The following is a 57,671-nucleotide window of genomic DNA, read 5'->3' on the forward strand; positions in this document are numbered from 1 at the left end:
GGGGATTTGATTGGTGATATGGAAAGCGGAAAACTCGGGGCCAGAATTCACGCTTCAATCAGCGGGAAAGTCACTCATATTAACGAGGAATTCATCAGAATCAGCAGGTAGTAAAACATGAATTTAAAGATGTCATAAGTTCTATAAGCGAAAGGAAATTAAAATGGAAATGAATTCTCTGGGATTAATTGAGCTGACAAGTATTGCGGCCGGAATGCAGGCTTGCGATATTATGTTGAAAACTTCCAAAGTTGAATTAATTCTCTCAAGGACTATCTGTTCCGGAAAGTATATGGTTCTTATCGGCGGAGATGTTGCAGAGGTTCAATCTGCCGTTGATAATGCTGCCAATCAGATCGATTTTGCTGTAATAGATACATTTGTAATTCCTAACGTCCATAAGGATATATTCCCGGCTCTTTCAGGACATTCCAATGTGAGTATGCTCGAAGCACTCGGGATTCTCGAGTCTTTCTCAGTAGCGTCATTAATCGAAGGGGCAGACGCTGCCGTTAAAGCAGCAAATGTGAAAATAATTGAAATCCGGCTTGCCATGGCTCTTGGCGGAAAAGCATTCTGTACGATAACAGGGGAAGTAGCGGCCGTTCAAAGCGCTGTGGATTCTGGCGCTAAACTGATCGCAGATAAAGGCTTGCTCGTTAATAAAGTTGTAATTCCGCAACCCCGCCCGGAACTGTTGAGTGAAATGATCTGAGACTATTTGGCAAACGGTGTTTTGTCAATTAATCTTTGTGCCAGCAGTTTAATCGATTCAAGCATTTTGTTTTCAAGATTCATTTCCGGACTGTATCTTTCCTTAATAACCGCATTCCCTGCAAGTAAAACTTTTTCATTCCGGTTATCGTAGAAATAGTATTTACATCTTATTGTAAAGTTAAGTTTATATAGCCGGCTTGGACTTAAACTCGGTTCAAGACCGGGAAGTTTTTCCGCCGTGAAATGTTTTGCCGGATCCGATGTGTCGGTCTCTTCAAGCTCGAATGCAATTTTATAATTTTCAAAGAATAACACATAGAGCAAACCGCCCAGATCATAATTCAGGCGGGACTTCGGCACCATTACTTCTACTGTCTCTTTCGGATTAATCTGAAAAACTCTCTTCTCAAATTGAGGGGGAGTCTTATACGACGTAGTTTCAATTTTGTCAAATCTGCTTATCTCCTTGAGTTCTCTCGGCAGCCTTACCTTCTGTATATCATAATAAGAATTTCTTAATACTCGCAGATTTTCCAGGGTGAAAAGATCATATGATTGGGAAATGTCGATCTCATTTACATTTGTAATTATAAGTGTGGAATTCGGTTCAATATCCTTAAAATTCTGATCGATGTAAAACCTGGAAGGCGCACAGGAAATTGTAAATAGGAGAATAACTGCTGATAATAAAAAAGTCACAGGCTTCATAACTTCCCCGCAAATTTTTGACCGAAACTATCTAAAATTAACCAAACAATAAATGTATTAAACTTAACACCTGCCTTTTAAGCTTTATCTCGTATTCTGAGACAATAAAAAAGTGAGGGTGAAAGACCAATCCACAAAAGGACGATTATCCATAATCTCCCTTCGAATAAGTTATAATCGTGAAGTAATAATTCCCATGAATGGCCCATAACATAATGTCCGAAGAGGAATTCGAAAGCTATCGTCATTAATAACCACATAATGCCTATTTGATATGATTGCGATGACGAAGTTATTCTCCATTTACCTGAAACAATCCAGAGATAAATTCCGAAGAGCAGAAGCGCTGAAAAAACCGATAGCTGATGAGCCGAAAGCTCATCTAAATAAATTGTATAAACAGTCTGACGTACAATTCCGTTAAGAATCGCAATTATGATCATGGGAAACCATAGAAAAAAATATTTCTTCAGCATTGGCAATATTCCTTGATTATCATTTTACGGCAGTACATTCAATTTCGATCATCGCATCGCGGGGTAAACGCGCAACCTGGACTGTTGAACGCGCAGGTTTATGTCCTTCAAATTCCTCCTCGTAAATCTCATTCATTTTTGCAAAGTCGTTCATATCGGATAGGAACACGGTACACTTAACAACGTTAGATATTTTTGTACCTGAAGCTTTCAGAACTGCTTTTATATTCCGGAATATTCTGCGCGTCTGTTTCTCAATATCCTTTCCTTCCATCTGGCCCGTTGCCGGATCTATAGCAATCTGTCCCGATAAAAAGATGAATCCATTAGATTCAATAGCTTGAGAATAGGGACCGATTGCTTCAGGTGCATCGTAAGTTTTAACAATTCTGATCTTACTCTGTGCCGACAGAGGAGCTGCAATTATAAAAATCATAAAAATCAAGAATGACCGTTTCATATCAACCCCGTATTAATAATTTATGTAATATATATTATTCGAATTCCTTGGGAACTCCGCATATAAACACAAGCGGCTCATCCTTCGAAAGATTTTTATACTGGTGCATCTCATTCGGAAGAACCAGTGCAAAATCACCTTTCTTCAAAGGCTGTTCCTCACCTTTCTCATTGATCAGTATTCCGTTTCCTTCGATAATATAGTTCAGCTGCTCATAGTCGTGTTTGTGGTAAGGGGTAAAACCGTCAGGTTCAACCGTAAAGACCCGGAGCGAAAGATTCGGTGTACCGTCTGTTTTTGATATCGGGATCTGTTTCATCACATTTTTAGCTCCATCCATTGTGACAACATTTTTTCTGACCCCGGATAAATTTATTACTTTCATCGCAGTTCCTTATTAAATTACATGAGCAAAATAACATAAATGGTTTGCTTCTTCAATAAAACTATTTTCAGGCGTCTTCTGTTATGATTTTAAAAAAGGAAATAGAATGGAAAATCTGAAATTAAAATACGGCGAGTGGGCACTAATAACCGGTGCTTCATCTGGAATTGGAAAGGAGTTTGCGTTTAGACTCGCTTCACAGGGTATTAATCTTATTCTCGTGGCTCGAAGGAAAGATCTGCTTGAAAAAATATCGGCGATATTAAAATTGGAATATGGGATTGAAGTCATTATTGCGGCCATTGATCTTTCGGAAAATAACTTTCTGGAAAAGTTAATTGAATCAACCGGCTCAAAGGAGGTCTCAATACTTATTAATAATGCGGGAATCGGTAGACCCGGTGAATATAAAAACTCTGACCCTGAATATGAGTCAAGGATGATTAAATTGAATTGTCTGGCACCGGGTGTTTTAACAAATTATTTCGGCAAAAAAATGATTGTAAAAGGTAAAGGAGCAATAATATTCCTCGGCAGTATTGTTGCCTTTCAACCTACACCGCTTATGGCAACATATTCGGCTACAAAGGCATTCAATCTGTATTTAGGAAATGCCCTCTGGCCGGAGCTCAAAAAGTACGGTGTGGATGTATTAACGGTTAATCCCGGAAATACATCAACTGAATTTGAAAGAATGGTGCTTAACGACAATAGTCCTCTTACCAGAAATGCCGGTCAGGTGGTTGATACAGCTTTAAGGTCTTTAGGCAAAAGACCTAACATAGTTGACGGTTTGATAAATAAATTTCTTACTTTGCTTTCCAGACTGGGACCGCTAAGGTTAATAGTAGCCGTCACAGGATTGATTACAAGAAAACTATACCGGATCAATTTTGCCGAAAATAATTAAGATAGTTATAAGCATAGGGCTAGCGCTTTTTCTTGTCTGGCTTATAAAAACATATCTAATAAATGATGAAAAGGAGATGTACGACGACAGTTTCGACAGGATGCTTGAGTCCGTAGCAACTGTCCTTCCTGTAGACAATGTTAATGAATCGGTAGAGTTCTATAAAAGGTATTTCGGTTTTACACTGTACAGTATCTTTCCTGATGAAGGAGAAGCAACCTTAGCAGTGGTAGAGCGGAAAAAACTTTATGTAATGTTTCAGGACCGAAAAGTATTTAAGGAAGAGAATAAAAAATATATCGGCGGTGAAATTGATCCGTCCTTTACACTTCTGATCGATATTGACAATGCTTATGAATTATACGATAGTTTAAAAACAAAACTTGAAGTCGTTCAGGAACTGCAATTGATGTTTTACGGACAGCTTGAATTTTCGGTGAGGGATCTTGACGGATATATCATTACTTTTTCCCAGGATATAGGAAATTAAAAATCCTTTTTAAGAGAATAGAGCGCCCCTCTTATTGATAAAATAATTATGAATGCCGATAGTAAAGCAACCGGGATAACCGGATAGAATACTTTTAACGGATCATAAGACTGTTGAATCATGATTGAGAGAAAGTACTGGCTGACCGGCTGAAAAAGTAGAATCACAATCAGAAGGATATAAATTATAACCAGCAGGAATGTTATTGAAGCGCCCTGCGAAGATGATACACGTATTGCGTTTTTCTCCCTGTAATTTGCAAACAGCCCTCCCATTCCCAGATTAATCAGAATTATAGTGACAGCAGCAATCAGGTTAATAAGTAGAGCGGAGATTTCAAAAACGAAAAAAAATCTGAAATTAATAAAATAGCTCAATCCGGTGCTGATAAGCAGAATTAATGTCCCCATAGGAACCAGTTTTTTCCTCAAAAAAAATGAATTATTAACTGGGGCCGATTTAATCTTCCAGAAAGAATATCCTTCCAGACTTATCATCGGGAAAATAAATCTTAATGATAATGTTGATATAAGGAGCATATTAAAAAGGAATACGGAAAGATAAATCCCGGTCTGAAGATAAAAATTCCCGAGCCCAACATACCTTATCCCCGAAACACTCGAAATAAAAACAATGATCAGGAAACAAAGAACTAGTAAATGAATCCATTGAGCCGGTTCACGTACAAAAACCCAGAAATCCTTCTTAAGAATTGACTCTGTTCTAGAATCCATTCTCGATTTTCTTGAAAAATCTAAAAATAAATTACTGTAGTGTCTGTCTCCTTTAAAATCACCGGAGATTTTAAGATTCAGAAGCCATGTTTTAAAGTAGAGTCTGTTCCCAAGGAAAAGAGCAATAATGAATAAAACTGTTGATAATAATATTTGAGAAATAAAAAGAGGAATAGCATTAGACAATTGATTAGTAATAAGCCAGTATGAGGATTCGGCCAGCCAGCTGTTCGGCAGATATTTTATTACCGGCGGAAGCAAATCATTAAGGTATATATTCCTCTCTATGAACGGGTAATATTTTAAGACTGAATTTGTAAGTTCGAGAGGGGAATTGATAGTGAAGAAAAGAGAGACTATAATAATATATAATAGTGCCAGTCCTGTAACCACTCTTCGCGGATTGAATCTGGAGCCGAGCTTCATAAGAATCATTAGAATTATCACGCCTAAAGAGCCGGCGCTGAATATGAATGGAATGAAATTGCCGATTATGAGCAGCAGCAAATGATCGGTACGCATTTGGAAATATGATGCATAACCGAGCAGAACCGATAAAAGTATCAGTAATAGAGTCGATGAACTGTAGAAAAAGTTATCCAGAAATTTCAGAATGAATATTTTTACCGGAGTCACCGGCTTTGTAAAAAGAAATCCGATTTCGTTCGACTTGTACAGGGTTGAATAAGAAACTATTATGTTGCCGATATTAACTGCAAGAAAGAAGATGAAAAGAATTATCGATATAAATTCATGAAGCAGAAATAATCCGATTTTTATATCTGTCATGAGGAACTGAATAAGTCTTCGTGAAAAGAAGAAAGCCCCTACCGCGAAACCGATATAGATTAATGAACTCCCGAAGTTTTTTATTAAGCCCGCAAGATCAAGACGGTCGTTTAACCTTATAAACGCAATGGCTTTGTACTTCAGTATGTGAATAAGCTGATTCATTCTTCATTAGTCAATTTTATGAATAATTCCTCTAAGTTCCTGTTATTCTCGGATTTCAGCTTTGCTAATGCGGTTAATGAATCATTAAAAATGATATTTCCCTTATTTATGATTCCCACCGAAGTACAAATCTCCTCAACAACATTCAGACTGTGGGTCGACATGAAAATCGTAACTCCGTTACCGACTGATTCGGTAAAAAAGCTTTTTACGATATAAGCGCTTTGCGGATCGAGGCCGATCATCGGTTCATCCACAATAATCAATTCTGGCTTATGAATAAATGCCGATGCAATAACAATTCTCTGTTTCATTCCCTGGGAGTATTCTTCGGTTCTTTTATCAATCCAACTTTCAATTTTTAAAAGATCAATCAGCTCATCAATTCTGTCCTTAACAGTTTTTTTTGTCAATCCGTAAAGTCCTCCGCTGAAATAGAGAAATTCTCTTCCGCTTAGTTTATCGTACAGAAACGGCTGATCCGGTATATAACCGATCTTCTTTTTAGACTCGATCGGATTCTGCCATACATCATTCCCCTCCAAAAGGATGTTGCCGGAGGTAGGGGAAAGGAGTCCTGTTATCATTTTAATTGTTGTAGTTTTTCCTGCACCGTTAGGGCCGAGAAAACCGTACAACTCTCCTTTATTAATTTCAAGATTAATGCCGTTTACCGCGGTAAAGGAACCGTAGTTCTTTTTCAGATTTTTTAATGTGAGCATTGTGATATAATTTAATTAATATTTAACGGCTTGAAGGTCTTCCAGCACAATAGTCTTCAGGTCGTAATCATCAGGATTAAGAATACTCAGGATTCTCTGTTCCTGGTTACTAATGGCTGAATATAAAATATTCCTGGCTACTTTAGAGTTGGAATAAGACGAACCTTTTTGATGGCTTAATTCGGTAAATATTTCGAGTAAAATCTGAAGAGCACCTTCATCCAGATTGTAGCCGTGTTTATCGGCAATTTCGTTTGCAATTGTAAGAAGCTGACGTGGTGTATAATCTTCGAAATCGAAACGGTGCGGAAAACGATCAAGAAATTGAGGGAATTTAGATGTGAATTGTTTTATGCTGTCTACAGGTCCTTCAAGAAAAACAACAAGTTTATCCCTGTAGTAATCTATTTTTTTTGCGATAGTTTCGAGCGCTATCAATCCGCTCTCATTATCGTCGAGCAGGAGAGTATAGGCATCTTCAATAAATAATGTACCGCCTATCGATTCTTTTATTTTATTTTCGGTTTTCATAATTGTCTGTTCGGGATATGCGCCGATAAGGTCGGCTCTGGAGACTTCGATGAAGTGGCCTTTTCCCAGGATACCAAGTTCTTTAAGTATTCTGCTGATCAGCTTGGCAACCGTAGTTTTTCCGGTACCGTCGCTTCCAATAAGTAGAGCATTATAATTCTTTTCGACAACATGAAGTCCGCGCTCCTTTTTTAACTGGGCTATCTTCGAACCGCTTATTAGTTTAAATACATTCTCCTTAACTTTTTCAAGTCCTACGAGAGAATTCAACTGGTCTATATATTCCTGAAGCTTAAGGGGATCCCCTTTTACCTGATATTCTTTTGCATCGGTTCTGATTTCAATAGCTTCTTTTATATCATCAATAATTATTGTGCTCAGTTTTTCTTCGGTTCGCACCTCCTGAGGTATATCGGCAATTCTTAATAGCATTTTTTGTTTAACTGAATCGAGAAGATTCCTCACAATCCTTGCATTTCCGAATTTCTTATCCCGGTTCTTATATAAGTCGGAGAAATGTTTATTAAGTGCTTCTTCAGCATCCTTAGTAATCGTCTTCTTTTCATTTTTAAGGGAGCGGAAGACAATTTCCATCAATTCAGCAGGGGAGTAATCATCGAAGGTAATCGATTTACTGAATCGCGACTGTATACCCGGATTACTTGCTACGAAAGCTTTCATTTCCTCGGTATAACCTGCTGCAATTACTATGTACTTGGAGCGGTCGTCCTCCATCCGTTTAAGTAGAATATCGATGGCCTCCTTGCCGAAATCGCTTCCGGATCCGTCCGGTTTTACAAGAGCATATGCCTCGTCGATGAATAACGTTCCGCCGATAGCTTTATCGATAAGTGCCGTAGTTTTTTCGGCTGTTTGTCCCACATATCCGGCTACCAGTCCCTGGCGGTCTGTTTCAACGAGGTGACCTTTAGTTAGAATTCCAAGAGCCGAAAAGATTCTGCTGAAAATTCTTGCTACGGTGGTTTTACCGGTACCTGGGTTTCCGAGGAAGAGGTAATGATTTCCGAACTTAGCCCGGAGGTCTTCGCCCTGCTCTGCAAAAAAGCGGGCAAGTTTTACAAGATCGTTTATTTCTTTTTTAACCGATTCAAGGCCTACAAGATTATCGAGCTCCTTCAGCGCTTCTGAAAGCTGTTCTTCGTTTATTAAAAGGACTAATTGCTTAGCCGACGTCTGCTGAAGAATCAGCTTGATATCTTCTTCGTTTATTGTATTTAAAATTTCTTTCGTTCTTTCCTTATCCGGCAGAGTAACGACCCTTTTGCTTAGATTAAGTTTAGCTTCATTTAAAATATTCTTTACCAGCCGGGCATTGCCGAAAGATTTATCCCTGTTCCTGTAGAGTTTTACAAACTCCTTCTTTAACAATTCCTCGGCCTCAGAAGTTAGAATATATTCATCTTTTTTAAGGTAAAGATTAAAAATCTGTACCATCTCTTCTGGAAGATAGTCTTCAAAAGTAAATGTATGCGTGAATCTCGATTTTAAACCGGGATTAGAATTAAGAAATGTATTCATTTCCTCCGGATAACCTGCTACTATAACAACAAACTCTCCTTTCTTATCTTCCATCCGTTTCAAAATAACATCAATGGCTTCCTGACCGAAATCCTGCGATCCTCCTTTTTTAATAAGTGTATAAGCTTCGTCTATAAACAGAACTCCGCCAATAGCATCTGTTACAATTTTCTCTGTCTTTTGCGCGGTCTCACCAATATACTGACCAACAAGTGCGGAACGGTCCACTTCTACAACATGGCCGGAAGGGAGGATTCCCATTGCCTTAAGAATTTCACCAAGAAGACGAGCAACAGTAGTTTTACCTGTGCCTGGATTTCCTATAAACACAGCATTAATGGAAATCTTCTCATCTGTCTTCAATCCGTATTTTTTTCTCTCGTTAGTGAATTTGAGATATGCTATAAAATCTCGGACGGTCTGTTTAATATTGTTTAGACCAATGAAAGAGTCGAGCTCTGTAAGCAGCTGATCGATCGACCTGGCAGGGTCAGTCCTGGCGACAGGTGCCTTGATCTCCTTTTTCTCCTCAACCTTTTTTGATGGGGGAGATTGAGGAACTTTAAGCTCTTCTTCAGGAATACCTGAATTGCTTATCCCGAAAGTCCTTTCTCCGATTTTAAAATTATTGATGTAAATCTCAACTTTACCCTGGCCTGTTTCCCACGAGGAAGATCGTTCAGATCCAATCGTCTGCGCAAAAATTACTGAATCCCAGTCTCTGGGAATATTCAAACGGAAATTGTTACGATGAATCTCAAAATCATTAAGATACCAGACAGTATTACAATTATAGGTCTTATCAGACTTGCCAAGGAAGGGATTATTAAAAATTACTTCCACACCAATTGCAGACATATTCTTGTTAACGTGACTGTAGAAATTCCTGACATTCACCTTTGCATCTTTAACGGCATCAAAAATTTTAATTGAAAAAAGATCCGCATAATCGTTTGGATAAAAAATTGATTCGGATTTTAAATCGAAATCGAACTGGGGAATTATATTCGTATCGGTGTGTTCATATTTAAGGTCCGTCCCTGTTTTTCTGGAAGGTGATGCATCTTTCTCAAAATCCTCCTCTTCAGTAAGGATAAATTTTTGAAGAGTATTAAAAATAAGATTGAATTTATCATTCCCCTTGAATTTACTTTTTAGATTAATTGCCTTCTGGTATGCGGGGCGGAATTGGAAGAGGAGATACATTGATTCAATTTCCAGTAATTCAGCCTCTACTTTATCTTTCTTAAATCGATCCTGTGACAGGATCTTTTGAGCGGTAAAAAGAGCAAACCAGTATTCTTTTGCTTTTATTGCCTGCTTTCCGTCGTTTAGAAATTGACCGATATTTTGTTCGTTTAGCCTGAAACTCTCCTGGAACACACTTTTGGCTTTAATGAACCATTCCCTCTGCTGAATCAGGGAAGAATCTCGATCCCCGGCAATTTGAATTGCCTGGTCAACTGCGTTGATTGCTTCATCAAATTTTTTTAATCCGGCATAAGCGCGGGCTTTTGTAATGTGAGTCCAGCTTAATAACTCTTTTTCTTTCTCTATATTCTTCTCAATATCGGCGATAGCTCCTTCGAAGATGCTCATTCTTGTAAGAAGATAGGCTCTGAAAAACCTTGTCTTGGCAGATTCACTCTTTAATTCAACTGCGAGGTTAGCATATTCCATCGCTTTGGAAGGATTACCGTTTTCAAGATACGCCCATGCTGCGCAGATTACCGCTTCACTGTCGTTAGGCCTGAATTCGCATAACTTTACGGCGGCATTCAATGCAAGTCTGTGGCGGCCGTGCCATAAATGATCGTAAGCCTCGGCCTGTAAGTTATTTAGTTCATCGTTTGTCATACAGATTTCAGAATCCGGTATGTAATCTAAGAAATAAATTAAAAAATTCTAATATTATCTTAAGATGCTCATAATATGGATCACAAAAATATTTTTATGTATGAGGAACATACATTGTATCATTCCGTCTAAAGAATCAAAGTTTGGAGATTGTTATGAAACTTAAAATTTCTGTTATACTCATTTTAACAGGATTGCTCTTTTCCAGCTGCACATTCTGGGGAGTGAGGGGAAACGGAAAAATCAAATCCGAATCCCGATCTGTTAAAGAATTCTACAGAATTGATGCAGCAGGCGCTTATACAATTAAAGTAAGGGTGGGAGAAACCCAATCAATTCGGATAAAAGCTGAAGAAAACCTTTTACCGTTGATTCGCACTTTTGTTAAGGGAAATACGCTTGTAATTGAGAATAAGAAAAATTTATCCCCTAGGAAAGAACTACTGATCGAAATAACCACTATGGAGTTATCATCAATCGAATGTTCGGGTGCCAACGATATCGAAGTTTACGGAATTGATTCGGATAAATTCCAAATCGAGCTCTCCGGTGCCGGTAGCATTGAACTTGAAGGTACCACTGATCAGTTTTATGCCGATTTATCAGGTGCAGGCAGCATTGATGCCCGATTACTTATTGCCCGTAAGGTGTTTATTTCGGTAAGCGGAGCGGCCAGCGCAAATGTTCATGCCAAAGAATATCTGGATGCTTCAGTCTCGGGTGTCGGTTCAATCGATTATTATGGAGATCCGAAGAATACTAAGACTGATGTCTCCGGTGTAGGCTCAATCAGCAGAAAGTAAATTCTAAAAATCCTTTCGTTATAGAAGCAGAGTTTTACAGGACTCTGCTTTTTTATTATCTTTCTTATCAAAATTAGGAAATAAAATATGACATCCGGAAATAAACCACTTGTCGGTATAGTAATGGGAAGCGATTCAGACATCACAATTATGCAGAAAGCCGCCGAAGTTCTGAAAGATTTTTCTGTCGGATATGAAATGCGAATCCTCTCTGCACATAGAGTACCGAATAAACTGAAAGAATTTATCAGTCAATCGGAGAAGAAGGGGATCAAAGTTTTTATTGCAGGTGCCGGACTTGCGGCACATTTACCTGGCGTTGTAGCGGCTTACACTACTTTGCCGGTTATTGGTGTGCCTCTTAAAAGCGGTGCTCTCAACGGATTCGATTCATTGCTATCAATAGTACAGATGCCTCCCGGAGTTCCTGTTGCAACCGTTGCAATTGATGGTTCTAAGAATGCTGCTTTGCTGGCATTGCAGATTCTTGCTACGAAAGAGGAACTGATCGCAGATAAATTAAAAGATTATAAAAAGGAGATGGAGAGTACTGTCCTTCAAAAAGATGCAGAGCTGAATAAGATCTAGTCAATTTCATAAACGGGATTACCAATAAGCTTTCTGGCATCCCATGAGAATTCGATCTTCTTCTCATCCTTTCTTTCTGTGCATTTGTTGTAATTGCAATATTTGCAGCAATCAGGTTTACAGTAATCCATATGGACACGTATCCCGGTTGCCGGAAATATCTTACGTAATGAATCTCTTATGTAGGTCTCTTCATGATGCGATTGTTCAATAGTAAAGTAGTAAGGTAATATAAGGTGGAAATCCACAAATACTATCTCACCTGATTTCCGGAATCTTAAATGATGAATGTCAATCCAGTAGTCTTTCTTAATCTCTTCAAATAGATTTGTAATAGATTCCAGCATACTTATATCAGTTTCGTTCATTAGTCCGCTGATTGATTCTCTTATCAGCTTGTAACCGGTAAAAAGAATGTTGAATGCAACGACTATTGCTATTATGGGATCGAGCACTAAGTAACCTGTTATAAGTACTAACACTAATCCGGCAACTACTGCTATGCTTGTATATGAATCGGTCAGAACATGCTTCCCATCAGCAATTAATGTAAGTGAATTTGTTTTCTTCCCTTGTCTTATCAAATAGAGTCCGAGAAAAAGATTGACGATCCCTGCCAGTGCAATTATGGATGTGCCGATATCAAGCTGCTGCATCGATACACCTTGTAGTAGAGCGATAAGTGAGGAATAAATTATTGTGACTGCGGCAACTATAATCAGGAGTCCTTCAATTCCAGCAGAAAAGTATTCTATGTTTCCGTGCCCGTATAAATGAGATTCGTCAGCCGGTTTAGAACTTAGATAGATGCTGAACAAAGCCATTGATGTTGCTGCGACATGAACAACAGATTCAGCTGCATCCGAAAAAATTGCTGTTGAACCGGTTATCATGTATGCCGAAATTTTAGCGGCAAACATACTTAATCCAACTATCAGGGATAGCCAGGCAGCCCGTCGCTTAAGTGCAATATTTGATACGTTGAATTTCTCCATTACATTACTCAATTAACTTTCTGCAACTTAAAAAAAATAATTGGAAGAAAGAATCTGATTATGGCAGAATCTGCTTTTTTGTTCGAAAATGAAAGAATTTGTTTCTCACACTTAGGAATCTTTTTTTGATCCCGAAATAAAAAATCAATTAATTCGCTCATTTTCCAAACCCAAATTAGTCGTTTCATTGGCATGTAATGTGACTATTGAGGTGAACTAATAAAATTGAGATCAAGATGCATACTCAAATTCTGAAAAAATACCCTTTGTATGAAAGAAGTAATCTTATACCGATACTTCAGGATGTTCAGGAACAGTACGGATTTCTACCGGAAAAAGCTTTGAAAGATATTTCCTGCCATCTTTCAATTCCTCTTAGCAGCGTTTATGGTGTAGCTACTTTCTATAATCAATTCAGACTCACTCCACTTGGCAAGAATATTATAAGAGTTTGCAGAGGAACCGCATGCCATGTTAAAAATTCTGCCAATATATTAATTGCGCTCGAACACGAACTTGGAATTTGTGCCGGACAAACATCCCGCGACAAACTATTTACCCTCGAAACAGTTGCATGTATTGGTGCTTGCAGTATTGCACCGGTTATAAATATTAACGATGAATATTACGGCAGGATAACAGTTAAAGAAATACCTAAGATTATAAGTAAATACAGAAAAGAAGAAGCTCTTAAAAAAGAGAAGGTAATCGAGGTGGTTGAAGAATGAAAAATTATATTGATAAATGTTGCGACCAATGCTGGCATTCTATTGAAACTCCATGTGAGCAGTTTATTGCATGCTGTACTGACGGACCACTTTGTCATCAGGATGAAGTTTGTAAGACTAAATTTACCGGATTGTTTAAAACTCTGAAATATATCAGTCAGGATGTTCCTTTAATATTCATCGGTATGGGAACATGCGGGCTTGCGTCCGGCGCAGAAAAAGTAAGAAAAGTAATTGAAGAGGAATTAGAAAAAAATAAAATTGCCGCATCGATAATCCCAACCGGCTGTATCGGTTATTGTGCTAAAGAACCGATTGTTGACATAAAGCTACCGGGACAGGACAGAATATCGTATTGCGAAATATTTGTAAAGGATGTTCCGGATTTTATAAAGACAACGGTAATTCAAAAAGGTGTTTATAAAAAGAAATTGCTGGGTAAATACGGAATTGGAAACGAAACTGTTCCGTCAATGAACGATAATCCTTTTTTCAAAAGACAATTAAAAGTTGTTCTTGAAAATTGCGGTATCATAAATCCTAAATCGATTGACGAATATATTGCCAACGGAGGATTCAAAGCACTAGATAAAGCATTAAGAATTCTTACACCTGAAAAAGTAGTTGAAGAAATAAAAGTGAGCGGATTACGCGGTCGCGGAGGCGGAGGATTTTCAACAGGCCTTAAATGGGAAATGGCCCATAAAAAAGATTCCGAAACCAAGTACATAATCTGCAATGCCGATGAAGGTGATCCCGGCGCTTTCATGGACCGGTCGGTTCTTGAAAGTGACCCTTACAAAGTTGTTGAAGGTATGATTTTAGGCGGATATGCGATCGGTGCATCATTCGGATATATTTATTGCCGTGCTGAATATCCTCTTGCAATTGAAAGACTGCTGAATACAATTGAACGGTGCCGCGAATACGGACTTCTCGGTAAAAATATTCTCAACAGTGATTTTGATTTCGATCTCAAAATTAAAAAAGGTGCTGGTGCATTTGTATGCGGCGAAGAGACCGCGCTCATTGCTTCTATCGAAGGTAAGAGGGGAATGCCCCGGCCAAGACCTCCTTATCCTACCGATGCTGGATTATGGGGAAAACCGACTGTAATTAACAATGTAGAAACCTTCGCAAACATTACTTCAATTATCAATCGCGGATCCGGATGGTTTTCTTCTCTGGGTACTGAGAAAAGTAAAGGGACTAAAGTATTTGCACTGAGCGGTAAAATAGCTAATAGCGGCCTGGTTGAAATACCTATGGGTATACCTCTGAGGGATGTTGTATTCGATATCGGCGGTGGAATTCCGGATGGTAAGAAATTTAAAGCTGTGCAAATCGGCGGACCGTCGGGAGGATGCCTTCCAGAATCTGTTATGGATACTGTAGTTGATTATGAATCTCTTAAAAAAGTCGGCGCCATGATGGGATCCGGCGGTTTTGTGGTTATGGATGAAGATACCTGTATGGTGGATGTTGCAAAATATTTCCTTACGTTTATTCAGAATGAGAGCTGCGGTAAATGTGTTCCGTGCCGCGAGGGTACTAAAAGAATGCTCGAAATAATCGAAAGGATTCCTGTTAGCTACGGCTCGAACGGGAATAAACTCGATCAACTCCAAAGATTTAAAGGAATTATACATTTACAGAGACTCGCCGATGTAATCCGTGATACTTCATTATGCGGATTAGGACAGAGCGCACCAAACCCTGTAATCTCAGGTTTAACATATTTCCGTGAAGAATATGAAGAGCATTTATTCGAACGTAAATGTGAAGCGAAAGTCTGTAAAGAGCTTCTTACGTTTCAGATCGATCCTTCGATTTGTAACGGCTGCGGTGTCTGTTTGAGGAAATGTCCGGTAGAAGCAATTGTCGGCGAGAAAAAACAGGCGCATCATATAATTGAACTGAAATGCACTAAATGCGGAATGTGCTTTGAATCGTGCCGGTTCAATGCCATTGCTATAAATTAATACTGAAACGGAGCTTAGAATGGTAGAGTTGTTAATAAATGATATAAAGGTTAATGCCGAAGAAGGAATGACTATCCTTGATGCTGCTAAATCTGTCGGAATTCATATACCTACGCTATGTCATATGAAAGATATGTTCCCCACCGGAGCGTGCCGAATCTGCGTTGTTGAAGTTGATGGAATGAGAGGATTGATCCCGAGCTGTGCCTATCCCGTCGGAAAAGGGATTAAGGTTCAGACAAATTCACCGCGCGTCAGAATTGCCAGAAAAACTATCATCGAACTGCTTGTTGAAAATCACCCGCAGGATTGCCTTATATGCGTAAGAAACAAGAATTGCGAATTACAGGACCTATCCGAGAAATATTCGATCCGGGAACACAGGTACACAGGTGTTAGGAAGGATCATGCAATAGATATTTCAAGTGCATCTATGGAAAGGGACCCTGCTAAATGTATACTCTGCGGCAGATGTGTTAGAACCTGCAATGAGGTTCAGAAAATCGGAGCTATCGATTTTACAAACAGAGGTTTCATAAGCAATGTTACTACACCTTTTAACAAAGGACTAAATGTTAGCGATTGTATCCTTTGCGGGCAATGTATTCTTGTTTGTCCTACCGCGGCTTTGAGAGAGAAGAGTCATTCGAAAGAAGTAATGAATGTATTGAACGATAAAACAATATTTACTATCGCTCAGATAGCTCCTGCCGTAAGAGCTACTCTTGGTGAAGAGTATAATATGCCACTGGGTGCAAATGTTACCGGACAGCTGATAAGCGGTTTAAAAAGGCTCGGTTTCAAGAAAGTATTCGATACTAATTTTGCAGCTGATTTAACAATTATGGAAGAAGCGACAGAGCTCATATCCAGAATTTCCGACAACGGTTCTTTACCTATGTTTACTAGCTGCTGCCCGGGATGGGTGAAGTATATTGAGCAGAACCGCCCCGAATTGCTGGAACATGTTTCAACTTGTAAATCTCCTCATGAAATGGAAGGAGCAATTCTTAAAACCTACTATGCAAAAAAGATGGGATTGAAACCGGAAAATATTTATGTCGTTTCCATTATGCCCTGTACGGTCAAAAAGTACGAATCGAACCGGCCCGAACTTACCGAAGAACATCTTCCCGATGTGGATGCGGTTCTTACAACCAGAGAATTGGTACGTTTATTTAAAATGGCGGGAATTGATTTTGATGAATTACCTGAAGAGGAATTCGATAATCCTCTTGGTGAATCTACAGGCGCCGCAGCAATTTTCGGTACAAGCGGCGGAGTTATGGAAGCAGCTCTTAGAACTGCCTATAGCAAGCTTACCGGCACAGAACTGAAGAAACTTGAACTTACTGATATAAGAGGCAACTCAGGTATCAAAGAGAGTTCGGTAACCATCAACGGACTTCAAATTAATGTTGCTGTTGTGAACGGAATAGGCAACGTTAAACCGGTTCTCGACCAGATAGAGAAAGGCGAATCGAAATACCATTTTATTGAGGTAATGGCATGTCCCGGCGGATGCATAAACGGAGGCGGTCAGCCGATTCATCAGAAACCCGAAAAAATTAAGAAGCGTGTCCAGGCACTTTATGATATCGATACAAAGATGAAAAACAGAAGATCTCACGAAAATGAATCGGTTAAAAAATTATATAAGGAATTTCTGGGCGAACCGAACGGTCATGCGGCTCACGAAATTCTTCATACTAAATATGTTAACAGAAAAAAGGTTCTGGAAGAAGTTTAGTTCCTAAAGGAAGAACGGTCTGTATGTTGCACGGAATTGTTACAACTATTGCTCAGAGATGTAAAAGGTGCTACTCCTGTATTAGAGAGTGTCCGGCCAGGGCTATCAGGGTAATTAACGGCCAGGCCGTTGTGATTGAAGAAAGATGTATAAGCTGCGGACATTGTGTAAAGGTCTGTTCTCAGAATGCGAAACAGATATTTAGCGACATAGAGGTTGTTGTTGATCAGATACTGCCGACCGGTAATGCAATTGCAATGCTTGCACCTTCATTCCCGGCTTCATTCCCGAATAACTATTATAAAATTGCTTCGGCACTAAGAAAGATCGGATTTAAAATGGTTACGGAAGCCGCATTCGGTGCGGATCTAATAAGTAAATATTATAGCGAGTATTCTGAAAACAACTCAGGTGAAACTATCATAAGCAGTGCTTGTCCAGCGGTTTTCAACTGGATAGAAAAATATTTTGTAGATATAATCCCGAATGTTGCGAGAGTTGTTTCACCTATGGTTGCCATGGGAAGATACCTTAAAAAGAATTTCGGTAAAGATGTAAAAGTAGTTTTTATTGGCCCATGCGTAGCAAAGAAAAGTGAATATAAGGAAAGCTCTGTAAGCGATGCGGTTGATGCGGTTCTTACATTTACCGAACTAAAAGAAATATTTGAATACCAGAAAGTGGAACTTGAAACTCTCGAGGAAACCGAACTTGATCCTCCTCATGCTTTTATGGGAAAATCATTCCCACTTACAGGCGGACTCTTGAAAACCGCCAATATATCCGGCGATATTCTGGAAAAGGAAATAATTGTTGTTGAAGGGAAAGAACGGGTCGAAGAAATAATCCAGGAAATTGCGGATAAAAAAATTAAATCGAAGTTTGTGGATATTTTATTCTGCGAAGGTTGTATTAGCGGTCCTGCTGTCGATTCGGATCTTAATTTCTACTCGAGAAGAGAAACGGTTATCAATTTTATCAATAGTAATATCAATTCATTTGATAAACACGAATGGAAAAGTACTTTATACAACAGCCGCGATCTTAATCTTAGACGGGATTTTCATGATAAGAACCAGAGAAAACCGATGCCGTCCGATGAGGAAATTAGAAGTATCTTATCCAGGACTAATAAATATTCCAAATCCGACGAATTGAATTGCGGATCCTGCGGCTATCCTACTTGCCGCGAATACGCAGTTGCAATTGCGAAAGATCTGGCCGAAGACGATATGTGCCTTCCGTTCCTTATTGATAAGCTGGAATCCGCTTATAAGGAATTAAAAGATACCCAGGAGCAGCTTCACAGTGCCGAAAAACTTGCATCAATCGGCCAGCTCGCGGCTGGTGTTGCTCATGAAATTAATAATCCGCTCGGTTCTATTATGCTCTATGCTTCAATGCTTCGCCGGAAAATTGAGAAGTTCGATAACGATCCTCAAAGCAGAGAGGATCTGAAATTAATTATTGATGAAGCTAACAGATGCAAAAATATTGTTTCCAATCTTCTGAATTTTGCCAGACAGGGTAAACTTCGTCTCGGACCTGTTAATATCTCTGAAATAATTTCAAACATAACAAAACAGGTTAGAATTAATCCTGAATTCAGAGAAGTTTTAATTGAAGTAAATAACCAGATCGGGCAGAATGAAATTTACGGGGACTCTGACCAGTTAAAACAGGTATTCATAAACATAATTACAAATGCCTGCGAGGCTTTAGAAAATTCTTCCAATAAAAAAGTTACCATTAACATTAACCGGAACGAAGAGAACCTATTTATAGAGGTTATCGACTCGGGATGCGGAATCCCGAGTGAGAATATAGGGAAAGTATTCACTCCATTTTTTACAACAAAAAAAATGGGAAAGGGAACAGGGCTTGGATTGGCAATTTCCTACGGAATTATAAAAATGCATAAAGGGGATATTAAGGTGAGCAGTACGGAAGGTATGGGTACTGTATTTATTATCTCTCTCCCGGCTAAATTAAGTTTTATAAACCCAATTATGAACTAATGGAATAGTTATGATTACAGAAAAAGTAAAAAAAATCTTGCTGGTGGACGATGATTTGGATTTGCTTGAACAGAACAAAATTCTGCTCGAGATAAAAGGTTTTAATGTTATTACAGCCGAATCTGCAGAAGAAGGATTCAAATTATTCCAGCAGGAAAAACCCGATGCAGCTATTGTTGATTTAATTATGGAACAGATGGACTCAGGATTTATCCTCTGCTATAAAATGAAAAAAACAGATCATGGCAAACAAATACCTGTTTTTATGCTCACTTCAGCTACCTATGAAACCGGTTTCAAATTCAGCACTTCTAGTAAAGAAGAAAAAGAATGGATTAAATGCGACGGCATTTTGAATAAACCTGTTGTTGTTGATGAGTTGATCTCCAAACTGGAAAATTTTGTTTATTAAAAAAAATAATAACTGACCTTCATTTAATGGACCAGAATAAAGGAAATATTTTAATAGTCGATGACGAAAAAGGTCTACGGCTCGGTACGCAGAGACTTCTCGAAGAAGAAGGATATCTTGTGTCTGCAGCTGAAAACGGTACAGAAGGATTAAAGCTTGGAATAGGTGCGGACTTTGATGTTGCAATAATCGACTTAAAAATGCCTGACATTGACGGATTGGATGTACTTAAGGAAATTAAACAAATTCATCCTAATACAGTCTGTTTTATCGCTACAGCATTCGCAAGTTACGACACTGCAATTCAGTCGACCCGTCTCGGGGCATTCGGGTATATCCAGAAACCCTTTTCTCCCGAGGAACTGATCTATCAGGTTGAACAGGGAATTAAACAGCGTAAACTGATTCTGGACGTCGAACGCCATGAAAGAGAAAGAGAACAAAACCTTCTTGAACTGGCTTCAGAGAAATCGAGACTTAATGCAATAATTAAATCGATTAGTGAAGGTGTAATTGTAATCAATGTAAACGGGGACGTTGTTTACCATAATTATTCCGCTCTCAAAATGCTTAACCTGTCCAATCTGAATATCGGCGGAAATATAATCAGTAAACTTCCGGTACAGATAGTCGATATTGTTAAAAAAATATTTGCTTCAGAAAAATTTTTAATAAAAAGTTACACTACAGAGTATTTTCAAAAAGAGGGCGGTGATCTTTTTATAGAGGCAGCATGTACTCCAATTCCTCACCCTGACGGAAGCCTTGCCGGTGTTGTTGTTGTCCTAAGTAACATAACAGAATACAAACGGATTGAAATAATTAAAAATCAGTTTGTATCGATGGTTGCTCACGAGTTGAAAACACCACTTGCTGCTGTTCGCGGATTTATCAATATCATACTCGACAGGTCAATCCAACTTACTCCAGAAAAAGAACTTGATTATTTGAACCGGTCTAACAGCCGACTGAAAAGTTTAACAGATCTTGTAAATGATCTGCTCGATATATCAAAGATGGAACTTAAAACCAAAGAGCGTGAGATTACTGAAGTAAATATTGCTGATGTTGTAAGTTCAACTCTGCAAATGCTGGAACTGGAAATATCTCGCAGAGAGTTGAATATAAAATACGAAGCGGATTCTGATCTTCCAATGATCAAAGCCGATTCGAATGAAATTGCAAGGATTGTTACTAACCTGATCAGTAATGCAGTTAAATACAATAAGGATAAAGGGAAGATAGAGGTTTGTCTTACTTCTTCAGGTGGTTATGTTATTCTTAAAGTCAAAGATACCGGGATCGGTATGAAACAGGAGGAAAAGAAAAAATTGTTTACTGAATTCTACAGGGCCAAGAATGAGAGAACACGAGGAATAAGCGGAACAGGATTAGGCCTTAGCATTGTAAAGAGGATAGTCGATTCGTACTTCGGACTTATAGAGATCGAATCGGAATATGGAAAAGGATCAACATTCACAATTAATTTACCTATAAATCTAACTTAACAAAGAGGAGAAGTATATGGCACTAATTGCTATTATTGATGATGATCCCGATATCCTTGACGCGAGTTCTCTGGTGTTAAAATCGAAAGGTCACGATGTTATAACTGCCGGTAATCCAACCGATGGTTACAAAATAGTGAAATCGAAAAAGCCGGCTCTCATAATTCTTGATGTGATGATGGATGAACCGGACGACGGATTTTATCTGGCTCAAAAATTCCGCAAGGAAGGGATTAAAACTCCAATACTTATGTACACTTCGGTTTCGAAAGCAATCGGACTTGATTTCGGAAAAAGCGAGATTGTACCGGTTGACGATTTTGTGGAAAAACCGATATCACCCGAAGAACTCGTTCAGAAAGTTGAAAACCTTCTGAAGAAAAAGGAGGTGAAGTAAGATGCTCGTATTAGAAAAAAATGCTATGACAGACGAAATCGAACAGCTCGTTGAAAAATACGGAAAGGATCGCTCGTCTCTTATACCGATTCTTCAGGATATTCAGAGAAAGCACAAACATATTCCCGATTTTGCGCAGCAGGAAGTTGCTCGACTCCTCGATATTCATCCGGTGGAAGTCTTTAGTGTCATCTCCTTTTATTCGTTCCTCAATACTGTTCCTAAAGGGAAATATATTGTAAGACTCTGTCAGACAATATCTTGCGATTTGCAGGGTAAAAAAATGGTTGCCGCTGCAATAGAACGCGAACTCGGAATTAAATTCGGTGAGACTACAAAGGACTTTAAGTTCACACTTGAATATGCAAATTGTGTCGGTATGTGCGATCAGGGTCCGGCCATGATCGTTAACGAACGGGTCTATTACAAGCTTACTCCGGAAAAAGCTGTTCAGATTCTTAATGAGTTGAAGTGAGGCCGGCAATGGAAAAGAAAAAAAGAAAAGGTGAAGTGATATTTTCAAAATATATCCGCGGCGAAGCCGTTAAGAAAATTCTCAGTCTCTCAAGGGAGGACGTTCTCTTTGAATTGCGCGACTCTAAACTTAAAGGCAGAGGCGGCGCGGGTTTTCCGACGGCTACAAAATGGACGATTGTTGCAGCAGCACTTGCGGATCAGAAGTATATCATTTGTAATGCGGATGAAGGTGAACCGGGCACATTTAAAGATCGGGTCCTCCTGCTTGAATATCCGGAACTGGTATTCGAAGGTATGGTGATTGCTGGATATACAATCGGTGCTACCAAGGGTATTGTTTATTTGAGAGGTGAGTATGAGTATATGTTGAAATCACTTGAAGACTATCTCGAAGTAATGAGAAAGGATAATCTCTTAGGTAAAAACATATTGAATAAAGCAGGATTTGATTTTGACATCCAGATACGTCTTGGTTCGGGTGCATACGTATGCGGTGAAGAAACTGCTCTTATTGAATCTCTTGAAGGAAACAGGGGCGAAGCACGCAACCGCCCTCCTTATCCGGTAAATACCGGATTCATGGGAAAGCCTACAGTTGTAAATAACGTTGAGACTCTTGCTTCTATTCCACACATTGTTACAAAAGGAGGAGAGTGGTTTAGAAAACACGGGACGGATAAATCATCCGGTTCTAAATTGTTCTCAGTTTCGGGGGATTGTGAAAAACCCGGAGTTTATGAATTGCAATGGGGCACTAAAATATCGGAGTTACTCTCTCTCGTAGGTGCAAAAAACACTAAAGCAGTTCAGGTTGGAGGCGCATCGGGAGTGTGTATACCAAAATCGCAGTTCGACAGAACTCTTGCATATGAAGATGTTTCAACAGGCGGCTCGATAATGATATTTAATGATTCGAGGAATATGCTTCATGTTGTTAAAAACTTTATGGAATTTTTTGTTGAGGAATCATGCGGTCAGTGTACTCCGTGCAGAATAGGAAATGTTAAACTCCTTGAAGGAATTGAAATGATCGAAAAAGGGGAATATCGTTTCGGATATATCAATCAGTTGAAAGAACTCGGTAAAACAATGCAGGTTGCTTCAAAATGCGGTTTAGGACAATCGAGCCCGAACGCATTTCTATCAATTCTCGAAAACTTCAAAGACGAAATATTTAACGGAAATGGAGGTGCAAATGGAAAGTAAAGGTGATTTTAGAGCACCGGTTAGTCAAACTCCTCATACAATCGAAAAACCGAAAGATACTTCGGCTATCGGAGGAATGATTACTGTTGAAATAAATGAAAAGAAAATCTCTGTTCCGTTGGGCACAACAATTCTTGATGCTTGTAAACAGGCAGGAATTACCATACCTACATTGTGTCATCATGAAGACCTTTGTGTTGCAGGTGTCTGCCGTGTTTGCGTTGTTGAAGTTGAGGGAATGAGAACGCTCCAGGCTTCCTGCGCATTCCCAATTACCGCACCTATCAAAATTAAAACTTCTACACCGATGGTTAGAAAAGCAAGAAAACATGTTATAGACCTGCTGTTGAGCGAACATTATGGTGAGTGTTATTCCTGTTTTAGAAACGGAAACTGCGAACTTCAGTCCTTAGCTAAAGAATACGGAATCGATCATTATACTTTCGGACATGTAGAAGAACCGAAATATGAGATTGACAATTCATCATATTCGGTAATCCGGGATATGAGTAAATGTATTCTTTGTAAGCGGTGTGTTAGAACCTGTATCGATTTACAGGAAGTAGGCGTTCTCGAAGCGGTTGAAAGAGGCGATAAAACTCATATCGGAACTTTTCTGGAAAAACCTCTTGCCGATGTAATTTGTATCAATTGCGGTCAGTGTATCAACAGATGTCCCACTGCAGCCTTACGTGCGAACGATCCTTCGGATGAAATCTGGGCTGCTATCGATGATCCTAAAAAGCATGTAGTTATACAAACCGCTCCATCACCCCGGGCTGCCATTGGCGAAGAGTTCGGTCTTGGCGCCGGACATTCGATGACGCGCGAGTTAAATACAGCTTTAAGAAGAATCGGTTTTAATAAAGTGTTCGATACCAATTTTACAGCCGATCTGACGATTATAGAGGAAGGTACTGAACTGATTCTGAGATTATATAAAGCGCTTGTTAAGAAGGAACAAGTCGCTCTGCCGCAGTTTACTTCATGCTCGCCGGGTTGGGTCAAATTTATTGAGCATTATTATCCAGAATATCTGGATAATCTCAGTTCGGCTAAATCGCCGCAACAGATGTTCGGTGCACTGATTAAAACATTCTATGCACAGAAGGCAGGTATCGATCCGGCCGATATTGTTTCTGTTGCCGTTATGCCTTGCTCTGCAAAGAAATTCGAATGCAACCGTCCGGAAATGAATGATAGCGGCTACAAGGATGTTGATTACGGTCTTACAACGCGTGAAATGGCCAGAATGATTAAAGAAGCCGGAATAAACCTTCCGGAAATGCCTAAAAGCGATTTCGATTCACCTTTTGGCGAGGCATCCGGAGCGGGACTTATATTCGGTGCAACAGGCGGTGTTATGGAAGCAGCCATTAGATCGGTTGTTGAATTTGTACTTGGTAAGAAAGCAGAAGATGTTTTTGAGAAAGCAAACATTATACCTCTCCGCGGATTTGATGGAATTAAGTATATGGAAATTCCTGTTGGTAACGTCGTTGGTCCGGTACCCGAACTGCTAAAATCACTTGTGCCGGATTGGGACTGGCTGAAAGGAGCTACTCTTAAAGTTGCAGTTGCTCACGGTACAGCCAATGCAAAGAAAATTATGGACGATATAAAAGCAGGCGGTAAGTTCTCTGAATGCCATTTCATTGAGTTCATGGCCTGCCCCGGAGGATGTCTGGGAGGCGGCGGTCAACCAATTCCAACTACTCCGGAGATAAGATCATTACGTGCTAAAGCTATTTATGCCGAGGATGAATCGCTTGAATTGAGAAAATCTCATGATAATCCGCATGTAGTGAAAATCTACAAGGAATTTCTGACTGAAGGGCCATGTTCGCACTTATCGCATGAACTGCTTCATACTCATTATGTAAAACGTGGACGTTATATTGCTTGAGTTAATTTTTCAGGGCCGTCCCAGGGCGGCTCTGAAATTTACTTTGTTATTCCTATTGTCTATTTTGCATTTAGAAAGATTTGATCAGTTTATTCATAATTGAAGAGTGATCATGATTTCTCTCATCCCCGACTGGGCACATCACTACGGAGAATTCTGGCGTGCAATAAGAATTCGAAACCTCTGGTTTATCCGTCTCAGATATTTCGCAGTTGTAATGCTGGTTGCGTTTGTTGTATTAGGCGAGTTGCTTGCAAACTTTCAGCTTACAAGCTCACAAATAATTGCTACGCTTGCAATCTCATTCGTAATTCTTGTCTACAATGTAACAATCCATTACACACGGAGATTTATTGGATGTGAAGCTGGTAGTTTCAACTGTCTTCACCTTTCAATCATTCAGATGGGTCTCGATCTGATTGCGCTAATGTATGTTGTCTATTATACCGGTCTTATTGAGTCACCACTTCACCTATTCTTCATTTTTCATATGATTATCGGCAGTCTGATTCTGCCAGGTAAAATAGTTTATCTTGCTGCCGGACTGGTAAGTGCATCTTTCGGTCTACTCGCAATGTTTCAGAGATATGATATGGTCGGCCGGCATTTTATTCACGGGTTATATACTAATGTGCGTCCACAAACTCTGATTTACGATATCCTATTCATCATAGTTTTCTCTTTCATGTTATTTGTTAGCGTTTACATTGCTAATAAAATCAGCAAACAATTATATAAAAGGGAACAGCAGCTTAGAACAACACTCGAAAAATTAAACGAATCGGAAATAGCAAAACAGAAATACCTCATCGGGGTGGTTCACGAGATTAAAACTCCGGTTGCCGCAACATATTCAATACTTGATCTTGTAATTCAAAAATATGTTGGACCGGTGGATTCTGAAGTAGAACGCAAATTGTTCAGGGCTAAGCAACGGACGGAAGAAACAATCTCACTGTTGAATGATTTATTAAGGATTTCTAAACTGAAAATTCTTGATGTCCGTACCACAGAAGATATTGATGCAAAAAACCTAATGGAATCATTAATAGATAAACAGCTTGAAACTATCAAGTCCAAATCGATCACACTTAATTTAATAGATAAAAGAGAGGTTAATAAAAAGATCAAATCAGATTCGGTTCTGTTGGAATTGGCCCTATCTAATTTACTCTCAAATGCAGTGAAATATGTAAATCAGAATGGCATTATAGAAATAGTGATTTATGAAAGTGAAAACCGTTTTATGATTGCATTCAGTGATAATGGGATTGGAATACCAAAAGAATCACAACCCCGGATATTTAATCAATTTTACAGGGCAACCAATGTAGATAAATCAAAACATGAAGGAACAGGAATGGGGCTGGCAATTGTTAAAGAGATCGTCGAAATGTTCGGAGGGACTATCAGCGTAATTAGTCCTTCAAGAATCGGTACGGAAAACAATCCCGGGACGACATTCGAAATCAATTTACCTTATCATTTTAAACCGAATGAATACGACATTTTCGAAGTTAATAATCAGGAATATTTACGCGACAAAAATAATTTTTAGGCAGAACATTAACTGCATTTAAGGCCTCTGTTTCGGTTTTAAAAATTCCATAAACCGAAGACCCGCTCCCGGAAAGTAATGCAAATACGGCTCCGCAATTGTACAATTCTTCTTTAATCCGGCCTATTTCAGGATGCCTGGTAAACACATAAGATTCAAAATCGTTTGTAGCTAATAACTTCATTAATTCATAATCCGGTTTACTGTTTTTTATAAAATTATTAAAGTTAATCCCGGTATTATCCGGTGAGATATTCTTAAATGCTTCTTTTGTAGAAATATTTATTCCTGGATTGACAACAAGTATAAATTCTTCAATTTCCAGATCAATCTGCTCAAGTATTTCACCCCGCGAAGTACCGATAGCAGGTTTGGATTTAATAAAGAAAGGAACATCAGAGCCGAGTATTAAAGATAATTCGATCAATTGTTCGGACTTTAACGAGAGGTTAAACATCTCGTTGAGCGATAACAAAGTAGCAGCTGCATCTGAACTTCCACCGCCAAGTCCACCACCTGAAGGAATATTCTTGTTCAATTCAATAAATACATTCATTATTTTTTTGAATTTCTGCTCAAGTAGCCTTACAGCTTTTACGACAAGATTTCCCTCATCGTATGGAAGGGACGGGTCTGAGCAATGGAATTCAAAATGATCAGATTTTCTGAATGTCAGTTTATCGTATATATCATTAAGAGGATAGAAAAGGGTCGAAAGGTTATGATATCCGTCGCTTCTCTTGTTAAGAATTTTCAAGCCGATATTTATTTTTGCAGGGGCTTTTATTTCAATATAGTTCACCAATAAGCTCCTTTAACTTTGCTGTGTGCAGGGGAGATGATCCGCAGCACGAACCAATAAATACAGTATCCGGACCAATAATGTTCCGAACAGTCTCTGCGTAGGTCTCAGGTTCCATGCAGTAAGAAATCATATTTTCTGCTACGAGGCTTAATCCACAATTCAAATAGAATCCTGTTGGAAATTCAATTTTTTTTTGCACAAGAAACTTCCGGATAGTTTGATGACTTACACAATTAAAACTAATGGCTAATGGATTATAACTTATTACAAAGTTAATTATTTCTCCTAACTCTTCTCCGCTCAGTATTTTAAGGTTCTCATTGAAATATAAGGATACTACATAAGGCAGATTATTTTCGCTGCAGAATTTGCAGATAATTTCAATTTCATCCCAGTGACTTTGCGTTTCATTAAGTATGAAGTCAGATCCTGCATTCCAAAGCATCTCAATATGTTTTTTATGGTTGTATTCAAGTTCGAAGAGGGATATAGTTCGGTTAGTCTGATAGCAGTCTTCAGCAGGAGCGTTCGAACCGGCAATTATTATATTTTTTTCTCCAATTGCTTCAACGGAGATTTTTACACTTCTATTTACAAGTTCGTAATTTGTTACACCGATATTGGATTTCTTAAAAGCCGCCGGATTTGTTCTGAATGTATTGGTAGTAATGATTCCGGCCCCAGCATTAATGTATTCCGAATGCATGTTTTTAACAGATTTGGGATCATCCAAATTTAAATGTGAATACCACAAATAAGGGTGAGCGAGAAAACCTTTTTGTGCTAAATATGTTCCGGATGCTCCATCTAATACAAGCGGCTTGTGGTGTTTACCCTCTGAAAATAATATTTTACTTCTTTGCCGGTTCAAGCTCTTTTCCGTCGAAGTATTTTACTGTTTCAGATACGATCTTTTCAAGGTCGATCATTTGAATACATTCCAGGTTATAAGGGCATTCCTTTTTCCAGCAGGGAGCGCAAAACAGGTCTTCAGGAAATAATTTAACGCCTCTTCCATAAAGTTCTATTTCGGACCAGCAACTTAGCCCGAACCATGCAATTACGTATTTTTTAAGTGCGATTGCCAGATGCATGCCGAATGAATCCCCGGTTATGATAACCTGCGGTATACTCTCATAGCAGGCACCTTTTCTAACGCCTCCATTTGTTGGAGTATTAATAACTTTTCCGTGAAAGTTGGATGCGATAATTCTATTTCTTTCTTCGTCTTCCGGTCCGCCGAGCAGCATTACTTTATAACGATAGAATGAGAGGAACTTTTCAATCAGAGCAATATGCTGATCTATGGTCATTTTTTTATTCGGGAAGAGGAGGGAGCAGCCGGTATTAAATCCAATAATCTCATCTGCTGGACTAATACCGTTAGCAACTTTATAATCTTCAATAAAACTAATTTCACTTTCAGTAAACCTGAAAGTATAATCATCCAATCTGTAATCCAGATTAAAAGTTTCTGCGAGGTAATCCTGACCGGTTCTCTGATTGATTTTGAATTTGAGATTGTCATCCATACCGAGCTGGTAATTATAAAAAGCCCCTTTATTCAACGGTATTATTTTAAGATTCTCACTCAATCCGAAACCGAGCTTTTCCTTAGCATTTAGTTTCATTAATAGAGCGCAGGATCTTTGAGATTTATCGACATTCATAATGACGTCAAACTCCATCATACTAAGAACCAACTCAGTTTCATATTCGAATGGAAATACTCTATCTATGTAGGGGTTATTCTGAAGTAGGCCGACAGCATTTTTTAATGTTACCCAGTAGATTGTAGATTCTGGATATTTTCTTTTTATACCGGGTAACTGAGCTGTTGTCATTAGAACATCTCCCATAGCATCAAGGTTGATAATAAGAATCTTTGTGCCGACCGGATTATGGTTTTTGCATCCCTGTTCCCAGCAATTATGGTCGGGGAAACAAGGTTTGTAACCTGTAAAATTTTTACAGTTGTAAATTTTTTGGTCTTCAGGATGTTTTGGATTTGAACTCATAAAAGTATTTCTCAAAAAATGGGATAAATTTTTCATTTACTGTTTCAAAAGATACATTTTCTAAATTAGGTTCTCCTGTAATAATCGCTTCGAAAGGCGATCCATAGGGATGCCAGATTAGATCGTTGGTATTGTACTTAACATATAAACCGAACATTGGAATCTGGAATGCCGAAGCTAAATGTACTATAGATGTGTCCGGTGTGAACAAAAGGTCAAGTTTCTTAATCATTGCCGCAAATTCATCAAACCTGGGCCTGTAGAAAATAGGAATATCTCTGCCGGAAATCTCCCACGCAGATTTCAAATCGCGTTCGAGACAAAGCAGGACGATATTTATTCCATATTCGCTAATTTTTTTTATCAACTCTTTAAATCTTGAAATTCCCCAGAATCTTGCGTCGCTACCGGCGGAAATATTTATACCAACCAGGAAATTATTCTCCTTAAAATGCTTTTTTATAAATTCTTCAGCAATATGCACTGAATCCTGAAGCGGATTATAAATAATATTTACCTTTCTTAAATCGGAATTAATATTGAAAGCTTCGGTAAATTTCATTATTCTATCGACTACATGATGTTTTGACGGATCCGGCTTTTCAACGCAAAGAGAATAAAGGTTTTCATTTCCTTTACATAATCCGATTTTATTTCTACACTTTGCAAATGCGATAATGTAGCTAACTGTAGTTGAAATATCATCGTGAAGATCTATAATCGCGTCAAATTCTTTTTCATTGATAAACCGGACAAGTGATGAGATGCTTTTTACTTTTTTATCAAAAATAATAACTTCATCAGCAAGTGAAGGATTATTAAAAATAAAATAATTATGCCTGCTGGCCAAAACGGAAACATGACACTTCAGGTTTTTCTTTACTTCATATAGTAATGGAGTAGAAACCAGTGCATCACCAATTCTGTTCAATCTTATAAAAAGAATTCTGGAATTGCTATTTAAATTCGACGGCCCTGTTTTATCCGGTCTTTTTTTGATTAGCAGAAGAAGGTTCAGTAATAAACGCCTGAAAATCAATTCAAGTTTTTTCAATTCAATACGAGCAGTTTGTTTTTATTTACAAGGTTCTCAACTTTTTCTAATACGCGATTTAATGGTAGGTCTCTAAAACACTCATGGTTCCTTGGACATTCGAGCAAATTACAGGTTATACAGTCAAGTTCACTTAGATTAATCCACTCGTGCTTTTCACCATAAGGACCCTGGTGATATGGATTGGTTGGCCCATGGAGACTCAAAACAGGTGTTCCAACCGCAGTTGATATATGCATCGGACCGCTGTCATTGGCTATCATAAAAAGCCCGTTTGCAATAAACGAAGCCATCTGTCTGATGGTTGTGGCCGGAGCAAGAAATTTCGACCCGTTAATTAGTTCAAAGATTTTACTTGCATCCTGGAAATCTTCAGGACCCCAAATCGTTAATACGGGAAGACTGTACTTTTTTTGAACCGCATTTGCTATTTCAGCAAATTTCTCGGGTTGACATTTCTTTGAGGGCCAACCTCCGGAAGGTGATACAACAAAATATGATTTATGACTTAATCTATTACTATCTAACCAGCTATTTACAAAAGAGATATCCGAATTACTTATGTAATAATAAAGACTGTTGCGATTATAAGCTAATCCTATTGACTTTAAAAATTCAATATGCAGTACTGCAGAATGATATCGGTCTCTTTCAGAAGGTCCATAGAGGTTATATGCCCACTTCCGTCCCTGATAAGGAAAACCGGCCTTATATCTTGCTCCGCTTAGGGCTGATAATTGCGCCGTTGTTGGATTGGAGAAAAGATCAAGAATCAAGTCATAACCGGCTTTTCGGATAGCGTAAAAGAGCCCTATTCTACCGGACAATTTTTTGGGAAATACGATAACAGAATTTATCTGTTCAAGTCCTTCGAGACCGGGCTTAGAAGGAGAATCTGTTAAGTAATCAATTTTTGCATCGGGGAAATCGGCTCTGAGGTTATCTAACACAATTGTCGATAAAACCACGTCGCCTATTCCACGTAATTTTATAATAAGAATTTTTTCGACTTTTTCCTTAATTATCATATAAATACTTGATGATAAATCGTTCTCTCTTTAGTAATTTAGTTTCGAAAAATCTATTCTAAATTACAAATATAATAGTCTGCGTCAAAAAGAATTATGAGGTGAATAATGTTCTTAAAAGGGAAAGGAGCCATCGTTACCGGTGGGGCAATGGGGATTGGCTTTGAGACTGCCAGATTATTGGCAAAAGAAGGAGCCTCAGTTACCATATGGGATATTAATCACGATCAATTGCAAAAGTCCAAAGCTGAAATCGAAACTTACGGCGGTAAGGTCTTTGCTTATACCTGTGATGTTACGGATAAATCTAAGGTTGAGGAATTAAAAAATAGAGCATTGCTTGACATGGGTAGTATAGATATTTTAATTAATAATGCGGGTTATGTGAAGGGCGGAAGTCTTATTGATCGATCAGTTGATGAATGGGAAAAAACAATAGCCGTGAATTTTACATCTTTGGTTTATACAATCAGAAGTGTATTTAAGGAAATGCTGGAAAGAAACTCCGGTTATATAATTAATATTTCATCAGCATCTTCAATCCTCGGTGTTGCAGACCTTTCTGTGTATTCCGCCACAAAATGGGCAGTGCATGGATTAACAGAATCTTTGCGATTCGAAGCCTGGAATTCGAATAAAAAAGGAGTCCATATTGCTTCGGTTCATCCCTATTACATAAAAACCGGTATGTTCTCAGGTGCTAAACTCAACATACTCGGAAGTATGCTTGTCCCTCTGGTAAAATCGCATTCAGTTATTGCCAGGGCAATTGTTTACGGTGCTATCAAAAAAAGAAAAACTATTGTAAGAAGACCAGTTACTCTAAGGCTGGTAGGTATTTTCAGAGGAGTATTGCCCGACATCGTATTTCAGAAATTTATGGTTCTGTTCGGAGTCTCAACCAGTATGAAAACCTGGCAGGGCAGCAAAGATTAATTCGGGTAATCGGAAATCTGTATAACATCCTTCGGGATTTCGGGTTGTACGAGAACAACTTCCTCTCGCAGTAGTATTACCTGACCCGGATCAAGATTCTTTTTCTTTGTTACATATTTTCTAAATGTGTACGAAACCGGAACGAGTCCGGAAGTTTTAGCTTTACTATAAAAAGCGGCAACGGATGCAGCTTTTTTAATTATGTTTTTGGGTACAGGTTCTTTTGTATTATTTACACGTAGAACGACATGTGAACCGGGAACACTTCTGGCATGAAACCAGAGATCATTCTGTTTGGCAAATCTTGTAGTTAACATGTCGTTGTTTTTGCTATCCTTCCCTACATAAATATCATACTTATTGTCAATTTGAAAATGTCTGAAATTAATCTTTTCTTCTTCTGTTTTAGAATTCATATTGCTTCTTATTTTAAGTTTATTTTTGATTTCTAATAATTCTCCGACTGAAATCTGCTTTTTGAGCCGGTCTCTTAAAGAAATCAGATTGAAATATTCATGTTCTGTAGATTTATATAACTCTATCGACTTTTTAAAATTTATCCTTTCGTTTTTGGACTTCTCAAAGAGTCTGTCAACATTTCGAGAGGGTGATAATTTTTCATCGAGAGCTATATTAATTTTTGTTAAGCCATCTAATTCATTTACTTCAATAATCCTCATACCTTTTTTAAGCAAATGAATATTACTTAATAAAATATGGGCCTTTTTTGAATATTCTTCTTCTTTAGATCCTGTCTCGACACGGGCTTTCAGGTCGTTTATTTTTCCGGCAATCTTTTCGATCCTCTGATTTAAGTATTTATCAATTTCTGATTTGATGGCGGCGATATTTCCCTGCACGCCGCTTATAGAATTGAATTTATTAATTGCATCAAAGTAGCTTTCAAAAATCAGATGATCCTCGGACTGTGGGATTGACTTAAAATCAACTGGTCTAAATGATTTTATTTTTTTTATTGTATTGAAATCAATTCTTATTGAATCATAAACAATTTCCTTAAAAATAGAGATTAGTTTTGTATCGCCATTTCTGCTCCTCAACTCATTTTCATTCAAAATATATTTATCAACAAACCGGTATTTATTTAAGATCTCACTCTTGTTCATTGTTTTAAGAATGCTCTGTAATTGTTCAAAAGAACCGATATAATTCAGATTCTTCATTTCATCCGCTAAGTTATTGAGATCTGTCGAGGATATTTTTTTGAATGGGGAATACTTGTCATCACGCAAAAATATTACGTTAGATTTAGAACCTCTTATTAGGAAATAAAGTCTGGAAGAACCAAGTTCAAGTCGAATGACTCTGTCGGATTCCGCTATTGAAATGCCTGTAATCTGATCAGGTAGAAAATCCGACCAGAAATTTTTTGTATTCTTTTTGGCTTTGGCAATATTATGCTTTTTTGTAAAAAAGGAATTATTATGTGTTGTGGATAAAATAACATGAAAGATTTCTTTTTCTTCATTAAGGATACAAAGAAATAGCTTGTCCTTCTCCTGGGTATATACCTCCATTAACCGGCAATTTTTTAGAATCGGCTTTAATTCAATAATTCCTCTAAGCAGGTAAAGATAGTTTTTATACATCTCAAATGTTATATAAGGAAGTGTGAATCAACTTTTCCTTTCAGCGGAAGTCAATTCGAATACACGATCCAGCAATGCCGATTCACTTTCGGTTAAGTTGATATTTCTTCTGCTCATTACAATCGCTGCGACCTCTTTAGATTTGGATAAGTTATAGGTCCGTAACCATTCTGATCCGCCCCATGTGAAAGATGGAATATACCTTGGAGGGAATCCGGTGCCGAATATATTGCATGAGACTCCCACAATAGTCCCTGTATTAAACATCGTATTGATTGCTGTCTTCGAATGATCTCCCATAATTAGCCCAACAAATTGCAAACTGCTGCTAACTGATTTCCCGTTGACATGGAGATCTATTATTCCGTAATTATTTTTCAAGTCGCTGTTGTTTGTGCCGGCACCTAAATTAATCCAGCTTCCGAGGTATGAATGGCCAAGAAATCCATCGTGCTGCTTATTCGAATAGCTATTGATAATTGAATTCTCAACTTCTCCGCCAACTTTACAGACTTTGCCGATACTGCTATTGTGATAGATCGTTGCGTTCGACTTAATTATCGAATGATCACCAATATATACCGGACCCTGCACATAAACGTGCGGCATTATGTGAACATTCTTTCCGATATATACAGGACCATCCGAAGCGTCCAGTACAACAAAGGGATCAATTACAGAGTCCTTATGAGCAAAAATGTGTTTACGGTTTTTTAAAACAGTGAATTTATTATTTGTTGTTTGTTGCTTTCTTTTTTCTGTGAGTAAATGAAAATCATTTTGTAATTCAGAACCGTTGAGATTTATAAGTTCCCATGGATATTTAATTAAAGTGGCACTGATATTTTCTTTAGGCAGAAAATCAAGCTTATTCAGATCAACTAAACCTTCCTCGTCTAACAGATCCCCGTTATTATACTTCCGACTTAACTTTAATGCGATAGCACCGTTTTCATTATGCAGAATAATATCTTCCGGTAACTTTGATATTATTTTTGCGATTGTATTATTTATTACGAGTCTTCCGTTGATGAATAAAATAGAATCACCGCTTAAATCGTTTACCTTGAACTCAGGGTTCCTTTCTTTAACTACAGCAGTTAGGTATTCTCTTGAATGAAGCACAATCTTTGATTTAGGAAATCTTATCTTCACTTTTTCCCGTAAAGATAGAATCCCACAATTGAGGTCATATACCGGACGGGTATAAGTCAGGGGTAATAGTCCGGTGTATTCTTTATCTTCAAAAAGGCAAATTATTTGTCCCATGGTAAACTGTATTTTGTTTCAAAGACAAACTAAACAAAAAAAATTCTATTGGCAAAAGGCTATGCAGATACATTCTTTTGATTTAATATTTTTGTAGAATAATCAATGGTTTGATATATTTAAGGCATGAAAAAAATACCTCGAAAATATTTTGTATTTCCGGCAGTTCTGATTCTCAGCATCCTTATTATTCTTCTTCTGCTAGATAACTTTATTCTCCCTTATTATGTTAGTGCAGAGGAATTAAAAGTACCTGATGTAATAGGTAAAGATAAGGATGAAGCAATTGGAATTCTGACCGATCTGAATTTGAACCCGATAATTCAAACTTCGAGGTATGATGAAAGATTTAAGAAAAATGAAGTTATTTTTCAGAAACCTCTTGCAAATACTACAGTTAAGGAAAACCGGAGAATATACCTGACGGTCAGCGGCGGAGTTCAGACGGTCCAAATGCCATTTCTTATCAATAAAACTGTGAGAGATGCCAGGATCAACCTGGAGAGAATGGGACTTGTTCTCGATAGTGTGGAAGAGGTGGAATCGGAATTACCGCCGGACTTCATAGTTGAACAGCAATATCTGGAGGGGAAAGAAGTTCCGATGGGTACAAAAGTCTGGATTAAAGTTAGCGTTGGACCCAAGATAGGAATGGTAAGGGTACCTAATATACTCGGTAAATCACTTATTGAAGCTGAAAATATTTTAAGAGGCGTATCACTGAAAATCGGAATGAGAACTTATATTCATTCCACAACTTTGCTCCCGAATACCGTCGTAGATCAGCAGCCGACTGAAAGTACTCTGGTATCAATAGGCGACAGTGTAAATGTTGTAATCACCTTGAATAAATGATCATGAAAAACTCAAAATTAATAGCTCCTTCAGTCTTATCGGCAGATTTCGCGAATTTAACACAGCAGATCAGAAATACGGAAATCGGCGGGGCCGATTGGATTCACTGCGATATAATGGACGGCAAGTTCGTACCCAATTTAACGTTCGGACCAATTGTAGTAGAAGCGGTAAGGAGAATAACAAAACTCCCGATCGATACGCACCTGATGATCAAAGATCCTGATCCTTTGATCAAAAATTTTATCGACGCCGGAAGCAACTTTATCACAGTTCATCAGGAGGAGGTTGTTCATCTTAATAGAACAATAATCAGGATAAAAGAACTTGGCGCCAAAGCCGGTGTTTCAATTAATCCTTCTACACCTGTTTCCTCTCTTAGCGAAATACTGGAATTTGTTGATCTTGTACTTGTTATGTCAGTCAATCCTGGATTTGGCGGACAGAAGTTTATACCCGGTTCACTGAAGAAGATTTCGGATCTGGCAGCAATAAGGAATGAGAAGGGATATAATTTTCTTATCGAAATTGACGGCGGAGTTAATCCGGAAAATATTAAAACTATTGCAGACGCCGGATGTGATGTGTTTGTTGCCGGATGGTCTATTTTCGGGAAGGATAATATTACCGCTGCCACAATGGAATTGAAGAATCTGGCTAATAAATAATTATGTCTGAATCCTGCTTCACTTCATAAAAAAATTGTAAATTGCCTCAACTATTTTTATAATATTTACTGGGTTAGATACTCTGTTAAATTATCAGGTGCTCATTTGGTAGTTCAACTTGTCGATATATTCTATTCTAATGTCTTTAAAAGATATAGTAGCAAGTACAATATCTTCAGGGATCTCTATGAAAAAGATATGACAGCACTTGAAATACGGGATATTAATTACAAATTTTCTCAAAAAGTTAAAAAAATTATTTTATCGAATCGGGAGATCTGCTATACAACCGATCAGAATAATAATCAGAATGTTGATTTACTGGTTCTCGGTTCTCTGGGGATTTTTAAGCAGCTTTCCAAAGAGATTATTGCCTTAGGAAATGAAGATGTTGGTTTTAAGATTAATAAAACTCTAAAAAACATTTCTGACTACGATAACAGTAAGCTTCGAATCGGAAATAAATCTATTGACCTCAGCAGATCCTATCTGATGGGAATTCTTAATGTTACCCCCGATTCATTTTCGGATGGGGGAAAGTACCTTAGTACAGATGCCGCTGTTGAACACGGAATCAGACTGTTGGAAGATGGGGCTTCTATTCTTGATGTAGGCGGTGAATCATCCAGGCCGGGTTCCGAACCGGTTGAGGCTGATGTTGAGCTATCACGCGTAATTCCGGTTGTTGAAGGAATCCTGAAAAATAAAAAAGATGCGATTGTTTCAATCGATACACAGAAATCAATAGTTGCATCTGAAGCACTTTCAAGAGGTGTGAAAATTGTAAATGATATAAGCGCAGGTTCCAGTGATCCTAATATGCTTAATATTGTAAAAAAATACGATGCATCATTTATAATTATGCATATGAAAGGTAATCCTAAAACCATGCAGTCAAATCCGGAATATGATGATGTTGTCTCGGAAGTCTATGATTTTTTGCTCGAGAAAATCGAAAAAGTCCGGAAATACCATATTAGCAATATCATAATTGATCCGGGTATTGGATTCGGTAAACGGGTGATGGATAATTATGAGCTGATAAAAAGACTGAGTGAATTTAAAGGTTTAGGTGCGCCATTAATGGTTGGGCTCTCAAAAAAATCATTTTTAGGAAAATCGTTTAACCTAAGTGTTGAAGAAAGAGATAATCCTACTCTTGCAGCAGAGACTATCGCCATAAAAAACGGTGCTAAAATTATTAGAACTCATGATGTTAAAAGAGCAGATTATTCGGTTAAATTAAATCATTACCTTGATAATCCGGAAGTCCTTATAAATGTTTGAACTGTTTAAAATAGGATTCTTATCTGTAACGTTTCTCGATCTGATCGATATACTTCTTGTTGCTTTCATTTTTTACAAGCTCTATTCGGTAATATCCGGTACTATTGCCGCTCAAATATTCTACGGACTGTTAATCGTTCTCTTTCTTTCATTTATTGCTCAGGCCGCAAATTTTAAAGCTCTCGGCTGGTTGCTGAAATTAATTTCTGAAGTCTGGGTTATTGCATTTATTATTCTGTTTCAACCTGAAATCAGGAGAATGCTTGTCCTGATAGGGAAGAGTCCGATTGTTCGGATTTTCTTGAAAGGTGATGAGAGTGATGTAGCAGACGTTGTTGCAGATGCTGCATTTGAACTGGCACAGCATCAGCATGGCGCTCTTATAGTACTTGTAAAATCGGTCGGAATAAAAGGTGTTGCGGAAACAGGGGAGGCAATTAATTCTAAAGTTACGAAAAGCCTTTTAAGAGCTATCTTCTTCCCCAGGTCGCCTCTTCATGATGGTGCAGTAATTATAAGGAATGACAATATTGAAGCGGCAAGATGCACACTCCCGCTTTCAAGCGAAACATCTAAGGACGGTATTACTCTTGGAATGCGCCATAGGGCCGGCCTCGGAATTTCTGAACAGGCCGATGTTATTAGCGTGATTGTGTCGGAAGAATCCGGAAGTATTTCAGTGGCAGAGAATGGTCTGTTAAAAAGAGGTTTATCTAAAGAATCATTACGCAATTACCTCAGAAACGGGCTAAGAGTTACTAAGGTTAGAGGATTTAAGGGGATTCTTAATCATTTAAAGAAGAGTTCAGTTAATAACCACTGATATTTTTAAACTATAAAAAAAATTTATTGCAGCAGTTTAGTTTATTTTTGAAACTTAGAATTAATTTGTTATGACAAGCAGTTTAGGAATTCACAACAGACTATAGAGGATGAAAATGAAACTAAGATATTTTTCACATTCAGCCTTTCAGATTACAACGAATAACAATAAAAGGATTTTAATCGATCCGTTCCTTGATGATAATCCAACTTCTCCGGTTAAATCATCGGATGTAAGTGCAGACTATATTATACTTACGCATGCTCATGGCGACCATATAGGCGATGCATTTAAAATAGCTAAAAGAACGGATCCGACATTTATTTGCGTAAATGAACTGGCAAATTATTGTGCGTCTCACGGTTTTAAAGCACATAATATGCATATTGGCGGCAGCTATAATTTTGATTTCGGGAAAATTAAATTCACAATAGCTCATCACGGATCACTCACGCCCGATAATCATTACGGAGGTGAACCGTCCGGTGTTATATTGAGTATTGAAGGAATCAATATATATCATACTGGAGATACGGGATTGTTCTATGATATGAAACTTATAGGTGAAATGACATCAATAGATTACATGCTTTTACCTATCGGTGATAATTTTACGATGGGAATAACAGATGCTGCGAAAGCAGTTGAATTGGCTAATCCAAAAATCTCAATTCCGATGCACTACAATACTTTCCCTGTAATTAATTCAGATCCAAAATTATTCAAACAAAAAGTTGAGAGTATGGGGAAGAAATGTATTGTAATGGATTTCGGCCAGGAAATTGAATTGTAAACAAATATACTTATATGGCTAAAAAAATAGTTATTGCAAATCAGAAAGGCGGAGTCGGTAAAACTACAACCGCTATAAATCTCTCAGCTTCAGTTGCTGCAGCAGAATACAGAACATTATTGATTGATATTGATCCGCAGGCTAATTCAACTTCAGGTATCGGTATCGAAAAAAATGAGAAGTCTGTTTACCAGGTGCTTGTAGGTCTAGAAAAAGCGGAGGATTGTATAGTAAATTCCTATATGCCTTTTCTGGATATTCTTCCTTCAACAATTAATCTTGTTGGGGCAGAGGTTGAACTTGTTTCAATGGAATCAAGAGAATATCTGCTCAAAAAGGCTCTTAATTCGATTGAGGATAAATACGATTTTATTTTTATTGATTGCCCTCCGTCACTAGGACTTCTAACGCTTAATTCACTTACATGCGCGGATTCAGTCCTAATACCGGTCCAATGCGAATACTTTGCTCTAGAGGGTCTGGGACAGTTGCTGAATACTATCAATATCGTCAAAAAAAATCTGAATGAAAATCTGAGCATTGAAGGGGTATTGTTAACCATGTTCGATACAAGATTACGTTTATCGCACCAGGTTGTTGATGAAGTAAAAAAGTATTTTGGGGAAAAAGTCTACAACACCGTTATTCATAGAAATGTCAGGTTGTCGGAAGCTCCCAGCTACTCAAAACCTGTAATTTTATATGATGCAAGTTCAGTCGGTGCTCAGAATTATATATCACTTGCCTCCGAGCTACTTAAAAGAAGCAACCTTGAACCAAAGAGAGTGAGGTAATAGAAATGAAATCACCTTTAGGCAGGGGATTGGACGCACTAATAAATCCGCAGATTAAAGATAAAATAGATGCACCTGTTGCAATTTCCAGTAAGGAAATTCAAAAGGATGATGGTAAATCATACGATATCCTGGCGAAAATCCCTGTCGAGTTTATTTCTCCGAATCCATATCAACCCAGAACCTATTTTGATCAGGATTCTCATGATGAACTGAAAAAATCGATACTCGAAAACGGACTAATCCAACCTGTAACAGTAAGACGACTTGACCATAACCGATATGAACTGATTTCCGGTGAGAGGAGACTTAGGGCTTGTAAAGATATAGGGATTAAGGAAATACCGGCGTATATTATAAAAGTTGAGACTAAAGAAGCGATGCTCGCTCTTTCACTCATCGAGAATATTCAGAGAGAAAAACTTAATCCGATCGAAATAGCTGTTGCATATAAAAGACTTCTGGATGAATGCAATCTTACACATGAAGAAATTGCAGTTAAGGTGGGTAAAGACCGGACTACTATTACAAATTTTATTCGACTCTTAAAGCTTCCGGAAAAGATTCAAAACAGTCTGGCAAAGGATGAGATTACAACGGGACATGCAAGGGCACTTATCAATCTCCCGACCGACATCCTTCAGCTTGAGATTCTAGATAAAATAATTAAGAAAAGTTTGTCGGTCCGCAAAGTTGAAGATATTGTTAGAAAACTGACTGAAGAACAGAACGGGAAAAGGAAAAAATTAGCTGTTAACGGTAAATCCGAAATCTCGAAGCTTTCACAAAAAAATCTTGAAGAGCGGATTCAAGGTATACTCGGTACTAAAGTACATTGTAGAGCAAAGAAAAATGGTTCGGGTGAACTGATAATAGAATTTTACTCACATGATGAACTCGATCGACTACTCGAGCTTTTTGAAATCATTGGCAAAGAATTTAATTAAAATATTCTACCCGGCACTCCTAATCTTCACGATTAGTGTCAATATTTATGGACAATCGGAACAGTTGCAGACGGAAAACGTCAAATCCGATACATCTAATTTTGTGATGAGCAAGTCTCCATGGGGAGCAGTTCTGAGAAGCGCGATAATACCTGGATTGGGACAATTTTATAATGAATCTTATTGGAAAATTCCTGTCGTATGGGGTGCAATCGGTTATTTAGGCTACCTCTGGTTTGATAGTAATACGAATTATAAAAAGTACAGGGATCTTTACTTGAGCAACAACACTAATCTAAATTATTTAGACCTTCGGGAACGCTATAGAGACCAGAGAGATCTGAATGCGGTTTTTATCGGTTTAGCATATTTTCTGAATCTTGTTGATGCATTTGTGGATGCTCATCTATTCGATTTTGATGTCTCAGAGAATGTTGATAACTCACTGATTTTATCAGTAAAAATTAAATTCTAAATTGAAAAACTTTCTTACATGCAATAGTTGCAACTCTTCAAATCCGTTATATGCCTATACGTGCGCAAATTGCAATGCTTTTTTAAGAGCACGAATATCCAATATTGATTTCTGGTCCGTTCTGGGGAAACTAATTGAGTCTCCTGTTAAAGCCGCTGAAATTATTATACAGTCCGATCATAAAAATTTTATTTCAATAATATTATTCCTTTCGGGCCTAAAATTCGTTTTGAATTTATGGATATTAAACAATGCATTCTCGATTAACGAAAATCTTTCAGATAATTTTATTGGTTCAATATTTTCCGGAATCATATTTTTTATTTTAGGAATAGTATTAATAGCATTTGTGTTTAAAATTGTAACGCATCAATTAAAAATAAAAACGAGATTTAAGGATAATGTAGCACTATACACATACTCGTTTTTACCATTTACGGCTACTTTGTTAGTGTTATCACCGGTTCAGATCGCATTGTTCGGTTTTTACTGGTTTAGTTTTAATCCCTCGCCAATCATTATTAAAGAGTTAGCTTCCTATGTAATTATTTTCATCGAAGGTTTATTTGCAATATGGAGTTTTGTGCTTATGGTAATAACCAGTTATGCTCAGATGAGGAATTTTATAGGTTCCCTGTTTATTGCCACACTGCAAACAATCATTTTAAGCTTATCAGTCATTTTGGGATTTTTTATTCTAACCGGAATTTTGTGAGGTAATCGATAAGAATCCCGTACCGTAATCCTCTTGTACTCACTTTTATAGTATCAATACCAACCAGATCGGCAATAGTTAATAGAATAATTGTACCCGTTAAAATAATATCTTCGCGGCCGGTAACTACATCGCCAAACTTATTTAATATCTCATCGTTGCTGTACTTGCTGAACATGTCTATCATTTCTCTTAGATCTTGAGTGGTTAGTAATGAATTTTCCACTAGATCCTCGTTATAAGTTTTTAATCCCTGTTTAATGCAGGAAAGAGTTGTGGGTGTACCCGCAACAGCTATCATCTCAGGTATTGCACTAAAATTGTTCCGGATACTTCCTGCATTTTCTATAATGGTCTTTTTAATTTTCTTAATATCCGTAATTTTTAATGGATTATTTGGGCTGTGTTTTTCTGTCAGAGAGACTGCGCCGAAATCATAACTCTTTCTAAAGCTCAGGGATAACTCTGAACCGTAAATCAGCTCTGTACTTCCGCCACCAATGTCAACCACCAAGAATTTTTTTGCAGGATTGCTGAAAGGAATGGATCCGAGGAAAGACAAGCGAGCTTCGTCTTCTCCCGATAGGATTTCAACGTCCCAGTTGAATTTCTCACGTATTGTTTTGGCTGTCAGATTACCATTCTCTGCCGTTCGAAAGGCTTTAGTTGCTACAACTTTGGTAATTTCAACCTTATTTTCTTCTATTAACGCCTTATATTTTCCCAAAATATCCATCATTAGATCGATCTTCTCGGCTGAAATCAAATTTGTCATAGAAAGCTGAGCTGAAATTCTGGGTGCTTCATAACAATTCAGTAAAGGAGTGAGCTTTTCAGACTCCCGACTGTATTCGGCAATAAGAAGCAAAATTGTATTTGAGCCGATATCAATGGAAGCAAGATTCATTTATTTTTTATATTTTTTGACAAAAATCTTCAGGGTTTATGAAAAACATTAGTAAAGTTTCAAAATTCTTTTTATTTCTATCTGCCGTTGCATTTTCTTTCTGGCTCGGCGGATATATAGTGCGTCAGCTTGTTATTTATCAGTTTTTTGAACCGGAGAATTTATCTCTCAGATCGCTATATAACTTCAATAATCTTGAAATAGTATTTAAAACAATTTCACCAATAATTTTATTCAATATAATTACTTTTCCGGCATTTATTTTAAGTTTCTTAATATTTATCCTGACGAACAAAATTGAATTGAAAAAAGAAGGGTGGCTATTGATAATATTATTGGTGATTATTATTACTGCGCCATTTGAGATCTTTTTACTAATTAAAGATTACCAAATCTTTAACGGGATTTATTATGAAACCATTTCTGCAGAAATACTGATAGGACAAATTAAAGAGAGGATGCAGGTATTTAGCAGTTTCTCTTTAATTGAAATATTTTCATACATCGGAATAATTTTTCTGTCAGTTTTTAGACCTCTTAGAAAATCAAATGAAAATTAAAGAGAAAGAATTTGAAAATATACTTCAGGATTTGAGAGATCTTGCAAGTCAGATGGGAGCAAAGGTTCGTTTCGAAAGGGGCGACTTTAAAGGCGGCTACTGCATAATGAGGGAGGATAAAATTATTGTTATAAACAAATTATCCAATCTGCAGAGAAAAGTAATTACCTTAACCTCCGCATTAAAAGAATTAGGAGTGGAGGATATATATCTTCCACCAAAGCTTAGAGAAATTATTGACGAACTTAATGATAACACATGAAAATAATAGTAATTAACGGACCTAATCTAAATTTAATTAAACGTCGTAATTCTAATGCGTACGGTGAAAATGATCTTACTGAAATTCGTTCCCAGTTAGAGAAAGAATTCCCCTCAATATCCATAGATTTCTTTCAAACTAATTCTGAAGACGAGATAGTAAGGTTAGTTCAGAGTGCTCCGGATTCTCATGACGCATTAATTATTAATCCAGCGGGGTATTCTCATACTAGTGTAGCTATAAGAGATGCGCTTGAAATATGTGATATACCTAAAATCGAGGTTCATCTATCGAATATTGCTTCACGTGAAGATTTTAGGCAATATTCACTAACTTCATCTGTATGCGATGGTTACATTTCCGGATTTAAGCAACGAAGTTATATAGCTGCCGTTTATATTCTAAGCCATCTATTACAAAAGAAATTCTAAAATGCAATAAAGTTTTTTTCTAATAGTTGTGATCCTTGATATTTTACCAAGATTAATTTATTTTGTCTCAAGTAAGTAATAAGGTAATGCTATGAAAGACTTTGGATTAAAAAAGTTATACTATTCAATTAGCGAAGTAAGCAGACTTACCGGACTTGAGCAATATATACTTAGATATTGGGAAACAGAATTTGAACAGTTAAAACCGGGAAAGAACAGAGCAGGTAATAGAATTTATACGAATAAGGATATTAAATTAATCTTACAGATAAAAAGACTCTTAAGAGAAGAAAAGTATACGATTGAAGGAGCAAAAAAAATATTGGAGGATTTTTCATCGGAATTACCGATGCAAGTTCCCGGTATAGAAGCAAAGTTGGATAAAACATCCTTACAAAGTCCAAGATCATTGAAAAAAGATCTTGAGGAAATAAAAAATATTCTAACTCAAATTCAGTCATTCATATAACGGAACGTAGCGCAGCCCGGTAGCGTACTTGAATGGGGTTCAAGGGGTCGCGGGTTCAAATCCCGCCGTTCCGACTCAGATGAAAGGCACATTTGATATGTGCCTTTCATGTTTTATATTGTGTCCCAAATTTTGCAAAGTTAAAATGCCTGATAAACCGAAATCATATTGCGGAATCTTTGGAATTATTGGATCCAAGGAAGCTGCTGTAAATACCTACTATGGCTTACATACACTCCAGCACCGGGGACAGGAAGCGGCCGGAATTGTAACTGCATCGATAAATCCAGACGGTAAAAAAGTCTTTAATCTTCATAGAAGATTCGGACTTGTTTCAGAAGTTTTTAATTCACAGGATTTATTTGAGAGAGATCTTCCCGGAACTTCTGCTATAGGGCACAACCGATATTCAACGACGGGCTCTGCCGATTCCGAGAAGAATATTCAACCTTTTGTTGTAAACTACCGGCAAGGACATTTGGCAATCGCACATAATGGCAATTTGACCAATGCAAGAGAGATAAGGGAACGCCTGGTTAATGAAGGATCAATATTTCAAACAACAAGCGATTCCGAATTAATTCTTCACCTCATTGCAAAAAGCAAGTTAGATAATCAAATTGACCAAATCGTTGATGCGCTTAAACAGGTTCAAGGCGCATACAGCATCGTAATTCTAACTGACGATAAACTCATTGCAGCAAGGGATCCAAACGGGTTTAAACCGCTTTGTATTGGAAAGGTTAACCATACTTATATTGTCGCTTCAGAATCTTGCGCGCTTGATATAAATTCTGCAAAGTATATTCGTGATGTTAATCCTGGTGAGCTCGTTGTAATTGATGAAGATACTATTAAAGATGATTCTTTAAAATCTTTTAATATCGCTGATTCTAAAGCCGATACGAAACATTGCATTTTTGAGTTTATTTATTTTTCACGTCCCGATAGCAAGGTATTCGGTTCAAATGTTGATAAACTGAGAAGAAAACTGGGTAAAGTTCTTGCGGAGAAACATCCTGTAGTTGATAATGACGGTGATAAAGTTATTGTGATAAGTGTACCGGATAGTTCTAATACGGCTGCAATTGGCTTTCAGTCGCAGCTTGTAAAACAGGGTATCCCTTCAAGACTCGATATTGGATTAATCAGGTCTCATTATATAGGAAGGACATTTATTCTTCCGGGTCAAAGAGAAAGAGAAGTCGGTGTAAGAATAAAGTTTAACACTGTAAAAGGCGTGCTTGAGAATAAAACGCTTGTCCTGATTGACGATTCAATTGTGAGAGGAACTACATCTAAACAATTGGTTAAACTTCTGAGGGAAGCTAATCCGAAATCGATTCACTTAAGGATTTCTTCGCCGCCTGTTAAGAATCCTTGTTATTACGGAATGGATTTTCCCAGCAGGGAAGAATTGATCGCAAATAAATTTAACAGTGACATTGAAAAAATTAGGGAATACCTCGACGTGGACAGTCTTGAATATTTAACAATTGACGAAATGCTCGAAGCAATGGTAGACCACGAACCAAGCGACTTTTGTACTGCATGTTTTTCCGGGGTTTATCCGGTTAAAGTTGATGAGGGGATTAATAAAGAAATTTATGATTAAAAGGATTGAATAGATGCCTTCCATCTTCATGCAATCAATGAGGGAGATTAATACTCTACCAAACTATATAAGTATCTTCCGATTACTTTTAGCTATCCCATTTTATTTCCTGTTAAAAGAAATTCAGAGCGATTTCACAATCCGTTATTACCTTCTGGCACTTATTTTTATAGCTGCGCTTAGCGATGTAGCTGATGGCTATATCGCAAGGTTGCAAAATAAAATATCGGAATTCGGTAAGATAATTGATCCGCTTGCCGATAAAGTGCTTGTCATTCTAATTGTTACACAATTATATCTAAGCGGAGAAATAATAGATATTTATTTCTGGATAATTGTTTGTAGGGATATCATTATTTTCTTTGGAGGAATCTGGGTTAGTAAGAAGATAGGAAAAGTTCTCGCTTCAAATCTATTAGGAAAAATTACTGTGATTACTATTGGTATATTTATCATTATTACAATTTCGGGAGTTTCGAGAATTAATTTTATATATCATTCGTTTTTTTACCTCAGTATTATTATGAGTATACTTTCTGTTATTGGTTATGGGCTCAGAGGTTATGAGGCCATTAAATGGGGAAAACATGAACCTTCTAAAGAACATTAGTTTCGATAAATTAAAGCAAAGCCTAAATAAAACCCGTTCCAATTTAATTAATAAAATTACTGAGACTTTTACAGGTAAGGTGCGTTTTGACGAGGAAACAATCAGTGCACTCGAAGAAATTCTATTATCGGCAGATATCGGTTTCCAGATTACTGAAACCGTTATTGGAAAATTGAGAGTCCAGGCCCGTAATCACGATGATCGTTCTGTCTCAGGAATTAAGGAGTTATTAAAATCAGAATTGATTCAGACTATCGGTAATTGCAGTAATTCTTCTACAGAAATTGAGACGTCAAAACGGCCCTATGTAATACTTGTTATTGGTGTGAATGGTTCCGGGAAAACAACTTCAATTGCAAAGTTGTCTAAAATATTCAAAACTTCGGGTTTCAGTGTGTTGATTGCATCAGCAGATACTTTCAGGGCCGCTGCAAACGAGCAGCTGGAGTTATGGGCTGGCAGGGTAGGTGTACCTGTGTTTAACACTCAATCGAAAGATCCTTCTGCTGTTGTTTTTGATGCTTTAACTGCCGCAAAGAGCAATGATACTGACATTGTAATAATTGATACTGCAGGAAGACTTCATACTCATAAGAATCTAATGGATCAACTCGGAAAAATTGATAAAGTAATTAAAAATTTATTACCTGATGCTCCCAATGAAATCTTATTGGTTCTGGACGGAAATTCCGGACAAAATGGATTGTTACAGTGTATAGAATTTAAGAAATATTGTAATATCACCGGTATTGTACTAACCAAGCTTGATGGAACGGCAAAAGGAGGCATTGTTTTTAACATATGCTCTGAGCTTAAAATACCTGTGAAATATATTGGAGTTGGTGAAGGAATAGATGACCTGCAAACATTTGACTCTCAGATTTTTGTTGAAGCACTATTTAAGGAGTAATAAAGAAATGTTTATACGCAGACCAAAGCCAAAACCATTTGATTATCAGCCACGGTTTTATGATCCGGAGAAGGATCAAGAGGAAAAAAGGAAAAGAAATCTCGGTTTCAGAAACCTTAAAAGAAAAGTAAAAAGAAAGAGGAGCAGCCTATTCATAATTATTATCTTCGTAATAATTCTCTACTTATACTTAACTTTCAGCGGTTTATAGAATAGTTTACATAATATACATTATGTAATATTGTCTTAATATTTGTAAAATCCTTGACCGCTTTTCCGACCCAGTTTACCAGCAGTTACCATCTTCTTAAGCAATGGACAAGGCCGATATTTAGGATCGTTAAAGCCATTATATAACACGTTCATTATGTCCAGACAAACATCCAGACCGATAAAATCGGCAAGCGTTAACGGTCCCATTGGATGGTTCATTCCTAATTTCATAACATTGTCGATTTCCTCTTCACGGGCAACTCCTTCGTATAGAGCAAAAATCGCTTCGTTAATCATCGGCATTAGAATTCGATTCGATATAAAACCAGGATAATCATTCACTTCTACAGGGACTTTTCCAATCTTAGCTGTCAATTCCTTTATGGCATCAAATGTTGACTGACTGGTTGAAAAACCGCGAATGATTTCTACTAATTTCATAATTGGAACAGGATTCATGAAGTGCATACCAATAAATTGATCAGGTCTGGAGACTGAAGCAATTTCAGTTATAGAAATTGATGAGGTGTTAGAAGCAAATATAGCACTACTTTGGATAATCTTTTCTAACTCGCTAAAAAGTCTAACTTTAGCATCTTTATTCTCATATATTGCTTCAATTACTAAATCAACATCCTGGGGTATATTTTGATGACCAATGATTGGCTTAATTGATCTTAAAGCAGATAGTTTAGCATCTTCTGATATTAATTCTTTTTTAAGCATTCGATCTAAATTGTTTGAAATAACAGAAATAGCTCTATCAAGTAAATTCTGATTGACGTCCACAAGAAAAACTTCAAAATTATTCATTGCAAATACGTGAGCTATTCCATTGCCCATTGTACCAGAACCAACAACTGCAATTTTCTTAAATTCCATTTATTTACCTCAATTATAGTAATGAAAAATATAATGTAAAAAGGATCAAAAGTAAGAATAAGATATCGGAGCAAATACAACGTGATCCCGAAACTATTCTATTTCAAATGAAAGGCAGCACTTTAATTTATTGCATGGTCCGCTTAGTTTACCCATACTCGACAAAAGATTCTGATCGGTAGCAAGGTGAGTCGTAATACGCCGAAAACTCGATAAAAAGGAATTACAGCAGTATTCCCTGCCGCAAGTCCCTACTCCACCAATTCTCTTAGCTTCATCCCGAACACCAATCTGTCTTAATTCAATGCGGGTCTTAAATTCAGAGGCCAGTTCCTTTGCCAGTTCACGGAAATCAATACGCCCGTCAGCTGTGTAGAAAAAGAATAATTTTTTTCGATCAAATTGGAAGTGAATGTCAACAAGTTTCATGTTGAGATTAAATTTGTTTATGGCAGTACGGAAAAAAGGAACTGCTCTTTCTTCATCATGAAGATTTTTCCTTACGCGTTCAAGGTCTTCAGCTGCAGCTTTTCTTACAACCAATGGTAAATCCTCACCGTACAAACCCTGTGCGTGTCTTTTAAGTCGGACTATTTCACCAATCAGCTTAATCTGGGCTATTTCAAACGAGTCTTCATTCTTAACAATAACAAAATCTTCAGGAAATATCTGGTTAATCAACTCGGGTTGAACAAGGCAATAGTTGCAATTCAGGAGACCATTGCACTCAACTTCGGCAATAATTCTCTCATCAATCGGAATAGTCTGCTCAATTTCAGAATAGCAGAAAAAACAACCACTCTTATTGCATAAATGCTGGTTGATTTTACCAACGATTAAAGATTCATACAAATTATTTGATGATTTCTCTTCGGATGGTTCCTCGGCAGAACTAACCGAATGATTTTTGAGGAAGGACAAATCTATATGGTACACCTTTTACTTCCTTATTTTCAGTCCGCTTAATTCAAATATAAGGTTAAGAGATAATACATTCAAGTTGAGATTACGGTCGCACGATTCTTCCAATAAAGTCAGTCGGTCGATTAAAGATTCAAGGTCAGATTTACCATACCGATCGTTAAACTTTTTAAAAGTATCCTGAAAATCGAGATAGTAGTAATAATCAAAATCAAACTGGTTCTTAACGGCATCATTGAACCAAATCTTAATTAAACTGATAATTAATTTTAGTTCATCGCTGGTTCTATCGGTAGTTAAATTATTAAGTTCCAGGAAAGCTGAATTATATCTTTTGGCCATCGCAAATCTTAAAAAAGCTATGATATTTTGAAGAATTTGATCAATTTGATTCTGAAGCAATAATATTGCCCTTTGAACAGATCCTTCAGAAAAAACTGCTGCTTTTTCAGCCTGTAACTTATCGATACCAAAACGGTTCGTCAGTAGTTCTGAAACGGTTTTTCTGCTTAACGGTTCAAATTCAATTTTCCAGCATCGCGATACAATTGTAGAAAGTAATTTATCCGTGCTGCTTGTAAGTATAAAAAAGTAGAATCCTTCCGGCGGCTCCTCAAGACTCTTTAATAGAGCATTCTGGGATTGATCATTCATAAAATGAGCATCATCTATCACAATAAATCTTAAAGGATATTCGTCGAAAGAGGTAGTCATGAATTTCTTTATTTCACGGATACTGCTGATTTTTATTGTGTTAGCACCGTCGATTTCAATCTTATAGAAAGGATTTTCTATTTTTTTTTGTAACTCAGATTGAAAAGCTTTCAATTGATCTTCAGAAAGTTTATCGGTTGACGAGTCTTCGGCCATTTCATTTTTGCCTCTGGGTAAAGGGCAAATGTATTTAAGAACCGGTTCCTGTAAATCGGCAATCTTTTTATGTGCGTTCTCCTTCAGCTTATCATCAAATTGAGAATAAAGGATTTTACAGTATTCAAGAGTAGTATTGAACTTACCAACTCCGTCAGAACCGGAAAAAATAAAGGCGTGTGGTACACGCCTTATTGAAAAAAAATTATTAAGTATTTTTCTGGCATTTTCCTGTTCGAAAATATTCTCCCAGAGTTCATTCATCCGATAATCCCGATCTTAAGATTTAAACTCATCATCGTCATTATAGAAAAAGTCCTCATCACTTGGATAGTCGGGCCATATATCTTCAATTGATTCATATGGTTCATCCGAGTCTTCTAGTTCCTGAAGGTTTTCAACAACCTCTAAAGGAGCCCCGATTCTCTCTGCATAATCTATTAATTCTTCTTTTGTTGCCGGCCAAGGAGCGTCATCCAAATAGGAAGCTAGTTCGACGGTCCAAATCATATTTAATTCTCCTGATAGGTTTTATTTTTTGACTATTTCAAAAAGTTCTACATCGTCATAAATAAAATTGCGCGGATTAAGCGGAATTCCATTATGTCTTACTTCGTAGTGAAGATGCGGGCCAACAGTTAAAGAACCTGAATTACCGGTTAATGCTACCAGATCACCTCTCGTAACATTCTGTCCCTGCTTAACATTTATTTTACTGAGATGACCGTATATTGTTTTATATCCGAAACCATGATCGATTTCAAGCGTTAATCCGAGCCCTCCCCTTCTTCCAACAAATTCTACAACCCCGCCACCCGGTGCATATACGTTGGTACCGATATCGTTAATTATATCTATTCCATTGTGCATTCTTCTTATTTTTAATATAGGATGAAACCTCAGACCGAAATCATCTGAAATTCTTCCTTCACAAGGCCTAATTGCCGGTATAGCAGTATATAATTTTTCATTCTCACTAAGTGCCGTTTCAATTTCTTCGTAATTACTCTTTTCAAGTTTTACTTTCAAAGATACCTTATTTACATAGGTTTCAAGATCTTCGACAAAACTTGCAATACTACCCGGACTGGATCCTTTAATCGGAGAGAAAACTGAACCGCCAATTCCAAAAAATTCCTCTTGTTCCTCCATCGGTTCAAGATTGACTGCTAATCTTAAATCCTTACTCTGATCATTCAAAGCAGTAATTCTGCTATCAAGGTTATTATACTGCTCCAATAGCGCATTAAACTTTTCCTTCAATTGAGTGTTAGTGCGTTTGAGAGCTTTAACTTCGGAATCAGGATTTATAAATCCATCGAATACAAGGTAGGATCCGAAAAGGAAGAATGAAATAAGAACGGAAAAAAACAGGACGAGGAATACGAATTTCTTGTAGAAATTACGTATTTCGACAAATTTAAGCTTCGATTTTGAAAAGTAGTAAAATTTTTTCATAGCATTTCGAGGTTGCGAAGATAATAAATCAATACTATTCAGTCAAGAACAGTATTCTGGAATAATTATTCAAAATCATGCTCAAAATAATCTACAGAGCGATCCATTTTGTTCGTTTTCAGGCTGATCTTACGTGTTATCCTGTCCTGTAAAACTTTCGCAGCATCATATCCGTAATGCTTTAACAGATAATTAAGAGCAATTATTTCGGATATTACTGTTATATTTTTCCCCGGCAATATTGGCAGTTTAATGTATGGAATATCAACATCGAGTAATGTAAAGGTTGTGTCGTCAAGGCCGGTCCGCGTATACTCCGATTTATCATTCCAGATTTCAAGTTCTATAATTACCTCAAGACGTTTTTGAAACCTGATTGCTCTTACACCAAACATACTTCTAATATCAATAATACCGATACCGCGCAGTTCCATAAAGTGCTTAACAAGTTCAGTACCTGAACCCATTAATATACCTTCCCCTTTTTTTGTAAGAATTACTACATCATCTGCAACAAGTCGATGTCCGCGTTCAACCAGATCTAAGGCAACTTCACTCTTCCCTATTCCGGATTTTCCAACGAACATCATTCCAACTCCGTAGACATCGACAAATGAACCGTGAATTGATAATCTTGGGGCGAACTGGTCGTCTAGAAAATCGCTTATAAGGTTGAATAACTTTGTTGTCGAATAAACTGAACCGAATACGGGGATATTATATTGATTTGCCAGTTCAAGCATTTCCTGGTAAGGTTTATTATCATTTGTTATGATGAGGCATGGTATGTCGAACTTAAAAATATTTTCAAGGGATTTTCTTCTTTCTTTTACCGAAAGATTTTTTAGATAACGCATTTCGGTATTGCCGAAAACCTGAACACGGTTAAATGAGAATAGATCCAGAAAACCGGCCAGCGGAAGTCCCGGCCGGTGTAAATTCTGGTCTTTTATAAGCCTGTCGAAACCGACTGTATCATTCAGCAGTTTTATATTGAATCGGTCTTTGATATTGTTATAGAGGAACTCAACCGAAATAGAGTCTTTCCGTGAGATATTCTTCTCACTAACTTTCATGATTTTTTCCTTGAAATACGTTTAGTCTTGATTTTATTTAACTGCCTAATTACTTTTTCTAAAGCCCCGCCAACACTTTTTTCAAATTCATCACTTTCATGAGATACAGAAATTATTTTACCCGGTATTTTGAGAGTGAGTTCAGCAGTCTTGATTGAATCAGTTTGATGAGTGAAACTAAGTACTACGTTCACATCAAGTATCTGATCGTTGAAACGCTCAAGACCTTTAATTTCTTCTTTGATATAATCTTTTAAGGAATCTTTTGCTCTAAATTTACGCGATGTAATTTGAATGTTCATAACGACTCCTTTATGATTTTGGGTGTGCTTTTTTATATGATTTTTTCAAGCGCTCAATACTAACGTGTGTATAAATTTGCGTTGTTGATAAATTTTCGTGCCCAAGAATTTCTTTAACCGCCATTATATCCGCCTCCCTGTCTAACATATGAGTTGCCGCTGTATGTCTTAAAACGTGAGGACTGGTTTTTTTCATATCAGTTACTTTACTCATATACTTATTTACAATTCTGTAGACAATAAACCTGTCGATTCTCTTCGAATCCGGTTTCCTGAAAAGAGGCATCTGCGAAGGTTGAGCTGATATTGAATCGTAATATTGCTTTAATATCTCCGATGATTTAGCTCCAAGAGGTACGATTCGAACTTTCGAACCTTTTCCTGATATTCTGATATTCATTCTCTTAAAATCAACATCGCCTGTATTTAAGCTGCATAATTCCGAAACACGAAGTGCTGAACCGTACAATAATTCGAAAATTGCTTTATCTCTTGTTTTGTCAACATTGGAATTATCTTCATCTATCAATCTATAAATTTCTAAAAAAGAATCAAGGTTTATTATTCCCGGCAGCTTTCGTTTTACCTTGGGGTTTGGAATCTTCCGTAATGGTGATTTTTCAATAAATTCGTTTCTAAGAGCATAATTAAATAATCTCCGAAGCGAAGATAATTTTCTTGATACAGAACTTTTAGATAGCTTCTTTTCATTTAGCAGGATTACAAACCTGCGGATCTGTTTTTCTGTTATTTGATCTATTTCATTTAGGTTATTTGCATTGCAAAATTCTTCAAAATCCTTCAAATCAGTTTTGTAAGCTTCAATAGTATTTTCCGCAGCTCTGCTTACTCCTGATAATTCCTGAAGCGTCTGCCGGATAACTTCGTCCAAACTAAACGATTTTTTAATCAATTGAAATCAAGGATTTTTTAATATTCTTCCTCTTCCTGAACAGGTTCTTCATCTGGCTTTGGTAATTTCCAGGTAGCATAGTCGCACTCGGGGTATCGGCTGCATCCGAAAAAGATTCTTCTTTTCTTGGTCCTGCGTGGAATGATATCACCTTCGTTACATTTAGGACATTTAAGACCGGTACTGATTGTTTTTGTAAAATCACAATCCGGATATTTTTCACATCCTATAAATCGGCCCAATTTGCCTTCCCTGAAAACAGTTCTTGAATTACATTTTGGACAAATCTCACCTGTAAATTCAGGTTCGCTTGAACCATTACTGACTTCTTTTAGCGATTTAATATTACTGCAAGCCGGATAGTTAGTACATGCCAGGAATTTTCCGTAACGGCCGATCTTTATGTCCATATCCGATCCGCACTTTTCGCATTTAATCTTTTCTAGATTTGCTTCCACTTCCTTAAGCGACTCTGAAAACGGTATGTAGAAATCGTTTAATACCTGGAGATATTCAATTTCACCTTCGGCAATTAAATCGAGTTCACCTTCCATTTTTGCCGTGAAATTTACATTAAAGATATCCGGGAAATTCTGAACCAGAATCGAACTTACTTTCCTGCCCAGTTTTGTTGGTATAAGTTTTCTATCGATTTGTTCAACATATCTGCGGTCTACTATTGTACCTACAATCATTGCATAAGTACTTGGTCTGCCTATTCCGTTTGATTCCAGTTCTTTAATCAATGAACTTTCGGTGTAACGTGGAGGCGGTTTTGTAAAATGTTGATTGGGATTAATTTGAGTTAAATTTAAATTCTGATCAATCGCAAGCCCTGCGGGGATTCTTAAAGAACTGCTATTTTCGTCATTACTTTCTTCGGTTTCCTCATCATAAACCTTAAGGAATCCTTCGAATAGAACTGCAGTTCCGCTTGCACGAAAAATATACTTACCTGCTTTAATGCTAACGGTTGTTGTTTCCAGCCTTGCCGGTTCCATCTGAGATGCAATAAACCGTTTCCAGATAAGCTCATACAGTTTAAACTGCGCGTCGTCTAAAAATGGTTTTACGAATTCAGGCGTATACTTCAGAGATGTAGGGCGGATTGCTTCGTGAGCGTCCTGAACATTCTTTTTATTCTTCTGCTCATAATTCCTTGGTTTTTCAGGAATAAAATTTTCCCCGTAAATATCAAGAATGTATTTTCTGGAATCGTTTACAATCTCTTCGCTCAATCGTGTAGAATCCGTACGCATATATGTTATTAGACCTGTAATTCCTTCAGTACCAAGTTCAATACCTTCGTATAAATTCTGTGCAAGCATCATTGTACGACGCGCTCTGAACCTTAGCTTACGGGAGGCTTCCGCCTGCAATGAGCTTGTTATGAAAGGAGGAAAAGGATTTCTTTTAAATTCTTTTTTTGTAAGATCGGAAATCGGGAAAACTCCGGCTGCTTTTATTTCATCCAGAATTTTAAGTGCAATCTCCTCGTTTGATATCGCAAAATTCTCTCTCAGGAATTCATCCCAGTCCTCACTGGTCATTTCCGGTTTAGGAGGAATTTTTATCTGCTTGCCGTCAACCTCGAAGAGCTTGGCTTTTATCTCCTCCCCTTTTTCTGTGGTGAATATGGCAACAATAGACCAGTATTCGGTAGATATAAAATTGTCTATCTCGTCTTCACGTTCGCAAATAAGCCTTAAAGCAACCGACTGAACTCTTCCGGCTGAAAGAGAACTTCCGTACTGGTCAAGTACAGCCCTCCACAGGAAGGGGCTAACCTTATAACCAATAATCCTGTCCATCGCCCTGCGAGCGCGTTGAGAGATAACAAGGTGCTCATCAATTTTAACCGGATTTTTTAGAGCATTATTAACTGCATTTTTCGTAATCTCATTAAACAGAACACGCTCAATTTTTTCTTTATGTTTTGCGTCGAGAATGTCAATAACATCCTGGGCAATCGCTTCTCCTTCGCGGTCAGGATCGGTTGCGATAAATATCTTTTTGGATTTACCGGCGAGACTCTTTATTTTTTTTACTATATCGCTCTTACCGCGAATGGTTACAAGACTCGGTTTAAAATCGTTTTCAAGGTCAATACCAAGTTTTGTCTTTGGAAGATTTTTGATATGTCCGACAGTAGCTTCAACAACATATTTAGAGCCGACATATTTATTAATTGTTTTTGCTTTGGAGGGTGACTCCACAAGTATCAGGTCTTTGCTCATCAATTCACCGTTAGTTGACTGAATCTGAAGTATATAAGTGTAATCTGCTTCCGGAAGGGAACTCAGAATCAATCTCGATCAACGAAACCAAAATCATCCAGTTAATTTCCTTTCGGGTTAATTTGTTCTCAGGGTAGAAATGAATCT

General features: G+C 37.5%; 59 protein-coding genes and 1 tRNA gene (2 of these 60 running past the window's edge). 34 read left to right on the plus strand and 26 right to left on the minus strand.

Translation table 11 applies throughout. From position 1 onward, the window contains the following. Positions 1-111, plus strand: the 3' portion of a protein-coding gene (locus PLZ15_09875) for a 4Fe-4S dicluster domain-containing protein (protein ID HOI30051.1). It extends 1,203 nt beyond the left edge of the window; the window shows 111 of its 1,314 coding nt (coding positions 1,204-1,314); the start codon falls outside the window, past its left edge; it ends in the stop codon at positions 109-111. Positions 112-163: 52 nt separating this feature from the next. Continuing rightward, on the plus strand, positions 164-715 hold the full coding sequence (locus tag PLZ15_09880; GenBank protein HOI30052.1) for a BMC domain-containing protein: 552 nt from the start codon (positions 164-166) through the stop codon (positions 713-715). A 2-nt stretch (positions 716-717) separates the two neighbouring features. On the opposite strand, the gene PLZ15_09885 is transcribed toward PLZ15_09880, so the two are convergent. The 4 genes from PLZ15_09885 to PLZ15_09900 form a co-directional block, all read right to left on the minus strand. After that, positions 718-1,425, minus strand: a complete 708-nt coding sequence (locus tag PLZ15_09885) for a hypothetical protein (GenBank protein HOI30053.1) — start codon at positions 1,423-1,425, stop codon at positions 718-720. 77 nt (positions 1,426-1,502) lie between these two features. Further along, positions 1,503-1,901, minus strand: coding sequence for a hypothetical protein (locus tag PLZ15_09890; protein HOI30054.1), 399 nt, complete (start codon positions 1,899-1,901; stop codon positions 1,503-1,505). 19 nt (positions 1,902-1,920) lie between these two features. Beyond that, a complete protein-coding gene (locus tag PLZ15_09895; GenBank protein HOI30055.1) occupies positions 1,921-2,361 on the minus strand; it encodes a RidA family protein in 441 nt (146 codons plus the stop codon). Positions 2,362-2,395: 34 nt separating this feature from the next. Continuing rightward, positions 2,396-2,746 (minus strand): cupin domain-containing protein, encoded by a 351-nt coding sequence (locus PLZ15_09900; GenBank protein HOI30056.1) that lies wholly within the window; start codon positions 2,744-2,746, stop codon positions 2,396-2,398. A gap of 106 nt (positions 2,747-2,852) precedes the next feature. Here PLZ15_09900 and PLZ15_09905 point away from each other — a divergent pair, with 106 nt between their 5' ends. Together PLZ15_09905 and PLZ15_09910 are read left to right on the plus strand one after the other, a co-directional pair. Next, positions 2,853-3,656, plus strand: a complete 804-nt coding sequence (locus PLZ15_09905) for an SDR family oxidoreductase (GenBank protein ID HOI30057.1) — start codon at positions 2,853-2,855, stop codon at positions 3,654-3,656. After that, positions 3,640-4,146 carry a VOC family protein gene (locus tag PLZ15_09910; GenBank protein HOI30058.1) on the plus strand — a complete coding sequence of 169 codons (507 nt, stop codon included), beginning with the start codon at positions 3,640-3,642 and terminating at the stop codon, positions 4,144-4,146. The genes PLZ15_09905 and PLZ15_09910 overlap by 17 nt, the downstream gene beginning before the upstream one ends. On the opposite strand, the gene PLZ15_09915 is transcribed toward PLZ15_09910, so the two are convergent. Genes PLZ15_09915 through PLZ15_09925 form a run of 3 tightly spaced genes read right to left on the minus strand, consistent with a single transcriptional unit; the run spans position 4,143 to position 10,483 of the window. Further along, a complete protein-coding gene (locus PLZ15_09915) occupies positions 4,143-5,834 on the minus strand; it encodes a hypothetical protein (protein ID HOI30059.1) in 1,692 nt (563 codons plus the stop codon). The genes PLZ15_09910 and PLZ15_09915 overlap by 4 nt on opposite strands. Next, positions 5,831-6,556, minus strand: coding sequence for an ABC transporter ATP-binding protein (locus PLZ15_09920; GenBank protein ID HOI30060.1), 726 nt, complete (start codon positions 6,554-6,556; stop codon positions 5,831-5,833). The genes PLZ15_09915 and PLZ15_09920 overlap by 4 nt, the downstream gene beginning before the upstream one ends. A 15-nt stretch (positions 6,557-6,571) precedes the next feature. After that, the gene (locus tag PLZ15_09925) at positions 6,572-10,483 is read right to left on the minus strand and encodes an AAA family ATPase (protein ID HOI30061.1); all 3,912 of its coding nucleotides are present in this window, start codon (positions 10,481-10,483) and stop codon (positions 6,572-6,574) included. Between the two features lie 155 nt (positions 10,484-10,638). Here PLZ15_09925 and PLZ15_09930 point away from each other — a divergent pair, with 155 nt between their 5' ends. Both PLZ15_09930 and purE read left to right on the plus strand, forming a co-directional pair. Beyond that, positions 10,639-11,286, plus strand: coding sequence for a head GIN domain-containing protein (locus PLZ15_09930; protein HOI30062.1), 648 nt, complete (start codon positions 10,639-10,641; stop codon positions 11,284-11,286). Positions 11,287-11,373: 87 nt separating this feature from the next. Beyond that, complete coding sequence (gene purE / locus PLZ15_09935) at positions 11,374-11,874, plus strand: 5-(carboxyamino)imidazole ribonucleotide mutase (protein HOI30063.1); 501 nt, start codon at positions 11,374-11,376, stop codon at positions 11,872-11,874. On the opposite strand, the gene PLZ15_09940 is transcribed toward purE, so the two are convergent. Further along, the gene (locus tag PLZ15_09940) at positions 11,871-12,869 is read right to left on the minus strand and encodes a cation diffusion facilitator family transporter (protein ID HOI30064.1); all 999 of its coding nucleotides are present in this window, start codon (positions 12,867-12,869) and stop codon (positions 11,871-11,873) included. The genes purE and PLZ15_09940 overlap by 4 nt on opposite strands. 236 nt (positions 12,870-13,105) lie before the next feature. On the opposite strand from PLZ15_09940, the gene nuoE (PLZ15_09945) reads away from it, so the two are divergent. From nuoE (PLZ15_09945) to PLZ15_09995, 11 genes are all read left to right on the plus strand, one after another. Continuing rightward, the gene (gene nuoE / locus PLZ15_09945; protein ID HOI30065.1) at positions 13,106-13,597 is read left to right on the plus strand and encodes an NADH-quinone oxidoreductase subunit NuoE; all 492 of its coding nucleotides are present in this window, start codon (positions 13,106-13,108) and stop codon (positions 13,595-13,597) included. Next, positions 13,594-15,579, plus strand: a complete 1,986-nt coding sequence (locus PLZ15_09950; GenBank protein HOI30066.1) for an NADH-ubiquinone oxidoreductase-F iron-sulfur binding region domain-containing protein — start codon at positions 13,594-13,596, stop codon at positions 15,577-15,579. The genes nuoE (PLZ15_09945) and PLZ15_09950 overlap by 4 nt, the downstream gene beginning before the upstream one ends. Before the next feature lie 19 nt (positions 15,580-15,598). After that, positions 15,599-17,329 carry an NADH-dependent [FeFe] hydrogenase, group A6 gene (locus PLZ15_09955; GenBank protein ID HOI30067.1) on the plus strand — a complete coding sequence of 577 codons (1,731 nt, stop codon included), beginning with the start codon at positions 15,599-15,601 and terminating at the stop codon, positions 17,327-17,329. A gap of 23 nt (positions 17,330-17,352) precedes the next feature. Then, complete coding sequence (locus PLZ15_09960; GenBank protein HOI30068.1) at positions 17,353-19,347, plus strand: [Fe-Fe] hydrogenase large subunit C-terminal domain-containing protein; 1,995 nt, start codon at positions 17,353-17,355, stop codon at positions 19,345-19,347. Between the two features lie 10 nt (positions 19,348-19,357). Continuing rightward, on the plus strand, positions 19,358-19,759 hold the full coding sequence (locus tag PLZ15_09965) for a response regulator (GenBank protein HOI30069.1): 402 nt from the start codon (positions 19,358-19,360) through the stop codon (positions 19,757-19,759). A gap of 26 nt (positions 19,760-19,785) precedes the next feature. Next, positions 19,786-21,267 (plus strand): ATP-binding protein, encoded by a 1,482-nt coding sequence (locus PLZ15_09970; GenBank protein ID HOI30070.1) that lies wholly within the window; start codon positions 19,786-19,788, stop codon positions 21,265-21,267. A 16-nt stretch (positions 21,268-21,283) separates the two neighbouring features. Beyond that, complete coding sequence (locus PLZ15_09975; protein HOI30071.1) at positions 21,284-21,664, plus strand: response regulator; 381 nt, start codon at positions 21,284-21,286, stop codon at positions 21,662-21,664. Between the two features lies 1 nt (position 21,665). Next, positions 21,666-22,139, plus strand: a complete 474-nt coding sequence (gene nuoE, locus PLZ15_09980; GenBank protein ID HOI30072.1) for an NADH-quinone oxidoreductase subunit NuoE — start codon at positions 21,666-21,668, stop codon at positions 22,137-22,139. Between the two features lie 8 nt (positions 22,140-22,147). Further along, on the plus strand, positions 22,148-23,347 hold the full coding sequence (locus PLZ15_09985; protein ID HOI30073.1) for an NADH-ubiquinone oxidoreductase-F iron-sulfur binding region domain-containing protein: 1,200 nt from the start codon (positions 22,148-22,150) through the stop codon (positions 23,345-23,347). After that, on the plus strand, positions 23,337-25,253 hold the full coding sequence (locus PLZ15_09990) for an NADH-dependent [FeFe] hydrogenase, group A6 (protein HOI30074.1): 1,917 nt from the start codon (positions 23,337-23,339) through the stop codon (positions 25,251-25,253). Before PLZ15_09985 ends, PLZ15_09990 begins: the two co-directional genes overlap by 11 nt. A 112-nt stretch (positions 25,254-25,365) precedes the next feature. Beyond that, positions 25,366-26,811, plus strand: a complete 1,446-nt coding sequence (locus PLZ15_09995) for a HAMP domain-containing sensor histidine kinase (protein HOI30075.1) — start codon at positions 25,366-25,368, stop codon at positions 26,809-26,811. Here PLZ15_09995 and ispE read toward each other — a convergent pair. From ispE to PLZ15_10020, 5 genes are all read right to left on the minus strand, one after another. Then, entirely contained in the window at positions 26,771-27,613 is an 843-nt protein-coding gene (gene ispE, locus PLZ15_10000; protein HOI30076.1) for a 4-(cytidine 5'-diphospho)-2-C-methyl-D-erythritol kinase, read from the minus strand. The genes PLZ15_09995 and ispE overlap by 41 nt on opposite strands. Continuing rightward, a complete protein-coding gene (locus PLZ15_10005; protein ID HOI30077.1) occupies positions 27,600-28,487 on the minus strand; it encodes a homocysteine S-methyltransferase family protein in 888 nt (295 codons plus the stop codon). Before PLZ15_10005 ends, ispE begins: the two co-directional genes overlap by 14 nt. Beyond that, the gene (locus PLZ15_10010) at positions 28,468-29,634 is read right to left on the minus strand and encodes a glycosyltransferase family 9 protein (GenBank protein HOI30078.1); all 1,167 of its coding nucleotides are present in this window, start codon (positions 29,632-29,634) and stop codon (positions 28,468-28,470) included. The genes PLZ15_10005 and PLZ15_10010 overlap by 20 nt, the downstream gene beginning before the upstream one ends. After that, positions 29,609-30,565, minus strand: a complete 957-nt coding sequence (locus PLZ15_10015; GenBank protein HOI30079.1) for a glycosyltransferase family 9 protein — start codon at positions 30,563-30,565, stop codon at positions 29,609-29,611. The genes PLZ15_10010 and PLZ15_10015 overlap by 26 nt, the downstream gene beginning before the upstream one ends. A 119-nt stretch (positions 30,566-30,684) precedes the next feature. Continuing rightward, positions 30,685-31,716 carry a glycosyltransferase family 9 protein gene (locus PLZ15_10020; GenBank protein ID HOI30080.1) on the minus strand — a complete coding sequence of 344 codons (1,032 nt, stop codon included), beginning with the start codon at positions 31,714-31,716 and terminating at the stop codon, positions 30,685-30,687. A gap of 108 nt (positions 31,717-31,824) precedes the next feature. Here PLZ15_10020 and PLZ15_10025 point away from each other — a divergent pair, with 108 nt between their 5' ends. Beyond that, positions 31,825-32,652 (plus strand): SDR family NAD(P)-dependent oxidoreductase, encoded by an 828-nt coding sequence (locus tag PLZ15_10025; GenBank protein ID HOI30081.1) that lies wholly within the window; start codon positions 31,825-31,827, stop codon positions 32,650-32,652. On the opposite strand, the gene PLZ15_10030 is transcribed toward PLZ15_10025, so the two are convergent. Further along, positions 32,649-34,190: an NFACT RNA binding domain-containing protein gene (locus PLZ15_10030; protein ID HOI30082.1), complete on the minus strand. Its 1,542-nt coding sequence runs from the start codon at positions 34,188-34,190 to the stop codon at positions 32,649-32,651. The two genes, PLZ15_10025 and PLZ15_10030, sit on opposite strands and share 4 nt — an antisense overlap. A gap of 99 nt (positions 34,191-34,289) precedes the next feature. Further along, positions 34,290-35,531, minus strand: a complete 1,242-nt coding sequence (locus PLZ15_10035) for a GlmU family protein (GenBank protein HOI30083.1) — start codon at positions 35,529-35,531, stop codon at positions 34,290-34,292. A gap of 126 nt (positions 35,532-35,657) precedes the next feature. Between PLZ15_10035 and PLZ15_10040 the strand changes: the two genes are divergently transcribed. The 8 genes from PLZ15_10040 to PLZ15_10075 all read left to right on the plus strand — a co-directional run bounded on the left by PLZ15_10040 (position 35,658) and on the right by PLZ15_10075 (position 42,173). Then, positions 35,658-36,386: a PASTA domain-containing protein gene (locus PLZ15_10040; protein HOI30084.1), complete on the plus strand. Its 729-nt coding sequence runs from the start codon at positions 35,658-35,660 to the stop codon at positions 36,384-36,386. A gap of 2 nt (positions 36,387-36,388) precedes the next feature. After that, entirely contained in the window at positions 36,389-37,054 is a 666-nt protein-coding gene (rpe, locus tag PLZ15_10045) for a ribulose-phosphate 3-epimerase (GenBank protein HOI30085.1), read from the plus strand. Positions 37,055-37,159: 105 nt separating this feature from the next. Beyond that, the gene (gene folP / locus PLZ15_10050) at positions 37,160-38,341 is read left to right on the plus strand and encodes a dihydropteroate synthase (protein HOI30086.1); all 1,182 of its coding nucleotides are present in this window, start codon (positions 37,160-37,162) and stop codon (positions 38,339-38,341) included. After that, positions 38,334-39,164 carry a diadenylate cyclase CdaA gene (gene cdaA, locus PLZ15_10055; GenBank protein ID HOI30087.1) on the plus strand — a complete coding sequence of 277 codons (831 nt, stop codon included), beginning with the start codon at positions 38,334-38,336 and terminating at the stop codon, positions 39,162-39,164. The genes folP and cdaA overlap by 8 nt, the downstream gene beginning before the upstream one ends. 115 nt (positions 39,165-39,279) lie before the next feature. Further along, positions 39,280-39,957: a metal-dependent hydrolase gene (locus PLZ15_10060; protein HOI30088.1), complete on the plus strand. Its 678-nt coding sequence runs from the start codon at positions 39,280-39,282 to the stop codon at positions 39,955-39,957. A 14-nt stretch (positions 39,958-39,971) separates the two neighbouring features. Continuing rightward, complete coding sequence (locus PLZ15_10065) at positions 39,972-40,751, plus strand: AAA family ATPase (protein HOI30089.1); 780 nt, start codon at positions 39,972-39,974, stop codon at positions 40,749-40,751. A gap of 5 nt (positions 40,752-40,756) precedes the next feature. Continuing rightward, positions 40,757-41,698, plus strand: coding sequence for a ParB/RepB/Spo0J family partition protein (locus PLZ15_10070; GenBank protein ID HOI30090.1), 942 nt, complete (start codon positions 40,757-40,759; stop codon positions 41,696-41,698). 64 nt (positions 41,699-41,762) lie between these two features. Further along, entirely contained in the window at positions 41,763-42,173 is a 411-nt protein-coding gene (locus PLZ15_10075; protein HOI30091.1) for a DUF5683 domain-containing protein, read from the plus strand. A 692-nt stretch (positions 42,174-42,865) separates the two neighbouring features. On the opposite strand, the gene PLZ15_10080 is transcribed toward PLZ15_10075, so the two are convergent. Beyond that, entirely contained in the window at positions 42,866-43,795 is a 930-nt protein-coding gene (locus PLZ15_10080) for a hypothetical protein (GenBank protein ID HOI30092.1), read from the minus strand. Between the two features lie 38 nt (positions 43,796-43,833). Between PLZ15_10080 and PLZ15_10085 the strand changes: the two genes are divergently transcribed. From PLZ15_10085 to ftsY, 8 genes are all read left to right on the plus strand, one after another. Continuing rightward, positions 43,834-44,355 (plus strand): hypothetical protein, encoded by a 522-nt coding sequence (locus PLZ15_10085; GenBank protein ID HOI30093.1) that lies wholly within the window; start codon positions 43,834-43,836, stop codon positions 44,353-44,355. Next, positions 44,345-44,617, plus strand: a complete 273-nt coding sequence (locus PLZ15_10090; GenBank protein ID HOI30094.1) for a hypothetical protein — start codon at positions 44,345-44,347, stop codon at positions 44,615-44,617. The genes PLZ15_10085 and PLZ15_10090 overlap by 11 nt, the downstream gene beginning before the upstream one ends. Then, complete coding sequence (locus tag PLZ15_10095) at positions 44,614-45,048, plus strand: type II 3-dehydroquinate dehydratase (GenBank protein ID HOI30095.1); 435 nt, start codon at positions 44,614-44,616, stop codon at positions 45,046-45,048. Before PLZ15_10090 ends, PLZ15_10095 begins: the two co-directional genes overlap by 4 nt. A 91-nt stretch (positions 45,049-45,139) precedes the next feature. Further along, complete coding sequence (locus tag PLZ15_10100) at positions 45,140-45,517, plus strand: MerR family transcriptional regulator (GenBank protein HOI30096.1); 378 nt, start codon at positions 45,140-45,142, stop codon at positions 45,515-45,517. After that, positions 45,518-45,591 (plus strand) — tRNA-Pro (locus tag PLZ15_10105). A 71-nt stretch (positions 45,592-45,662) separates the two neighbouring features. After that, complete coding sequence (gene purF, locus PLZ15_10110) at positions 45,663-47,132, plus strand: amidophosphoribosyltransferase (GenBank protein ID HOI30097.1); 1,470 nt, start codon at positions 45,663-45,665, stop codon at positions 47,130-47,132. A 13-nt stretch (positions 47,133-47,145) separates the two neighbouring features. Continuing rightward, positions 47,146-47,742 (plus strand): CDP-alcohol phosphatidyltransferase family protein, encoded by a 597-nt coding sequence (locus PLZ15_10115; GenBank protein ID HOI30098.1) that lies wholly within the window; start codon positions 47,146-47,148, stop codon positions 47,740-47,742. Beyond that, positions 47,720-48,652, plus strand: a complete 933-nt coding sequence (gene ftsY, locus PLZ15_10120; GenBank protein ID HOI30099.1) for a signal recognition particle-docking protein FtsY — start codon at positions 47,720-47,722, stop codon at positions 48,650-48,652. The genes PLZ15_10115 and ftsY overlap by 23 nt, the downstream gene beginning before the upstream one ends. Before the next feature lie 246 nt (positions 48,653-48,898). Here the strand turns inward: ftsY and PLZ15_10125 are convergent, their stop codons facing one another. From PLZ15_10125 to PLZ15_10170, 10 genes are all read right to left on the minus strand, one after another. Continuing rightward, a complete protein-coding gene (locus PLZ15_10125; protein HOI30100.1) occupies positions 48,899-49,747 on the minus strand; it encodes a 3-hydroxybutyryl-CoA dehydrogenase in 849 nt (282 codons plus the stop codon). Between the two features lie 93 nt (positions 49,748-49,840). Further along, positions 49,841-50,683: a regulatory iron-sulfur-containing complex subunit RicT gene (ricT, locus tag PLZ15_10130; GenBank protein HOI30101.1), complete on the minus strand. Its 843-nt coding sequence runs from the start codon at positions 50,681-50,683 to the stop codon at positions 49,841-49,843. A 3-nt stretch (positions 50,684-50,686) separates the two neighbouring features. Beyond that, complete coding sequence (locus PLZ15_10135; GenBank protein HOI30102.1) at positions 50,687-51,802, minus strand: hypothetical protein; 1,116 nt, start codon at positions 51,800-51,802, stop codon at positions 50,687-50,689. 15 nt (positions 51,803-51,817) lie between these two features. After that, the gene (locus PLZ15_10140) at positions 51,818-52,048 is read right to left on the minus strand and encodes a DUF2795 domain-containing protein (protein HOI30103.1); all 231 of its coding nucleotides are present in this window, start codon (positions 52,046-52,048) and stop codon (positions 51,818-51,820) included. Positions 52,049-52,069: 21 nt separating this feature from the next. Beyond that, positions 52,070-52,996: a M23 family metallopeptidase gene (locus PLZ15_10145; GenBank protein ID HOI30104.1), complete on the minus strand. Its 927-nt coding sequence runs from the start codon at positions 52,994-52,996 to the stop codon at positions 52,070-52,072. 65 nt (positions 52,997-53,061) lie between these two features. Continuing rightward, positions 53,062-54,072 (minus strand): HPr(Ser) kinase/phosphatase, encoded by a 1,011-nt coding sequence (hprK, locus tag PLZ15_10150; GenBank protein HOI30105.1) that lies wholly within the window; start codon positions 54,070-54,072, stop codon positions 53,062-53,064. Then, a complete protein-coding gene (gene raiA / locus PLZ15_10155; GenBank protein HOI30106.1) occupies positions 54,069-54,374 on the minus strand; it encodes a ribosome-associated translation inhibitor RaiA in 306 nt (101 codons plus the stop codon). The genes hprK and raiA overlap by 4 nt, the downstream gene beginning before the upstream one ends. Positions 54,375-54,384: 10 nt before the next feature. Next, positions 54,385-55,287 carry a tyrosine-type recombinase/integrase gene (locus tag PLZ15_10160; GenBank protein ID HOI30107.1) on the minus strand — a complete coding sequence of 301 codons (903 nt, stop codon included), beginning with the start codon at positions 55,285-55,287 and terminating at the stop codon, positions 54,385-54,387. 17 nt (positions 55,288-55,304) lie between these two features. Then, positions 55,305-57,524 carry a type I DNA topoisomerase gene (gene topA / locus PLZ15_10165; protein ID HOI30108.1) on the minus strand — a complete coding sequence of 740 codons (2,220 nt, stop codon included), beginning with the start codon at positions 57,522-57,524 and terminating at the stop codon, positions 55,305-55,307. A gap of 10 nt (positions 57,525-57,534) precedes the next feature. Next, a protein-coding gene (locus PLZ15_10170; protein HOI30109.1) for a DUF494 family protein crosses the window boundary here: on the minus strand, positions 57,535-57,671 show its final stretch. Its footprint extends 319 nt past the window's final position; 137 of the gene's 456 nt are visible here — the last part of the coding sequence; its start codon lies off the right edge, out of view — the gene reads right to left on this strand; its stop codon occupies positions 57,535-57,537.

Source organism: Melioribacteraceae bacterium (genome assembly GCA_035362835.1).
In the GTDB taxonomy this organism is placed as follows: domain Bacteria; phylum Bacteroidota; class Ignavibacteria; order Ignavibacteriales; family Melioribacteraceae; genus DSXH01.

Excerpts from the sequence above, each read along its gene's own strand:
- PLZ15_09880 (HOI30052.1), top strand. The coding sequence starts at position 164 with ATGGAAATGAATTCTCTGGGATTAATTGAGCTGACAAGTATTGCGGCC.
- PLZ15_09885 (HOI30053.1), bottom strand. The coding sequence starts at position 1,425 with ATGAAGCCTGTGACTTTTTTATTATCAGCAGTTATTCTCCTATTTACA.
- PLZ15_09890 (HOI30054.1), bottom strand. The coding sequence starts at position 1,901 with ATGCTGAAGAAATATTTTTTTCTATGGTTTCCCATGATCATAATTGCG.
- PLZ15_09895 (HOI30055.1), bottom strand. The coding sequence starts at position 2,361 with ATGAAACGGTCATTCTTGATTTTTATGATTTTTATAATTGCAGCTCCT.
- PLZ15_09900 (HOI30056.1), bottom strand. The coding sequence starts at position 2,746 with ATGAAAGTAATAAATTTATCCGGGGTCAGAAAAAATGTTGTCACAATG.
- PLZ15_09905 (HOI30057.1), top strand. The coding sequence starts at position 2,853 with ATGGAAAATCTGAAATTAAAATACGGCGAGTGGGCACTAATAACCGGT.
- PLZ15_09915 (HOI30059.1), bottom strand. The coding sequence starts at position 5,834 with ATGAATCAGCTTATTCACATACTGAAGTACAAAGCCATTGCGTTTATA.
- PLZ15_09920 (HOI30060.1), bottom strand. The coding sequence starts at position 6,556 with ATGCTCACATTAAAAAATCTGAAAAAGAACTACGGTTCCTTTACCGCG.
- PLZ15_09925 (HOI30061.1), bottom strand. The coding sequence starts at position 10,483 with ATGACAAACGATGAACTAAATAACTTACAGGCCGAGGCTTACGATCAT.
- PLZ15_09930 (HOI30062.1), top strand. The coding sequence starts at position 10,639 with ATGAAACTTAAAATTTCTGTTATACTCATTTTAACAGGATTGCTCTTT.
- purE (HOI30063.1), top strand. The coding sequence starts at position 11,374 with ATGACATCCGGAAATAAACCACTTGTCGGTATAGTAATGGGAAGCGAT.
- PLZ15_09940 (HOI30064.1), bottom strand. The coding sequence starts at position 12,869 with ATGGAGAAATTCAACGTATCAAATATTGCACTTAAGCGACGGGCTGCC.
- nuoE (HOI30065.1), top strand. The coding sequence starts at position 13,106 with ATGCATACTCAAATTCTGAAAAAATACCCTTTGTATGAAAGAAGTAAT.
- PLZ15_09950 (HOI30066.1), top strand. The coding sequence starts at position 13,594 with ATGAAAAATTATATTGATAAATGTTGCGACCAATGCTGGCATTCTATT.
- PLZ15_09955 (HOI30067.1), top strand. The coding sequence starts at position 15,599 with ATGGTAGAGTTGTTAATAAATGATATAAAGGTTAATGCCGAAGAAGGA.
- PLZ15_09960 (HOI30068.1), top strand. The coding sequence starts at position 17,353 with ATGTTGCACGGAATTGTTACAACTATTGCTCAGAGATGTAAAAGGTGC.
- PLZ15_09965 (HOI30069.1), top strand. The coding sequence starts at position 19,358 with ATGATTACAGAAAAAGTAAAAAAAATCTTGCTGGTGGACGATGATTTG.
- PLZ15_09970 (HOI30070.1), top strand. The coding sequence starts at position 19,786 with ATGGACCAGAATAAAGGAAATATTTTAATAGTCGATGACGAAAAAGGT.
- PLZ15_09975 (HOI30071.1), top strand. The coding sequence starts at position 21,284 with ATGGCACTAATTGCTATTATTGATGATGATCCCGATATCCTTGACGCG.
- nuoE (HOI30072.1), top strand. The coding sequence starts at position 21,666 with ATGCTCGTATTAGAAAAAAATGCTATGACAGACGAAATCGAACAGCTC.
- PLZ15_09985 (HOI30073.1), top strand. The coding sequence starts at position 22,148 with ATGGAAAAGAAAAAAAGAAAAGGTGAAGTGATATTTTCAAAATATATC.
- PLZ15_09990 (HOI30074.1), top strand. The coding sequence starts at position 23,337 with ATGGAAAGTAAAGGTGATTTTAGAGCACCGGTTAGTCAAACTCCTCAT.
- PLZ15_09995 (HOI30075.1), top strand. The coding sequence starts at position 25,366 with ATGATTTCTCTCATCCCCGACTGGGCACATCACTACGGAGAATTCTGG.
- PLZ15_10010 (HOI30078.1), bottom strand. The coding sequence starts at position 29,634 with ATGAGTTCAAATCCAAAACATCCTGAAGACCAAAAAATTTACAACTGT.
- PLZ15_10020 (HOI30080.1), bottom strand. The coding sequence starts at position 31,716 with ATGATAATTAAGGAAAAAGTCGAAAAAATTCTTATTATAAAATTACGT.
- PLZ15_10025 (HOI30081.1), top strand. The coding sequence starts at position 31,825 with ATGTTCTTAAAAGGGAAAGGAGCCATCGTTACCGGTGGGGCAATGGGG.
- PLZ15_10030 (HOI30082.1), bottom strand. The coding sequence starts at position 34,190 with ATGGAGGTATATACCCAGGAGAAGGACAAGCTATTTCTTTGTATCCTT.
- PLZ15_10035 (HOI30083.1), bottom strand. The coding sequence starts at position 35,531 with ATGGGACAAATAATTTGCCTTTTTGAAGATAAAGAATACACCGGACTA.
- PLZ15_10040 (HOI30084.1), top strand. The coding sequence starts at position 35,658 with ATGAAAAAAATACCTCGAAAATATTTTGTATTTCCGGCAGTTCTGATT.
- rpe (HOI30085.1), top strand. The coding sequence starts at position 36,389 with ATGAAAAACTCAAAATTAATAGCTCCTTCAGTCTTATCGGCAGATTTC.
- cdaA (HOI30087.1), top strand. The coding sequence starts at position 38,334 with ATGTTTGAACTGTTTAAAATAGGATTCTTATCTGTAACGTTTCTCGAT.
- PLZ15_10060 (HOI30088.1), top strand. The coding sequence starts at position 39,280 with ATGAAACTAAGATATTTTTCACATTCAGCCTTTCAGATTACAACGAAT.
- PLZ15_10065 (HOI30089.1), top strand. The coding sequence starts at position 39,972 with ATGGCTAAAAAAATAGTTATTGCAAATCAGAAAGGCGGAGTCGGTAAA.
- PLZ15_10070 (HOI30090.1), top strand. The coding sequence starts at position 40,757 with ATGAAATCACCTTTAGGCAGGGGATTGGACGCACTAATAAATCCGCAG.
- PLZ15_10080 (HOI30092.1), bottom strand. The coding sequence starts at position 43,795 with ATGAATCTTGCTTCCATTGATATCGGCTCAAATACAATTTTGCTTCTT.
- PLZ15_10085 (HOI30093.1), top strand. The coding sequence starts at position 43,834 with ATGAAAAACATTAGTAAAGTTTCAAAATTCTTTTTATTTCTATCTGCC.
- PLZ15_10090 (HOI30094.1), top strand. The coding sequence starts at position 44,345 with ATGAAAATTAAAGAGAAAGAATTTGAAAATATACTTCAGGATTTGAGA.
- PLZ15_10095 (HOI30095.1), top strand. The coding sequence starts at position 44,614 with ATGAAAATAATAGTAATTAACGGACCTAATCTAAATTTAATTAAACGT.
- PLZ15_10100 (HOI30096.1), top strand. The coding sequence starts at position 45,140 with ATGAAAGACTTTGGATTAAAAAAGTTATACTATTCAATTAGCGAAGTA.
- purF (HOI30097.1), top strand. The coding sequence starts at position 45,663 with ATGCCTGATAAACCGAAATCATATTGCGGAATCTTTGGAATTATTGGA.
- PLZ15_10115 (HOI30098.1), top strand. The coding sequence starts at position 47,146 with ATGCCTTCCATCTTCATGCAATCAATGAGGGAGATTAATACTCTACCA.
- ftsY (HOI30099.1), top strand. The coding sequence starts at position 47,720 with ATGAACCTTCTAAAGAACATTAGTTTCGATAAATTAAAGCAAAGCCTA.
- PLZ15_10125 (HOI30100.1), bottom strand. The coding sequence starts at position 49,747 with ATGGAATTTAAGAAAATTGCAGTTGTTGGTTCTGGTACAATGGGCAAT.
- PLZ15_10135 (HOI30102.1), bottom strand. The coding sequence starts at position 51,802 with ATGAATGAACTCTGGGAGAATATTTTCGAACAGGAAAATGCCAGAAAA.
- PLZ15_10140 (HOI30103.1), bottom strand. The coding sequence starts at position 52,048 with ATGATTTGGACCGTCGAACTAGCTTCCTATTTGGATGACGCTCCTTGG.
- PLZ15_10145 (HOI30104.1), bottom strand. The coding sequence starts at position 52,996 with ATGAAAAAATTTTACTACTTTTCAAAATCGAAGCTTAAATTTGTCGAA.
- hprK (HOI30105.1), bottom strand. The coding sequence starts at position 54,072 with ATGAAAGTTAGTGAGAAGAATATCTCACGGAAAGACTCTATTTCGGTT.
- raiA (HOI30106.1), bottom strand. The coding sequence starts at position 54,374 with ATGAACATTCAAATTACATCGCGTAAATTTAGAGCAAAAGATTCCTTA.
- topA (HOI30108.1), bottom strand. The coding sequence starts at position 57,524 with ATGAGCAAAGACCTGATACTTGTGGAGTCACCCTCCAAAGCAAAAACA.